This is a genomic window from Aquirufa antheringensis (genome assembly GCF_023921165.1).
GTDB classification, from domain to species: domain Bacteria; phylum Bacteroidota; class Bacteroidia; order Cytophagales; family Spirosomataceae; genus Aquirufa; species Aquirufa antheringensis.
Genome location: NZ_CP049835.1, coordinates 1,943,873 through 2,001,543, shown reverse-complemented (window position 1 = coordinate 2,001,543; position 57,671 = coordinate 1,943,873). Strand labels below are relative to the sequence as shown.

At 43.5% G+C, this 57,671-nt stretch carries 47 protein-coding genes (2 of these 47 running past the window's edge); 27 read left to right on the top strand and 20 right to left on the bottom strand.

Features of this window, described 5'->3' with window-relative positions; genetic code table 11:
- A protein-coding gene (locus G9X63_RS08965) for a sugar phosphate isomerase/epimerase family protein (protein ID WP_252622611.1) crosses the window boundary here: on the top strand, positions 1–219 show its 3' portion. It extends 702 nt beyond the left edge of the window; the window shows 219 of its 921 coding nt (coding positions 703–921); its start codon lies off the left edge, out of view; the stop codon is at positions 217–219.
- 52 nt (positions 220–271) lie between these two features.
- Here the strand turns inward: G9X63_RS08965 and G9X63_RS08960 are convergent, their stop codons facing one another.
- From G9X63_RS08960 to G9X63_RS08940, 5 genes are read right to left on the bottom strand one after another with little or no spacing between them, the layout of a single operon-like run.
- The gene (locus tag G9X63_RS08960) at positions 272–1,003 is read right to left on the bottom strand and encodes a LolA-like protein (RefSeq protein WP_252622609.1); all 732 of its coding nucleotides are present in this window, start codon (positions 1,001–1,003) and stop codon (positions 272–274) included.
- 34 nt (positions 1,004–1,037) lie between these two features.
- Complete coding sequence (locus G9X63_RS08955; protein ID WP_130896281.1) at positions 1,038–2,252, bottom strand: TCR/Tet family MFS transporter; 1,215 nt, start codon at positions 2,250–2,252, stop codon at positions 1,038–1,040.
- Positions 2,253–2,275: 23 nt separating this feature from the next.
- Positions 2,276–3,154 carry a sugar phosphate isomerase/epimerase family protein gene (locus tag G9X63_RS08950; RefSeq protein WP_130923882.1) on the bottom strand — a complete coding sequence of 293 codons (879 nt, stop codon included), beginning with the start codon at positions 3,152–3,154 and terminating at the stop codon, positions 2,276–2,278.
- A gap of 36 nt (positions 3,155–3,190) precedes the next feature.
- On the bottom strand, positions 3,191–3,925 hold the full coding sequence (locus G9X63_RS08945) for a PI-PLC domain-containing protein (RefSeq protein ID WP_252622607.1): 735 nt from the start codon (positions 3,923–3,925) through the stop codon (positions 3,191–3,193).
- Positions 3,925–7,785 (bottom strand): pyruvate carboxylase, encoded by a 3,861-nt coding sequence (locus G9X63_RS08940; protein WP_252622605.1) that lies wholly within the window; start codon positions 7,783–7,785, stop codon positions 3,925–3,927. The genes G9X63_RS08945 and G9X63_RS08940 overlap by 1 nt, the downstream gene beginning before the upstream one ends.
- Positions 7,786–7,971: 186 nt before the next feature.
- Between G9X63_RS08940 and pdxA the strand changes: the two genes are divergently transcribed.
- From pdxA to G9X63_RS08900, 8 genes are all read left to right on the top strand, one after another.
- Positions 7,972–8,970, top strand: a complete 999-nt coding sequence (gene pdxA, locus G9X63_RS08935) for a 4-hydroxythreonine-4-phosphate dehydrogenase PdxA (protein WP_130923885.1) — start codon at positions 7,972–7,974, stop codon at positions 8,968–8,970.
- Entirely contained in the window at positions 8,963–9,883 is a 921-nt protein-coding gene (locus tag G9X63_RS08930; protein WP_252622603.1) for an NAD(P)-dependent oxidoreductase, read from the top strand. Before pdxA ends, G9X63_RS08930 begins: the two co-directional genes overlap by 8 nt.
- Positions 9,880–12,321, top strand: coding sequence for an endonuclease MutS2 (locus G9X63_RS08925; protein ID WP_252622601.1), 2,442 nt, complete (start codon positions 9,880–9,882; stop codon positions 12,319–12,321). The genes G9X63_RS08930 and G9X63_RS08925 overlap by 4 nt, the downstream gene beginning before the upstream one ends.
- A 47-nt stretch (positions 12,322–12,368) precedes the next feature.
- Entirely contained in the window at positions 12,369–12,809 is a 441-nt protein-coding gene (locus tag G9X63_RS08920) for a tetratricopeptide repeat protein (RefSeq protein WP_252622598.1), read from the top strand.
- A gap of 143 nt (positions 12,810–12,952) precedes the next feature.
- Positions 12,953–14,692: a hypothetical protein gene (locus G9X63_RS08915; protein WP_252622596.1), complete on the top strand. Its 1,740-nt coding sequence runs from the start codon at positions 12,953–12,955 to the stop codon at positions 14,690–14,692.
- A gap of 71 nt (positions 14,693–14,763) precedes the next feature.
- Entirely contained in the window at positions 14,764–15,192 is a 429-nt protein-coding gene (locus G9X63_RS08910; RefSeq protein WP_130896273.1) for an FKBP-type peptidyl-prolyl cis-trans isomerase, read from the top strand.
- 3 nt (positions 15,193–15,195) lie between these two features.
- Positions 15,196–17,634, top strand: a complete 2,439-nt coding sequence (locus G9X63_RS08905) for a YfhO family protein (RefSeq protein WP_252622594.1) — start codon at positions 15,196–15,198, stop codon at positions 17,632–17,634.
- The gene (locus G9X63_RS08900; protein ID WP_252622592.1) at positions 17,631–18,521 is read left to right on the top strand and encodes a YicC/YloC family endoribonuclease; all 891 of its coding nucleotides are present in this window, start codon (positions 17,631–17,633) and stop codon (positions 18,519–18,521) included. The genes G9X63_RS08905 and G9X63_RS08900 overlap by 4 nt, the downstream gene beginning before the upstream one ends.
- A gap of 219 nt (positions 18,522–18,740) precedes the next feature.
- Here the strand turns inward: G9X63_RS08900 and G9X63_RS08895 are convergent, their stop codons facing one another.
- The 6 genes from G9X63_RS08895 to G9X63_RS08870 are packed head-to-tail and all read right to left on the bottom strand — an operon-like array spanning position 18,741 to position 26,519.
- Positions 18,741–19,604: a DMT family transporter gene (locus G9X63_RS08895; protein ID WP_252622590.1), complete on the bottom strand. Its 864-nt coding sequence runs from the start codon at positions 19,602–19,604 to the stop codon at positions 18,741–18,743.
- Between the two features lies 1 nt (position 19,605).
- Entirely contained in the window at positions 19,606–20,616 is a 1,011-nt protein-coding gene (gene hemH / locus G9X63_RS08890) for a ferrochelatase (RefSeq protein ID WP_130923894.1), read from the bottom strand.
- A 35-nt stretch (positions 20,617–20,651) separates the two neighbouring features.
- Entirely contained in the window at positions 20,652–21,800 is a 1,149-nt protein-coding gene (locus G9X63_RS08885) for a DUF4249 domain-containing protein (RefSeq protein WP_130896268.1), read from the bottom strand.
- 2 nt (positions 21,801–21,802) lie between these two features.
- On the bottom strand, positions 21,803–24,208 hold the full coding sequence (locus G9X63_RS08880; RefSeq protein WP_161566451.1) for a TonB-dependent receptor: 2,406 nt from the start codon (positions 24,206–24,208) through the stop codon (positions 21,803–21,805).
- Positions 24,209–24,264: 56 nt separating this feature from the next.
- Positions 24,265–25,353, bottom strand: a complete 1,089-nt coding sequence (locus G9X63_RS08875; protein ID WP_252622588.1) for a complex I subunit 1/NuoH family protein — start codon at positions 25,351–25,353, stop codon at positions 24,265–24,267.
- Positions 25,353–26,519: a trans-sulfuration enzyme family protein gene (locus G9X63_RS08870; protein ID WP_130923897.1), complete on the bottom strand. Its 1,167-nt coding sequence runs from the start codon at positions 26,517–26,519 to the stop codon at positions 25,353–25,355. Before G9X63_RS08870 ends, G9X63_RS08875 begins: the two co-directional genes overlap by 1 nt.
- Positions 26,520–26,686: 167 nt before the next feature.
- Between G9X63_RS08870 and G9X63_RS08865 the strand changes: the two genes are divergently transcribed.
- From G9X63_RS08865 to G9X63_RS08845, 5 genes are all read left to right on the top strand, one after another.
- Positions 26,687–28,054 (top strand): 3-keto-disaccharide hydrolase, encoded by a 1,368-nt coding sequence (locus G9X63_RS08865; protein WP_252622586.1) that lies wholly within the window; start codon positions 26,687–26,689, stop codon positions 28,052–28,054.
- 8 nt (positions 28,055–28,062) lie between these two features.
- On the top strand, positions 28,063–29,388 hold the full coding sequence (locus tag G9X63_RS08860) for a Gfo/Idh/MocA family protein (protein WP_252622584.1): 1,326 nt from the start codon (positions 28,063–28,065) through the stop codon (positions 29,386–29,388).
- Positions 29,389–29,678: 290 nt separating this feature from the next.
- On the top strand, positions 29,679–30,452 hold the full coding sequence (locus tag G9X63_RS08855) for a PASTA domain-containing protein (protein ID WP_130896262.1): 774 nt from the start codon (positions 29,679–29,681) through the stop codon (positions 30,450–30,452).
- Between the two features lies 1 nt (position 30,453).
- Positions 30,454–30,753: a rhodanese-like domain-containing protein gene (locus tag G9X63_RS08850; protein ID WP_252622582.1), complete on the top strand. Its 300-nt coding sequence runs from the start codon at positions 30,454–30,456 to the stop codon at positions 30,751–30,753.
- A 1-nt stretch (position 30,754) separates the two neighbouring features.
- Positions 30,755–31,027, top strand: coding sequence for a rhodanese-like domain-containing protein (locus tag G9X63_RS08845; protein WP_130896260.1), 273 nt, complete (start codon positions 30,755–30,757; stop codon positions 31,025–31,027).
- On the opposite strand, the gene miaA is transcribed toward G9X63_RS08845, so the two are convergent.
- From miaA to G9X63_RS08830, 3 genes are all read right to left on the bottom strand, one after another.
- On the bottom strand, positions 31,016–31,951 hold the full coding sequence (gene miaA, locus G9X63_RS08840) for a tRNA (adenosine(37)-N6)-dimethylallyltransferase MiaA (RefSeq protein ID WP_252622580.1): 936 nt from the start codon (positions 31,949–31,951) through the stop codon (positions 31,016–31,018). The genes G9X63_RS08845 and miaA overlap by 12 nt on opposite strands.
- The gene (locus G9X63_RS08835) at positions 31,924–33,225 is read right to left on the bottom strand and encodes a DEAD/DEAH box helicase (protein ID WP_130896258.1); all 1,302 of its coding nucleotides are present in this window, start codon (positions 33,223–33,225) and stop codon (positions 31,924–31,926) included. Before G9X63_RS08835 ends, miaA begins: the two co-directional genes overlap by 28 nt.
- A gap of 76 nt (positions 33,226–33,301) precedes the next feature.
- Positions 33,302–33,781, bottom strand: coding sequence for a hypothetical protein (locus tag G9X63_RS08830; protein WP_252622578.1), 480 nt, complete (start codon positions 33,779–33,781; stop codon positions 33,302–33,304).
- Between the two features lie 74 nt (positions 33,782–33,855).
- On the opposite strand from G9X63_RS08830, the gene G9X63_RS08825 reads away from it, so the two are divergent.
- From G9X63_RS08825 to acs, 3 genes are read left to right on the top strand one after another with little or no spacing between them, the layout of a single operon-like run.
- A complete protein-coding gene (locus G9X63_RS08825; protein WP_252622576.1) occupies positions 33,856–35,328 on the top strand; it encodes an MFS transporter in 1,473 nt (490 codons plus the stop codon).
- Entirely contained in the window at positions 35,328–35,546 is a 219-nt protein-coding gene (locus tag G9X63_RS08820; protein ID WP_252622574.1) for a DUF6814 family protein, read from the top strand. The genes G9X63_RS08825 and G9X63_RS08820 overlap by 1 nt, the downstream gene beginning before the upstream one ends.
- 2 nt (positions 35,547–35,548) lie before the next feature.
- Positions 35,549–37,438 carry an acetate--CoA ligase gene (acs, locus tag G9X63_RS08815; protein ID WP_252624872.1) on the top strand — a complete coding sequence of 630 codons (1,890 nt, stop codon included), beginning with the start codon at positions 35,549–35,551 and terminating at the stop codon, positions 37,436–37,438.
- Between the two features lie 374 nt (positions 37,439–37,812).
- Here the strand turns inward: acs and G9X63_RS08810 are convergent, their stop codons facing one another.
- Complete coding sequence (locus tag G9X63_RS08810; protein ID WP_130896249.1) at positions 37,813–39,483, bottom strand: sodium/sugar symporter; 1,671 nt, start codon at positions 39,481–39,483, stop codon at positions 37,813–37,815.
- Positions 39,484–39,544: 61 nt separating this feature from the next.
- Positions 39,545–41,095 (bottom strand): NFACT RNA binding domain-containing protein, encoded by a 1,551-nt coding sequence (locus G9X63_RS08805; protein WP_252622572.1) that lies wholly within the window; start codon positions 41,093–41,095, stop codon positions 39,545–39,547.
- Between the two features lie 22 nt (positions 41,096–41,117).
- Here G9X63_RS08805 and G9X63_RS08800 point away from each other — a divergent pair, with 22 nt between their 5' ends.
- The 3 genes from G9X63_RS08800 to G9X63_RS08790 are packed head-to-tail and all read left to right on the top strand — an operon-like array spanning position 41,118 to position 43,888.
- Positions 41,118–41,702, top strand: a complete 585-nt coding sequence (locus G9X63_RS08800) for an IMPACT family protein (protein WP_252622570.1) — start codon at positions 41,118–41,120, stop codon at positions 41,700–41,702.
- 6 nt (positions 41,703–41,708) lie between these two features.
- Positions 41,709–42,530: a fumarylacetoacetate hydrolase family protein gene (locus G9X63_RS08795; protein ID WP_252622568.1), complete on the top strand. Its 822-nt coding sequence runs from the start codon at positions 41,709–41,711 to the stop codon at positions 42,528–42,530.
- The gene (locus G9X63_RS08790) at positions 42,530–43,888 is read left to right on the top strand and encodes an aldehyde dehydrogenase (NADP(+)) (protein WP_252622566.1); all 1,359 of its coding nucleotides are present in this window, start codon (positions 42,530–42,532) and stop codon (positions 43,886–43,888) included. Before G9X63_RS08795 ends, G9X63_RS08790 begins: the two co-directional genes overlap by 1 nt.
- A 163-nt stretch (positions 43,889–44,051) precedes the next feature.
- Here the strand turns inward: G9X63_RS08790 and clpB are convergent, their stop codons facing one another.
- Together clpB and G9X63_RS08780 are read right to left on the bottom strand one after the other, a co-directional pair.
- A complete protein-coding gene (gene clpB / locus G9X63_RS08785) occupies positions 44,052–46,652 on the bottom strand; it encodes an ATP-dependent chaperone ClpB (RefSeq protein ID WP_252622563.1) in 2,601 nt (866 codons plus the stop codon).
- Between the two features lie 112 nt (positions 46,653–46,764).
- A complete protein-coding gene (locus G9X63_RS08780; protein WP_252622561.1) occupies positions 46,765–49,932 on the bottom strand; it encodes a PAS domain S-box protein in 3,168 nt (1,055 codons plus the stop codon).
- Positions 49,933–50,004: 72 nt separating this feature from the next.
- Between G9X63_RS08780 and rsmA the strand changes: the two genes are divergently transcribed.
- Genes rsmA through G9X63_RS08760 form a run of 4 tightly spaced genes read left to right on the top strand, consistent with a single transcriptional unit; the run spans position 50,005 to position 52,995 of the window.
- Positions 50,005–50,787, top strand: coding sequence for a 16S rRNA (adenine(1518)-N(6)/adenine(1519)-N(6))-dimethyltransferase RsmA (gene rsmA / locus G9X63_RS08775; protein WP_130896242.1), 783 nt, complete (start codon positions 50,005–50,007; stop codon positions 50,785–50,787).
- Positions 50,788–50,837: 50 nt separating this feature from the next.
- Positions 50,838–52,214, top strand: coding sequence for a magnesium transporter (gene mgtE / locus G9X63_RS08770; RefSeq protein WP_130896241.1), 1,377 nt, complete (start codon positions 50,838–50,840; stop codon positions 52,212–52,214).
- Between the two features lie 2 nt (positions 52,215–52,216).
- Complete coding sequence (gene dtd / locus G9X63_RS08765) at positions 52,217–52,666, top strand: D-aminoacyl-tRNA deacylase (RefSeq protein WP_252622559.1); 450 nt, start codon at positions 52,217–52,219, stop codon at positions 52,664–52,666.
- 2 nt (positions 52,667–52,668) lie between these two features.
- Positions 52,669–52,995: a nucleotide pyrophosphohydrolase gene (locus tag G9X63_RS08760; protein ID WP_130896239.1), complete on the top strand. Its 327-nt coding sequence runs from the start codon at positions 52,669–52,671 to the stop codon at positions 52,993–52,995.
- Here the strand turns inward: G9X63_RS08760 and G9X63_RS08755 are convergent.
- Positions 52,992–53,651 carry a hypothetical protein gene (locus G9X63_RS08755; RefSeq protein WP_252622556.1) on the bottom strand — a complete coding sequence of 220 codons (660 nt, stop codon included), beginning with the start codon at positions 53,649–53,651 and terminating at the stop codon, positions 52,992–52,994. The two genes, G9X63_RS08760 and G9X63_RS08755, sit on opposite strands and share 4 nt — an antisense overlap.
- Before the next feature lie 123 nt (positions 53,652–53,774).
- Here G9X63_RS08755 and G9X63_RS08750 point away from each other — a divergent pair, with 123 nt between their 5' ends.
- From G9X63_RS08750 to G9X63_RS08740, 3 genes are read left to right on the top strand one after another with little or no spacing between them, the layout of a single operon-like run.
- Complete coding sequence (locus G9X63_RS08750; protein WP_252622554.1) at positions 53,775–54,662, top strand: outer membrane beta-barrel protein; 888 nt, start codon at positions 53,775–53,777, stop codon at positions 54,660–54,662.
- 16 nt (positions 54,663–54,678) lie between these two features.
- On the top strand, positions 54,679–55,935 hold the full coding sequence (locus tag G9X63_RS08745; RefSeq protein WP_130896236.1) for a DEAD/DEAH box helicase: 1,257 nt from the start codon (positions 54,679–54,681) through the stop codon (positions 55,933–55,935).
- A complete protein-coding gene (locus G9X63_RS08740) occupies positions 55,936–57,180 on the top strand; it encodes an alkaline phosphatase family protein (RefSeq protein WP_252622551.1) in 1,245 nt (414 codons plus the stop codon). It abuts the gene before it with no gap.
- A gap of 6 nt (positions 57,181–57,186) precedes the next feature.
- Here G9X63_RS08740 and G9X63_RS08735 read toward each other — a convergent pair whose 3' ends face one another.
- Positions 57,187–57,671 carry the 3' portion of a bestrophin family protein gene (locus tag G9X63_RS08735; RefSeq protein ID WP_252622550.1) on the bottom strand. Its footprint extends 382 nt past the window's final position, so 485 of the gene's 867 nt are visible here — the last part of the coding sequence; the start codon falls outside the window, past its right edge — the gene reads right to left on this strand; the stop codon is at positions 57,187–57,189.

The window sequence follows — 57,671 nt, the reverse complement described above, 5'->3', positions numbered from 1 at the left end:
CGCGTGGGGATTTTAGCGAATCCATTAGAATACCATTCCCCTAAAATTCCAGGACTTGGCGATATACAGTGGGGGAAGTTCATTTCTGCTTTAAACGACGTACGGTACCGAGGTCCAATCGTGATTGAAGTAGAAGATAAGGCCTATGAAGGCTCAGAAGAGGATATCGACAAAGCGATTCGAAGTGCGAGGAATCACATCCAACAATTTTTACCCTAAAAAAAGGGCTTCAGATATGAAGCCCTTTTTTAATGCAGCGAAAATCGCTCAATTATTTACTAGGTTTTGCAAAGATCACCGGGTCGATCGTAGGATTAATTTCCACTGACACGGTTTCTACTGTCATCGTTCCACCCATCGGACTTGGCGTCTCAACGGTATGAGGGAAAGCTAAGCCATTGACCATTTTATAGTTAGAGAAGCTCACTTCAGAATCAACCTCTTGACCATTTACTTGAACTTTAGCTTGCGTCTTCACCACAAAATTAGTTGCAGTAGAAACATATACCTTACTATCTTCTCCAGATGGTTTGGTGACGGTCAACAGATATACATCAGCTCCATCCAATTTCTCTTTAGAGACTAAATCAATCTTATATCCGTCCTTCTTTGCGTTCGTCAAAATAGAACCCAACATCAATTGAGAACCTGCCATTTTAACTTGATCAGCCGGCATATCTTCTGGCTCACCCGTTCCGCCCATCATGGCAGGACGATTCATCCAACCTTTATTTCCATCAATGACCGTAATGATTTTATTTCCCATGACAGCTACTTCTGTCCGAAAAGATTTTCCGATCACTAAAGACGTATTACTTTCAATATCCATTCCCTGAACAGAGAATTTATTTTTTACAACGGCTGTTTTCACGGCAGCCCATTTATCAGCGCCACCCATGGCAGCTTCGTGCTTAGCTAAAATTTCCTCAGTCGATTGAGCAGACGCCACTGAAGCGACTAACATTCCTGCTACGAGGCAGATTGATTTGATCATTGTTTTCATGATATAGGGGTTTATTTTTCGAAAGATAGTAAAATTATTGAGCTTTTTTCGGAATGGAACGCATCACGATAAACCAGCCAATCAATACTAAAATGGCAGCCATAAAGAAGGCTGCGCCTGGGAATAAAATGGGCGCTTGTTCAGAGGCGAAATAGGCGAATAAATTGGAGGCCAAAAGAGGGCCAAAAATAGTCGTAATAGATTGTAAACTAGTCAATCCACCCTGTAATTCACCTTGTTCATTCGGACCTACTTGTTGAGTGATCAGGCTTTGGAGAGCTGGTCCTGCAATTCCCCCCAACCCAAAAGGAATCATAAAGGCATACATCATCCAAGATTTAGTCGCATAGGCGAACATAAAAAATCCGATGCCATACAGGAGTAAACCGTAAGAGATCGCACGTATTTCACCTAGTTTGGGCATAATAATACGGGCCAAACCTCCTTGCACAATGGCTACAATTAAACCGACAAAGGCTAAAGAATAGCCTACTTGATCCGGTGTCCAGCCAAAAACCTTCATCGTAAAATAGGACCACGTACTAGGGTGCACCTGACCGGCTAATTGCAGGCAGAAGAAACCTCCTACCAAACCCGCGATCACTGGATATTTTGTCAAATTCTTTAAAGATCCTAAGGGATTCGCACGCGTGATGTCAAAGGGACGGCGGTTCGATTTTGCTAGGGATTCTGGTAAGACAAAATAGCCGTAAATCCCATTAATTAAAGTTAAACCCGCCGCGGCAAAGAAGGGAATTCGATCACCATAAGACGCTAGCATCCCACCTATCGCAGGTCCAATAATAAATCCTACACCGAAAGCGGCTCCTACGACACCAAAATTCTTTGCCCGATCTTCCGGCTTTGACACATCCGCAATGTAGGCTTGAGCCGTCGTAAAACTGGCACCAGTGATTCCTGACATGATGCGACCGATGAATAACCAAAGAATATTGGGCGCGAAGGCTAAAACAAGGTAATCAATCGTGAAGCCGAATAAAGAGGCCAAAATCACCGGACGGCGACCCACCTGATCCGATAATCCACCTAAAACAGGAGAAAACAAGAACTGCATAATGGCATAGGACGCCATTAACCAGCCTGCATATTGAGAGGCAACGGAAATATCTCCACCCACAAAACCTTTGATAAGGTTAGGTAAAACGGGGATAATTAGGCCGATTCCGAGAACGTCAATTAATAAAGTGATAAAGATAAATCCAATTGCAGGATCCTTTTTGCTCGCCATTTGATTCTAGATTAGGCTGCAATTTAAGAAAAAGGATACTGAATATTCGTTTTTAAAAATTCCTTACTCGTTTCTGCACAAGATAAGGGTGTTTTACCCGCGTCTGGAACGGCATCTAATTCAACAATGGCGAAGCCTTTGAACTTGATTTTGTCCAAGTTAGCGAATACCTCCTCTAGGTTCACTTTACCTTGCCCTAATTCGACGAAACGGTAGCGAGGCTCGGTTTGACGCACATCTTTTACGTGTAATGCCTGTAAAACTTTACGGTATTTCAACACCGCATCTGCCGGATTACCGCCGCCTTGGAAATAATGAGCTACGTCTAATAGCAATTTGATTTTAGCCGGATCCATGTGGTTTACGAGCAAATCAACCTCCTCAGGTGTTTCCCCAAACTGGTCCATGTGGTTGTGGTAGGTAGCTTGAATGCCTAATTCTTTCGTTTTGGCACCAATCTCGTTCATGACCTCTGCTAAACGAATAAGGTCTTTCTCCTCTGGCTTCACCCCTTTCTTGCGTAAGGAATTCGTTAATTGAATCGACGTACCACCTAGGGCTTTTACGAAAGCAGCGTGCCTAACGTGCTGGGCGATGGATGCCTCTACTTTGGCTGCATCAATCTCAACATTGCCGCTCGAAAACATACATAATTGCAAGCCTGATGAATCTAATAAGGCTTTTAAAGCGGCAGGATTATCCTTGTATTTTGCAAATGAATTCGCGCGTAACTGTATTCCCTTGAAACCTAGGGCTGAAATTTCTTGAATCGCCTGCTCATCTTGCCCATTCCAAGTGATGGCAGAATAACCCAAAGAATAGGATTTTTTCGCAGCAAAAAGAGAAGAAACTGGAAGTGTTGTAGCCAAGGTAATGGCCAAAAATTCGCGTCTAGTTGTCATAGGAGGAGGTTTTATTATAAAAGCCTCTCCCACAGCTTATTTACTCTCGCTGAATTTCAAATAATCTGCTAATAGACTCAGCTTATCCGTACCGATGTAATCCACACCGATATCTAACAGTGCTTGATACCCTAAAAGGGAATCTGGGGTAGCCCAAAGACGTACTTTTCGGCCGTTTGCATGGACTTGATCCACGTAGTTTTTGAGTTTTTCTTTCAAGGCTGCTGGTATAGGTCCTTGTCCAGCCCAAAAGCCAAACTTCAACATCGATTCACTCTCTAACAACACTTTAGAAGTGGGAAAACGCTCATTCGAACGACCATCAAAGGTGATCCAAGCTGGGGATTCAATGTATTGGGAGGGTTTTGGGCGGTTACCGGAAATCACTATTCGGAATCCTTTTTGTTGAATAAGTTCTGCATGAGGCTTCAAAGCAGCAATAATCAGCGGCAAGGTGGAATCCGATGAGGTCTTCGAATCAATCAATAATTGATGAAAATCCCCCTCTTTATTGGCTTTTAGGACGCGGATAATGGGGTCAATATACAGATCCTTCAAATTGCGATTCAGACTCAGTTGATTCCGTTCGTGACCCACCAATAATTGTCCATTCACGGCATATACATCCGCCTCAATGGAACCAAAACCTGATTGAAATGCCTCAAAAAATGGTCTTTCGTGTTCGTAATCATTGTGTGCGTGCGCTTTTAACAACGGACTCTGCGCCTGTAAAGCGAATGATAACAAACAGAAAAGGGCGATTTTTTTCATTAGCCTTTCACATAATCCCCAGACGCGATGCGCGTTTTCGGATCGATTTTCTTGTTGTATAAATACGCGTAGGTTTCGATTTCCTTGCCTTTCAAATTTACTTTAACTTGCTCGCGCACGAAAAGACTTTCGGCTGGTTTGTCTGTATTGAATTCTTCGTATTCATCTAATACGTTCAATAATTTGATCGTATTGGACAATAAATACAATTCGCCCACTACCTGGTCTTTCGCGTCATCCGATGGGATAATACCCGGATAATCAGCCACTTGGTACATCTGACCTTGGTAGGTCGCCATGCCGATGTAATCCGAATTTCGTGCGATCAAGCGGTGTAAATCGTTTCCACAGTCGCGGCGCAAGGTTCCGTATACGAATAAATATTCCTCTACGTCTGGTTCTGGTAGTTTCGCTTCTTCCAAAGTCAATACTAAGTCCTCTTGCTCTACCACCGTTCCTTCAGTCAATAACACATTACCGATAATTCCTTCAAATGGAGCCGAAACAATCGATTCCATCTTCATCGCCTCAATGACGTACAATGGAGCATTTAATTTCACCTCGTCGCCTGGTTTCACCAAAATACGAGATAAACGACCCTGCAATGGAGCACCGATATCACCTTTCACTTTCGCTTTCGCGTGTTGCGCGCGTTCGACTTTGACGTTTTTGTCCAAAATCTTAATGCGGCGTGCCTGGCCATTTAATTCAAATGTTACATTGCGCAGACCTGATTCGTCAGGCTCAGACATGTACAGGAACTTCACGATGATCGTCTTGCCTGGCTCAATCGTGATCATAATCTCCTCATCCTGCTTCAAGCCATAGAAAAAGGCTGGCGTAGGAAGGGCTGACAATTCGCCGAATAAAGCCGAATTCTTGTAATAGTCCTCGTAGACTTTCGGGTACATTTTGTAGGATAAGTAATCGAAGAATCCATCTTCTGCCTCTGGAAATTTCTTCGTAAAGGTCTTGAAATCTGCGTCGAAGTCGATGGGTGCCAAATGGTCATTTGGACGACCTTCGATTGCGTGCTCGCCTTTTAGGATGATCTCCTGTAGTTGTTTAGGGAATCCTTGGTAAGGTTGACCTAAGCCGCCTTTGAAGAAGTCTTTGACGGATTCAGGGAAGGATAAAGTAGCTCCTTTGGCATATACATCCTCCGCCGTTAACGAATTCGCGGTCATAAAAATCGCCATATCCCCCACCACTTTCGAGGATGGAGTTACTTTCACGATATCGCCAAAAAGCGTATTCGCCTCCGTATAATTACGCTTCAATTGTTCAAACTTGTCGCCCACACCTAGCGCAATCGCTTGGCCACGTAAGTTCGTATATTGACCGCCCGGAATCTCATTATTGTATACCTCAGCGGTTCCCGCTTTCAGTTCTGATTCGAACGGCGTATACATCGTACGCACCGCTTCCCAATAATTCGAATATTCGTTTAACAGGTCTAAATCCAGGTCAGATGCTTTCGCGTGACCTTGCATCATCGCCACTAACGAGTTCAAATTAGGCTGTGAAGTCAAACCAGACATCGCTCCTAAAGCCCCATCTACGATATCCACACCGGCTTCAATGGCCTTTAAATAGGTCGCTGATTGAACAGAGGCCGTGTCGTGCGTATGCAAGTGAATGGGTAAGTCGACCGCTTTCTTCAATTCGGTGACTAATTTTTCTGCTTGGAATGGACGCAAAAGACCGGCCATATCCTTAATCGCTAACATGTGAGCACCGGCATCTTCGAGCTGACGCGCCATATCTACGTAGTATTGTAGATTGTATTTCTCGTTTGTAAAGACGTCACCCGTATAGCAAATCGCTGCTTCAGCGATGCCAGGCGTGCGTTCCCGAACCGCTTTGATCGAGACTTTCATCGCATCGATCCAGTTCAAGGAATCGAAAATACGGAAGACATCGACTCCGGCTTCAGAGGATTTCTCCACGAATTTTTCAATCAAATTGTCAGGGTAAGCCGAATATCCCACGGCGTTAGAACCGCGGAAAAGCATTTGCAATAGCATATTCGGCATCGCCTCGCGGAACTCTTGCAGGCGTTTCCAAGGAGATTCTTGCAAGAAACGCATCGCCACGTCGAAGGTAGCACCACCCCAAACCTCCATCGAGAACAATTGAGGGAAGGATTTCGCAAAACCGTCAGCCACGGCTAACATATCTTGGGTGCGGACACGAGTCGCTAAAAGCGATTGGTGCCCGTCGCGGAAGGTCGTGTCCGTAAAATAGATTTGCTTCGCATCACGGATGTGTTTCGCAAATTTCTCCGGACCCATTTCCGTTAATAATTGTTTGTTTCCTTTCGGGTATTCCGACATTGGATCCACATACGGGATAATCGGGGTGCGGAAAGGAGCCGTAGGCTTCACTTTCACATCCGGATTTCCGTTAACGATTACCTCTCCCAGGTAGCGAATCGCCTTGGTGGAACGGTCGCGTGTGGGTTTGAAGTTGAATAATTCCGGGTGGTTCGCGATGAATGGCACCGTGCAGTGGCCTTCTTGGAAGACCGGATGCGTGATGACGTTGCGCAAGAATGGGATGTTCGTTTTTACCCCACGGATTCTGAATTCGGTCAGCGCGCGGTTTAAGCGTTCGGACGCACCGCGAAGCGTGCGGCCTTTGGCAGACACCTTCACTAACATCGAATCGAAATACGGGGAAATCTTTACACCGGGATACGAAGATCCTTCGTCTAAACGAATACCGAAACCAGCTGCGTTTCGATAGGCGATAATTGTTCCAAAATCCGGCTTAAATCCATTCGCTGGATCTTCCGTCGTGATACGGCATTGGATCGCGAAACCCTTTAGCGGGATGTCCGCTTGGTTTTGAATAAAAATACCGGGATCGGATAATCTGTAATTTTGGGCGATTAGAATTTGGGTACGGACGATATCGATGCCCGTCACCTCTTCTGTAATCGTGTGTTCTACTTGGATACGCGGATTTACTTCGATAAAATAGATATTTTCGTCTTTATCGACCAAAAACTCCACCGTTCCTGCGTTATAATAGTTTACGGCTTTACCTATGGAAAGCGCGTAAGCGTATAATTTTTGTTTAGTTTCTTCTTTTAGACCAAAAGAAGGGGCGATCTCTACTACTTTTTGGAAACGTCTTTGTACCGAACAATCGCGTTCATACAAATGCACTAAATTCCCATGCTGATCCCCTAATAATTGTACTTCGATGTGCTTCGGATCATCGATGAATTTCTCGATGAACAAGGTGTCATCTCCAAAGGCATTTTTCGCCTCGTTCTTTGCCTCTTGGTACGCCTTTTCTAATTCCTCTTCCGTTCTCACTACGCGCATTCCACGTCCACCACCGCCGGCAGCCGCTTTCACCATCACGGGGAATTTAATGCGTTTCGCTTCGGATAGGGCCAAAGAATAATCAGCCAAATCCCCTTTCGAATCCTCAATCATGGGTACATTGGCTTTCAATGCAGCCACTTTCGCCGCCACTTTATCTCCCAACGCGTTCATCGCTTCTGGAGATGGGCCCACAAAAACGATTCCCTCTTCTCTACAGCGAGTTGCCAACACTACGTTTTCCGATAAGAAACCATAACCCGGGTGAATAGCGTCGATTTTCTTCGATTTACACAAAGAAATCAAGCCCTCGATGTCCAAGTAAGGTTTTAAAGGCTCGTCGTCTTTCCCGATTTGGTAAGCTTCATCGGCTTTATAGCGGTGCAAGGAATAGCGATCTTCGAAGGTATAAACGGCAACGGTACGAATTCCTAATTCGGACGCGGCACGCATGATTCGGATAGCAATCTCACCGCGGTTAGCGATCAATAAACTGGAGATTTTTTTAACGTATGATTTTGGCATAATCAATAAAATAGGAGATTCTAACAAAAATGCTAAATATATTGTGAAACTCGCACCAAATACCGCATTTTATTTGGTGAAACTTAAAAAAATACCATATTTATTAGGTTCGTTACCAAGAAAAATAATTCTACCGCCTTCGAGCGATTTTTCTTAACTTGCAGGTCGAACAAAAAATTGCTTTTTATGAAACCTATCATCGGTATCACGTTAGGAGATTACAACGGAATCGGACCGGAAGTAATCTTGAAATCCTTAGCCAGTCCTCGCTTGCTAAAGTGGTGTACGCCTGTGATTTATGGTTCTGCCAACGTATTGGATTTTTACCGCCAAAAATTCGAATTAAAAGAATGGTCCATCGCCGTGATTCAAGAAGCCTCCGAAGCTATATCAGGCGAAAGCTTTGTTATTAACTGCTGGGACGATGCGTCTACCGTGGTAGAACCCGGAAAAGAGACCAAAGAAGCAGGGAAAGCCGCCTTTGATTGCCTAGAAAGAGCCGCGAACGACTTAGATCGCGGACTAATTTCCGCACTCGTAACTGCTCCAATCAATAAACACAACATCCAATCCGAAGACTTCAAATTCCCTGGACATACGGAATATTTGACCGATCGTTTCGAAGCAAAATCATCTCTTATGATGATGGTTTCAGATGGCTTTAGAATGGGCGTTGCTACGGGCCATATTCCTCTATTAGAGGTTTCTAAGGCCTTAAGCGCTGATTTATTGCGCACAAAAATCACCTTATTCTTGAAGAGTTTAAAGGAAGATTTCTCGATTGACAAACCTCGTTTAGCTGTGTTGGGTTTAAATCCACACGCAGGTGAATCAGGACTTTTAGGACAAGAAGAATTAGAGATTATTCAACCGGTAGTGGATGAATTTAGAACAAAAGGCAACTTGGTTTTTGGGCCTTATCCAGCGGATGGTTTCTTCGGAAAAGCGCAATTCAAAGAGTTTGACGGCGTTCTGGGTATGTACCACGATCAAGGTTTGATTCCGTTCAAATACATCGCTTTTGACTCAGGTGTGAATTTTACAGCTGGTTTACCTGTTATTCGAACCTCTCCAGACCATGGAACAGCTTATGATATTGCTGGCCAAAACGTAGCCGATCCAGGTTCTTTTCTTCAAGCCTTATTTTTAGCGTTAGATCTCGTAAAAAACCGAATGAATGCGTAAAGTGTTGATCGTCGACGAGGTTCATCCTTCGATGGCAGAAGGGCTAACGAATTTGGGATTCGAGGTGGAGACTCGTACTGATCTTACACTTACAGAGTTTGTGTCTATTTTGCCTAATTACGAAGGATTAGTTGTTCGAAGTAAATTCAAAATCACGGCGGACATACTGACAGATACCACATTGACTTTCATCGCTCGAGCAGGCGCAGGGCTAGACTTATTAGATGTCGATGCCTGCCTATCCAGGGGAATCGCGGTTTTCTCTGCCAATGAGGGAAATTCAGACGCGGTGGCGGAACACGTTATTGGACAGTTATTATCGCTTGCGCACAAACTACATACGTCGGATACCGAAGTACGTCACGGATTGTGGGAAAGAGAAGGTAATCGGGGATTTGAACTCAAAGGAAAGACCATCGGTATCATCGGATATGGAAACATGGGTAAAGCGGTCGCTTCGCGACTTGCTTGTTTCGGAATGACCATTTTAGCCTATGACAAATACACCCCATCAGCTGATTATCCAGCTACGATGGAGCAGCTATTTGAACAGGCTGATATAGTAAGTTTGCATATCCCCTTGACTTCTGAGACGCGCGGATTAGTTTCAATTGAGTTTTTAGCATCTTTCAAAAAGCCCATCATACTGATCAATAGTTCTCGAGGACCTATTGCTCCACTGGAACCCTTGTTACACGGATTACGTACAAGCAGAATCAAGGGATTGGCGCTGGATGTGCTTCCAAACGAAAAGTTATCCACTTGGTCGCCAGTAGAAAAAGAACTTTTCGCCGAAATCGCCGCTTATCCAGCCACCATTTTCAGTCCGCACGTGGCAGGTTGGACCACTGAAAGTTATTATAAAATCAACGAGGTATTACTCGAAAAAATAAAGTCGCATTTCCAGCTATGAATTACCCTCTAAATCTTGCCGAAAAACTGGGTTTCAACCAGGTAAAAGAGGAAATTAAGCAGCTTTGCTTAAGTCCGATGGGGCTAGAATACGCGGATAAAATGCGCTTTTCAGATCGTTTCCCTTTAGTCAAGCAATGGGTAGAACAGGTCGATGAGATGGGCCGCATTTTGGGCGAGCACGGTGGCGAATTTCCGCAGACAGATTACTACGATTTACGTTCTTATCTAAGTCCATTGCAGCTGGAAGGCCATTATTTATCGGCGGATGAATGGAGGGATTGGCAACGGGCCTTAACGGTTTTGTATGAAACCATCCGGTTCTTTGCGGCAATTGATTCAAGCGAATACCCAGAAATACATAAAATCACCCAGCATTTTCTCGCCAAAGGCGCGGAGAGCGAGGGAGATTTCAGACAAATACTACCCATCATTCAAGATTTAGACCGCGTATTTGATGTAAACGGTCAAATCAAGGAAACGGCCTCCCCTGCTTTAGGCGATTTACGTCGCCAGAGGATAAAGGAGGAACAAAGTCTACGTAAAAAACTCGATTCGTATTTAAGCCAAGCCTATAAAGAGGGCTGGGTGAGCAAGGATTTCTCGTTAACCTTACGTAATGGCCGAATGGTGATTCCATTAGCGGCGGAGCACAAGCGAAAGATCAAAGGTTTCGTTCAAGATGAATCAGATACCGGTAAAACGGTCTTTTTAGAGCCCGCAGATGCGCTGGCGATGAACAATGAAATCAAATCCTTGGAATCGGCTGAGCGTCGTGAGATTATCCAAATTTTATCGAAACTATCGGATCGAATTCGTCCTTTGACACCCTTTTTAGCCCACGCCTTTTCGTGGTTAGGTTTGATTGATTTTATTCGGGCCAAAGCCCTGTGGGGAAGTGAACACAATGCTATCAAACCCACGTTTATTCAAGATAAACCGATCGTTAATTGGACTGATGCGCGGCATCCCTTATTGGAAAAATCGCTCGAAAAAATTGGCAAAAAGATTAAACCGTTGACCATTCGATTGGAAGAAGATCGGCGCATCATGGTCGTCTCTGGACCTAATGCTGGAGGTAAATCAGTTACTTTAAGTACCGTAGGTTTATTGCAATTCTTATTTCAATCCGGCTGTTTAGTGCCTTTAGCTGAAGGTGGTACGATGGGCTTCTTCTCCCAACTCTTCCTAGATATGGGGGACGAGCAAAATTTAGAGAATGAATTAAGTACCTATTCGTCTCACTTAAGTAATATGCGGTATTTCTTGCAGCACGTGAACGAGAAAACGCTGATTTTAGTCGATGAGTTTGGTACGGGAACGGAGCCCTCTTTAGGGGGTGCGATTGCGGAATCCATCTTAGAGAAACTGGCTGATAAAGGATGTTACGGCGCAATTAACACGCACTTTGGCAACTTAAAAAGTCTGGCTGATCGCCAAAAAGGACTTTTCAACGCCGCGATGCGCTACGACACCGAGCACTTGGAACCCCAATTCATTTTGGATATGGGAAAACCGGGAAGTTCGTTTGCCTTTGAAATTGCGCAGAAAATTGGTTTACCTAAAGCCATCATCGAAAATGCGCGTAAGAAATTGGGCAAGAAGCAGGTGGATTTTGATAAGTTATTACTGGAAACGGAAACGGAGAAGCAGATTTGGGAGAGTAAAAACGCCAGTTTAGCCTTAGCTAATGAGCAAGCTCTATCTATCAAGGAAAACTACGAGCGTCTGAAAAATCACGTGCAGGAAGAGCAGAAAGCGATGTTAAATGCGGCGAAAGCAGAGGCGAAAAAAATCATCCAAGAGGCGAATCAACGCATCGAGCAGACCATCAGACAGATCCGCGAGAAAGAGGCCGATAAAGAAAAGACGAAGGAATTGCGTGCGGATTTAGAACAATTCGTACAAAAAGAATTGAAAATAGTAGCGCCATTAAAGGTCGTTTCCGAAACTCCCGGAATCGTTTATGCCAACTCCCCGATCGCTGTGGGTGATTGGGTAGTGATTAAAGGGAGTGGTGACGAACCTACTTTGGGACAAATTCTGGAACTAAAAGGAAAAGACGCAGTCATTTCTCTGGGAGCCATTCGCAGTACGATTAAACTGAATCGCCTCCAAAAAATCGTCGCGCCCAAACAGCAAAAGAAAAGTACAGCGCCACTTCGTGGCATCGACATCAACGATCGCATGGCGCAATTTCAGCTAAAATTAGATATCAGAGGGAAGCGCGGCGAAGAGGTTTATGTCATTTTAGACCAATACATCAACGATTGCCTCCTATTAGGCGTTCCAGAAGTTCAAATTTTGCACGGAAAAGGCGACGGAATTTTACGAACGTTAATTCGTGAACAATTAAAGCGATACCGAGAAATCAAAAACATCACTGACGAACACGCAGACCGTGGCGGTGCGGGAATCACCATCGTTACCTTTAAATGATCCGTTTATTTGCCTCCCTTTTTGCCCTCTTTTTCTTACCTAGCTGCATGCTACAATATGCCGCTGGCCTCACCCAAATTCAACAAGAAAAATACAAAGAGGCGACGTATAACTTTTCGGTGGCTCTGACAAAAGATCCTAAAAACCCCGAAATCTACTTCGCCAGAGCTTTTTCACGAGGTTCCATGGAAGAATACTCGGGTGCCATTTCTGACTTAACTAAAGCCATTCGCCTTGATTCCACGAATGCGGATTATTTCTTCTACAGAGGTTACTTCAAATCTAAATTAGGGAACGATAAAGGCGCCATAAAGGACTTTTCTAAATCCATCATTCGCTACCCTTATTATGCGGAGACCTATTATAATCGGGGAATTAATCTACTGCACCTTGGTCTGATTGACGATGCCTGCTTGGATTTTAAGACGGCGATTGAATTAGGGGATACGCTTTCGTTGAAGTACCAAGCTTCTTTGTGTAAAGAATAAAGCACAAAGAATAAAGGAGATTATAGATAAGAGAGTAGAGATACTTGACTTATCTCATTCTAGCGTATGATTTCCATCAGTTATCCCCCTCCATCGCTAGGGTAATTTTGCAAGGCTTTTATATAGCCTCCAAAATTTTCCAGATGAACTCAAAATCAAATCATACCTTCCATATCCCCGTTATGGGATTAGCATTTACGGTGGACTCCCCTATTAAAGTGGCCCGTTTTGGCATTTCCTCCGTCCTCTCCTTAGCAGAAGATCGCCTGATCGAAATGATGCGAAAAAAGTATAGCGAAGTAGCCGGAGATGACTACCAACCCATAGGACCTAATGTGGAGGATTACCGGGCGAAAAGGATTACGAGTTACCTAAATCTAGTCCATCGTATCGTGCAGAAGCAGTTCAAAACCTTACAGCAAGAAGCTTTTGGAGAAGGAAATGAAATCGACCAGTACTTTGAGATGTTGCCCACCGATTCAGTTCTACGGGCCTCTTACACGCAACTATTGAAAACGGATTGCCCCACTAAAAAGGGGATGTTAGCGAATGAATTAAGGTCAAAAATGCAGCCAGGAAGCATCGATGTAAATATTATGACCAAATTGGATAAAAGTAATCCAAGCCCGAATGGGGATATAAAAGAAGAAAATTCCGATGCGGTGGCGGCATTAAGAGGCTATGCACTCAGTGAGTTACGTAATTCATCTCTTGTTTTTTCAGCGGGCATGAATCCCCGTTTATTTAATTATTTAGAACAATTTGAGGATTTCCAAACCGGTAAAAAGAAGGTTATCGTCAAGGTGACCGATTTTAGATCGGCCTTGATTCAAGGGAAATATTTGGCCAAAAAAGGCATTTGGGTAAGTGAATTTCGCATCGAATCAGGATTGAATTGTGGTGGACATGCATTTGCGACAGATGGGTATTTGCTTGGCCCCATTTTAGAAGAATTCAAAACAAAAAAACAAGAATTAATCGACACGATGTTCTCCCTTTTTCAAAAAGGAGAGAAAGCTCCCGCCATTAAAATTTCTGTACAAGGGGGCATCGGAACGCACGAGGAGGACCAATTATTACACGATTATTATGCGGTAGACAGCACCGGATGGGGCTCACCATTCTTATTAGTTCCTGAAGCGACCACGGTGGATGAGGAAACGATGCAATTGCTTGCAGCATCGAAAAAAGAGGATATTGTTTTAAGCAAAAGTTCTCCTCTCGGCATTCGATTTAATTATCTAAAAGGCACTTCTGGCCACAAAGAGCGCTTAAATCGGATAAAACAAAACAAGGCAGGAAGCCCTTGTACGGAAAAACATTTAGCTTTTAATACCGAATTTACGACGGAACCCATTTGTACCGCATCGAAAAAATACATTCAACTAAAATTAGCGACACCGGAAGGACAAGCAAAAAAAGAAGAGATTTTAGCCAAAGAATGCCTCTGCGTAGGGTTAAGCAATTCTGCAGCTATCGTCAATAAAGAATCATTTGTCAAAAAACTAACCGCCGTGACCATGTGTCCAGGTCCGAACATCGCCAATTTCTCCCAAATTGTTTCCCTTAAAACCATGCTTGATCATATCTATGGTCGCATCCAAGATTTGACGAAAGAGAGTCGTCCACACCTATTTTTGGCAGAACTAGAACTCTATGTGAACTTCCTGGTAGAATCAATCGAAGAAGAAATCAATACGGAGACTTGGGCTAAACGGACGAAATATTTCCAAATTTTCACCGCAAATCTGCAATCAGGAATCGAATACTATAAAACCGTTCCAGCCTTAGCGAAAAAGTCATTCCTGAATACCTTAGAAAGCATGGAAAACGAATTGCATTTTATTCAACAAAAATACACGCTTCAGACCATTGAATCGTAGGCCAAAGGCTTGGAAAGGCTACAAATTTTCGTGTTATTTGTAGCTTATTTTCCAATTTATAACGATTCATTATGTCTATTGCAAAAACCGGCGACAAGGTTGCCGTACACTACACTGGTAAACACACCGACGGTGCTATTTTTGACTCTTCTGTAGGAAGAACACCCCTTGAATTTCAATTAGGTTCAGGCATGGTCATCAAAGGTTTTGATGATGGCGTAACTGGCATGACCATTGGCGAGAAAAAAACCGTTGTTATTCCGGCAGCTGAGGCTTATGGCGAGCATTCTCCAGAAAATACGGTAACGCTTGAGCGCGCTCAAATCCCCACACACATCGAATTAGAATTAGGTGCCTCTCTTTCCATGCACCAAGATGGTGGTCACGTGGTAGAAGTAGTGATCACTGATTTAACAGATTCTCACGTCACTTTAGATGCCAATCACCCGCTTGCTGGCCGTGATTTAACATTTGAACTAGAATTAGTATCGATTTCATAAGCTATGAAAATGAATTTGCGCTCCTTTGCCCCCCATGGGATTGTCCTTTTGGGTTTCCTATTGATCGCTTTTATCTATTGTGGACCGGTTCTGCAAGGGAAAGTTTTGATTCAACATGATATTCAGCAAGCCCAAGCGGCGGCACAGGAGAGCATTCAATACAAAGAAAAAACCGGTGAGGATGCCTGGTGGTCGAACTCGATGTTTGGCGGGATGCCCACCTACCAGATTTCAGGATCGTATCCGTATTCGATTTCTGCCAAAATAGGTTCTTTCATTACCAATCTACTTCCCAGCCCCGTGAATTTGCTTGTCCTTCAAATGTTAGGGATGTATATTTTACTTTGGGCGATGGGATCCTCCCCTATTTTAGGCTTTGCCGGGGCTGTTTTCTACGCGTTTGCGACCTATAATATGGTCATTATTCCAGCAGGTCACACCTCGAAAGTGCTTGCTTTGGCCTACGCCCCCATCGTTTTAGCGGGAGTAAAATTAGGCTGGGGGAATCGCAAATGGCTAGGTGCAGCTCTGTTTACGCTAGGAATGGCATTGGAATTATACGCTAACCACGTCCAAATCACCTATTACCTTTTCTTCATCATTGGATTTTATAAAATCTACACCTTATCTCAAGCCATTATTCACAAAACAGTGGTAGAGTGGTTGAAGCGCGGATTATTGCTGGGTTTGGGTTTAGTTTTAGCCTTAGGAACGCACTCGATGCGTCTTTGGAATAACTACGAATATGCTAAAGAAACAACGCGTGGTGCCTCCGAACTAAGTGCGAATAAATCGCGTGGAGATGGTTTAGACCAAACCTATGCCTTCGATTGGTCCTACGGTATTGCTGAAACAGGAACTTTATTAATCCCTAATTTCATGGGGGGAGCTTCTGCGGGAGATTTAGGTGGAACGGCTTCGAATACTTACCAAACGATGTCTAACGCAGGTATTCCCGACGAACAAGCTTTAGGATTCGTCGAAAAAGGACCCGCCTATTGGGGAGAACAAAGCTATACCGCAGGCCCTGCTTATGCGGGTGCTTTGGTGATCTTCCTGTTTTTGTTTGGAGCCTTCTACATCAAATCAGCCGAAAAATGGTGGATCATCGGATTCACAGCCTTATTCATCACCTTCGCTTGGGGTAAATATTTCTTCTTTAATGGAATTCTATTCCAATACTTCCCCCTATTCAACAAGTTTAGGGCCATCACGATGGTACTTTCCTTTGTGCAATTAGGCTTTGTTAGCTTAGGTATTTTAGGGTTGATTCGATTCATTCAACAAAAATCGAGCTGGTCAGAAATCAAAAAACCGCTGTTTTATGCAGCCGGATTAAGTGGTGGTCTTGCCTTGTTTTTCGGTATGGCACCGGATTTGTTCTTTGATTTTAAAGGACCCAATTTTGGAGGAGCCTTGATCCAAGACACCGCCCTGAATAACCAAATCTGGCGCTCCATCCAACTAGATCGCATTGAATTATTTCAATCCGATGCCTTCCGTAGTTTCTTTATTGTATTGATCGGGGCAGGTATTTTATGGGTGGCAAGTACAGGGAAAGTGAAAAAATCCATCTGGTTAATCGCATTAGTGCTTTTAGGTATTTTTGATTTAACGCCGGTGGCGAAACGCTATTTTGGCAAAGATTTCTTTGTTTCCAAGGCTACGCTAGACGAACAAATCCTACCTACTCCAGCTGATCAAAAGATCCTACAAGATTCCACACATTACCGTGTGGTAAATGTAGCAACAAACTTTATGAGTGATGCCACTACGTCTTATTACCACCAATCTTTAGGTGGTTACCACGCAGCTAAATTGCGTCGTTACCAAGAATTGATTGAGAAACAATTTACAGGCAACCCAGGACAAATGAACATCCTGAATATGCTGAATACGAAATACATTTTGAGCCCTGATTCTACTGGTCAATTAGCACCACAAACGAATCCAGGCACTTTAGGTAATGCTTGGTTTGTATCTAGCGTAAATGTCGTTCCTACTGCGGATGATGCCTTGAATGGAATTGGCAAAATCGATCCACGCTCTGTGGCTTTAGTAGAACAAAAAGATGCCGCTTTCGTACCTACCGCCACATTCAAGACGGATGGCAACATTCAATTGACGGAATACAAACCGAATCATTTGACTTATACCTCTGACACGAAAGCGGCTGCCTTCGCCGTGTTTTCCGAGATTTACTACCGCGGAAACAAAGACTGGAAGGCTTATATCGATGGAAAAGAAACGAATCACGTACAGGCGGATTATGTCTTACGTGGCTTAGCGATTCCTGCAGGGAAACATACCATTGAATTTAAATTTGCCCCCGTTTCCGTGATTACGGGAAATAAAATTGATTTGGCAGCTTCCATCGCGATGCTTTTATTCCTTGTATTTGCCTTTTATCAAGCGGCTAAGGCCAAAAAAGAAACCATATGATCTACTCCATGACGGGCTTTGGAAAATCCCAAAAAGAACTCCAAGACCTGCAAATCCGTGTCGAAGTCAAAAGTCTAAACTCGAAGTTTACGGATATATTTTGCCGTGTTCCTAAATCGCTTTCAGCTAAAGAAATAGATATCCGCAATTACCTCACCCAGCAATTAGAGCGAGGTAAAATGGAGCTGAATCTGCACCTCCAAAAAAACAATGAGAACGTAGAGCAAAGCATCCTTCCACAAGGTCAAATTGCTACCTATTTTACCGAATTAAAACGTGTAGCGACCGAACTAGGGATCACGAATATCGACGAAAACGCCTTGTATCTACAGGCCATGTCCATGCCTAGTTTGAACGCTTCGGATCATTCACAAGACAACGTAGAGGAAATCGAAGCACTTTGGAAAATCGTATTCGAAGCCGTACAAGAAGCCGTTAAAGAATGCAAAGAATTCCGTGCCCGAGAGGGAAAAGTCGTAGAAGATAAATTCCGCGAATACATTGCCTCCATCAAAACAGGACTGACACAAGTACTCGAGCAAGATAAAATTAGAATGCCAGGTATCCGCGAACGGATGCGTAATGCCCTACTAGAATTAGGTTTAAAAGAAGATTTTGACCAAAACCGATTCGAACAAGAGGTCGTATACTATATCGAAAAATTTGACATCTCCGAAGAGAAAGTACGCTTAGCTACACACTTGGACTATTTCATCGAAATCTTAGCTGAAGGAAACGGAAAAAAACTCAACTTTATGGCCCAAGAAATTGGCCGAGAAATCAACACAATAGGCTCTAAAGCGAATGATTCCACTATTCAGCGACTAGTCGTGAATATGAAGGATGAGTTAGAGAAGATTAAGGAGCAGACTGCAAATGTGTTGTAGTTGCTTCGCAACTACAACACATTTGCTTAGTCATTGCTTCGCAATTTAGTCAATGAGTCGCCTACGGCTTAGTCCGAAGGAAAGGCACAAAGAATAAAGGTGAATGTTGCTTCGCAACGATGTGTGAACCATTTCATAAACTAAAAGCTTCAGGAAGAAATTAGAGTTGATTATGTTGTAATACATAAGAGAATTATTGCGCAGCACAATTCTCGTGTATTACAATATAATCAACGCAATACCAGCGCACCCTAACCCAATCCCCAACCACTGCTTCTTCGTCAATTTTTCCCGGAAGAATACCAAAGCCGTAACCGCACTCAGCAGTATTACTCCTAGGTTATAGATAGTTAAAACCACCGCGCCATTTTGTTGGTAGGCATCTAAGGCTTTTAGCAAGAAGTAGAAAGAGAAGAAATTAGGAAGACCCAAAGGAATAGCTGCTAAAACAGATCTTAGAGACCAAGTAACCCCACCAGTGATCGTCCAATACACCAAAACAATCGCAGAAGTAGCCATTGAACCGAGTAAAAGCATCAAGGTAAAGGAAATACTTCCACCCACTTGCTGAACGATGGCCGCATTGAGATAATTAAAAGCTGTATTTGTGATTCCATAGGCCACAAAAACGGCGACCAAAGCCCAAATAACTGGCTTTATGATAGAACCTGCACCTGATGGACTGCAGAAATAGATGGCTGCAAATGATAAAAGAAGGCCCGCAATTACAGATAAAGTCAAATCTCCACCTGTCTTCCAAATGAAAAGATTCACCATCACCGGAATCACTAAGGAGATGTTATTCGCTAGAGACGTGGGCGCCATTCCATTTTTAACGGTCGAATAGCCTGATAATAAGAATGTAATCACAAAGCCAATTCCAATGCCCAAAATCCCCAAAGTATAACCTGCAGAAGGCCAATGAAAGGGGATCGCATCCATTTGATGAAAATAGCCGGTTAGAAAACAAACGGGATAGTTTAATAAAATGGCAATGCGTGTATCGATATTAAATTTTGCGTGGGCACGAAAATTCACTAGGAGCAAAACAGAGAAAACAACCGTTAAAACCAGTGCTAACATCTTATGAATTCTTTACAAGGTCCTCTAAAAGCGCCACGTATTCCGGAGAATTATTTAAACTTTCTACTAACTGCCAATGCTCTCCACCAGCTTCCTCAAATAGTTCCTTATACTCCTCACCCACTTCAATCGTGGTTTCTAAACAATCCGCCACGAAAGCTGGAGAGAAGGCTAAAATCTTCTTCTTACCTTCTTTAACTAACTTTTTAATCGTCTCATCCGTATAAGGTTGTAACCAAGGGTCACGACCTAAGCGGCTTTGAAAAGCTGTCCCAAAAGTTCCTGGTTTCAATCCCATTTCTGCAGCGATTAGACGAGTAGTCTCGTGGCATTGGGCCCGGTAGCAACTGTGGTTTTTTTCTGTGATCGTTTCACAACAAGTGCCAAAAACACAGGTATTCTTCGTGATATCTCCCTTGCGGATATGGCGTTCTGGAACTCCGTGATAAGAGAATAAATAATAATCGAAGTCTACGTCTTTTTGGTAGTTCGCAGCTTTATCAGCGAAGTATTTGGCAAAAATAGGATGCTGGTAAAAATAGCTCACCATCGAAAGAGATGGCATAATTTGCCAATCAGACATAATTTCCATCACGCGCTCATAAACGGAACCGGTGGTAGCTGAGGCGTATTGCGGAAAGAAAGGGATGACAATTAATTTCTTCAGATTTGCGGTTTGCATTTCTGACATAACTGACTTTAAATCCGGACTTTGGTAACGCATGGCTAAGCGAACCATGTATCCATCACCTAGTTTTTCGGTCAAAGACGCGCAAACGTCTTCCCCGTAAAACTTCAAGGGAGAACCGCGCTCTTCCCACAGCTCTTTATATATTTTCGCAGATTGGGGTGCTCTGAAAGGGGCAATTATCCCATTCACTAATAAGTATCGGAATGGATACGGAATGTCAATGACACGACCATCCATTAAAAACTCCCGTAAATACTTGCGTACACTTGGGGTACCCGGATCATCTGGAGTTCCCAGATTAACTAATAAAACACCTATCATAGTTTGAATTAAAGCACAAATTTGTGCCTAAAAAACTAGAATACCCAACCTTCTGGGGTAATTTTTGTCCGTGTATTCGATTCGATGCAAGGAACCTTATCTTGACAACCCACCGATCCTGGAGGACAAGCATAGGTTTCTCCTGGAATTATAGGAATGATAGGCAACTCCCCTATCGGAATATTCTTAGAGCGATCGACAATAAATATTTTTTTACGCACGGAGAATACATTGAATATACCAATCACTTTCTCTGCTGGATTCGTTAGGGATTTGATATTTAAACTAAAACGCGTTTCAGCAGGTACATCAAATAAAGAACCAGAAGACTGAATTTGAGAAATAAGTGATTGATAAAAATCAAAGGCACTTCGGGTAATAGAGCGTTGTTCCAAACGGAAATAATAAGGGGTCCAGTTATCGAATGGAATTCTGGCTACTTGACGACCTACGACTCTTTGGCCATTCGTTAGAACATCTGAGAAAACATTCAAATCATTGTTTGTAGAGATGTCCCAGCAATTACCATCACACATATAATTCAAAATGGCATCCGTAGGAAAACGAGGTTGCACGCAATCTAACTTCTTGAAATCATAACGGCCACCATCGGTGCAGGTAGCGCATAGTCTAATTTTTTCAAAGTGTTTCCAGTTCCAAAGGTAAAAGTCTCCCTCACTTTGGAAATCTTTAAAATCCAAGTAAACGGAGAATCCCGCACGTCTGACATCGACTTTAGGATATTGTTCTAAGGTCTCAAAACGAGTGATTAGATTTTCAATTTCTGGCACGGCCTTCATCGTTTCTACTGCACTTTCATACGTTTGACCCGTGAGTAATTTAACAGCCAATTTATAGGATGATCCTACTGCACCTTTAAAACCTGCACTAGGATAGTAAGTGCCTGTAGGAATACCCTCTGTAAAGGTCGTTTTGACTCCGTTTTGGTCTGTCACAGAAACGGTCGCCTTCGAAATAGGAAGAGAAAATTGGGAAGTAAGTCGATTAGATGAGCTCGTTAAACGCACTTTACTTAAGGCTGCGTCATCTGAAATATCTGCTTCTATTGTGGTGAAAGAGGTCGAATCTACTTGAACGAAATCCGTAATCGGATTCACACATGCCCATGCGATTAAGCCCACTAAAATGGTATAAAAAAGACTGCTTTTATATAATTGAGGCATGATTATAAGAATTTAAAATTATAAGTTAACGAGATAAACGGAGAGGCAAATACACTGAGTTCATACGCTCTCAAACCCGCTTTTGTTGATTTAAAAAAGACAGAGTAAGGGTTTTGACGTCCATACAAGTTGTAAATAGTAAATACCCAGCTTCCTTCCCAACGTTGCTTTTTCATCGATGGATTATTGATGGTCCAGGAGAAATCTAAACGGTGGTAATCACGCACTCGGTCATTATTACGCTCGGCAAACACGGGAAACTTTTTCCCTCCAATCTCATATGATCCTGAAGGAGACGAAAATGGACGTCCTGTATTATAGGCAAAAGTGAAAGAGAAACTATGGTGCGTCGTAGGTTGAATATTTAACATCATATTAAGGGTGTGAGGCTTATCGTAATTCGTCGCAAACCACTCTCCCCCATTTATTGCCTGTACCTCCGGAAATTCACCTATCATTTGATTGAATGCTCTTGCATACGTATAAGAAACCCAACCTGAAACCTCTCCTTTCTTCTTTTGCACCATTAATTCCATTCCGTAGGCTTTACTTTTACCAGAAATCAACTGCGTTTCTATGTTCGGGTTTAATTGCAAATTAGCCCCTGACACGAAGTCTAAAGTATTCGCCACATCTCGGTAATAGGTTTCTAATGAAGCTTCAAATACGTTTTCATTAAAGGTTTTAAACAAACCTAAAGAAAAGAAATCACTCTGTTGAGGCTTGATAAAATTATCTGCCGTTTTCCAGCGGGAGGTAGGCAAAGGCGTCGTATTATTCGATAATAATTGAAAAAACTGTTGCTGACGATTATACCCAAATTTCATCGTAGTATTTTCTGCCAAAGAATATTTCATCGTGACACGAGGCTCAAAACCACCATAGGAGGCCATGACTTCTCCGTCCGCGTACGTATTTTTCCGTAACACGGTATTTAATGAAGGCATCTGCCCTGGAGCATAGACATTTTCAGATCCTGCACCCATCCGGTAATAGTGGGAATACCGTAAACCGGCTTGCAATGTAAATTTAGGACTTACTGTCCATTCATCATCCGCAAATAAAGCTAATTCGTAAGACTGCTCGTCTGGAATTTTTACGGTGGAAACACGTGACACCACACCTTCATTTAAGGTACCCGGATTAATATCATAGCGAGTCGCCGTAATGCCAAAGTTCATTTTATGATTTTCCTTCGGCTGGTAATCAAAGCTAGTCGTTAGGTTTCGGTATAAGATCGAACTTTTTAAATCGATCGTATTAACGGAATCAGGTGCAAAGGTTTTAGTGGAATAATCGGTTAACGAGCCGCTCACCATCATATTCAACTTAGGTGAGAAATAATGATTCCAATGCGCTGCAAAATTCGTGTGTCCATAATTAAAGGAGGTCTGTTTAGCCACCACATTTTCGATACTGAATAAGGAATCGACCCGGTAATAATCATGGCTCAAATAAGAGGATAACGAAATCGTATTCTTTGTATTAGGACGGTAATAAATCTTCGTCGCTACATCAGAGAAATTCGCACGTAAATTCTTTAAATAATCCGGTGCAAACCATTTGAACATAAAGTCATTGACGGATAAACGGCCTGCAACTAAAACAGATAATTTTTCTTTAATAATCGGTATCTCGGCCATCACACGGTTCGAAATCAATCCAATTCCTCCTTGCATCTTAAATTTGTCCGTATTGGGTTCGATCATCTTGATATCTAAAACAGAAGCTGCACGTCCACCAAAACGAGAGGGAACCCCTCCTTTGTATAATTCTAAATCACGAATGGCATCAGAAGCAAAAACCGAAAATAACCCGAACATGTGGGTTGGGTTAAAAATGGGCGTATCATCGATGTAAATCAAGTTTTGGTCCACATTAGAACCCCGAATATTCAAACCATTAGCACCCTCACCTACGGAAGAAACGCCAGGAAGGGATTGTAAACTACGAATCACGTCGACCTCGCCCATCATCGTAGGCAATTTCTTAATCCCTTTTAAACTAAGTACTGTTACACCTAAGGAGGGTGTTTGAATATCTCGCTTAGTGGCTGCGCTAGAGACAATAACCTCTTCTAATTGTTTGGTTACGTTATTTAGCTGCACATTTAATTCCGTATTCGCCTTAATATAGATTTTCGTGCGATACGGATTATAACCTACATAACTCACTTTTATTACCCACTCACCGTAGGGTACGTGGACTTTGTAGTTTCCAGAAGTATCCGTTGTAACGCCTGATTTTTTAAAATCAACGGAAATATCAGCCCCTTTTAAAGGCTCGCCTGTTGAAGCGTCGATTACTTTACCAAAAATGGCCGGAAGCGAGGTGGTTTGTGCAATGCTTTGATACGAAAGGACAAATAGAAGTCCTAAGCAAAAGACTCTGGGTAAGAGTTTGATCATATAAGATAGGTTAACAGAAGCAATTTTGTAAATAAACAAAATATAAAGGAGATTCCTTACATGAGTAGCGACCAAAGGGCAGATATTGCGACGAAAATCAGGGCAAAGGGGGTTAACACTTTCCAGCATAAATACATCAACTGATCTACTCGAAGTCGAGGTAAAGTCCAGCGAATCCACATTTGGAGGGCAATTAAGACATAGGACTTCAACATCAGCCAAACAAAGCCAATCAAAGTGGCAGAAATAGTACCCGGCTCTCCATTCGTCCAATCTGCTAAGCGAACAGAACCGATATTAGGCAATGGAGAATACCATGATCCCCAGAACAAAATCACACCTAAAACGCTCACTAAAAGCATCATTCCATACTCTGACAAGAATAAAAGTGCCCAGCGCATTCCAGCATATTCGGTATGAAAACCACCTACTAATTCTGATTCAGCCTCTGGAATATCAAATGGTGCCCGATTCGCTTCTGCCAAAGAGGCGATGAAATAAATAATGAACAAGAAGAAAAACAATGGCATCCGCACCACATTCCAGCTCAAGAAACCACCTGCCTGTGTTACATCAATCCCTAAACCTTTTAAACCGAATAAGTATTGTGGTTCAGCAGAGAATATCCCCTGTTGTAGAGAAATCTCCTGCAAATTCAAGGAGCCTGAAATTAATACGATACATAAAAGTGATAATCCCAAAGGGATCTCATAGGAGACTAATTGAGCCGCAGAGCGAATTGCGCCTAATAAGGAATACTTATTATTCGAAGTCCATCCCGCTAATAAAATTCCCAAACTATCTAAGGAAACAATACCCATCAAGAGCATTAAGCCCATCTCTGTTTGGCTTCCTTGTAAGAAAGTACCCGAACTCAACGGAATGACCGCAAAGGCACCAAAAACTGACAAAAAAATGATCCAAGGGGCGAAAAGAAACAAACGTTTTTGGGCGTTTTCGGGGACGATATCTTCCTTTTGGAATAACTTCAACAAGTCCGCAAAAACCTGCAACAAACCCCATTTACCCACCTCCATGGGCCCTAATCGATCCTGCATAAATGCAGATAGCTTCCGCTCCACATAAACGCCTATCACGACATTTACGGTTAACAAAAGCAAACAAACGATCAGAGCAATCCACATTAGTTTATCTGATTTAAGGCTTGTAAGAAATCTGCTTTTAAATCCTCAATCGACTCTAAACCCACGGCTACGCGAACTAAACCATCCGTAATTCCCAGGGCCGCTTTTTCTTCTGCGGGCAATTTTGAATGGGTAGTGGACGCTGGATGCGTTATAATCGTGCGCGAATCCCCTAAATTAGGTGAAATAGAGGCAATTTTTAACAACTTACTGAAGGCTACTACTTTTTCAAATCCCCCTTTAATATCTAGGGTTAAAATCCCCCCACCGTACTTCATTTGGCGTTTCGCTAATTCATATTGAGGATGCGATTTTAAATAAGGGTATTTTACATTATTTAAGGCTTGATGTCCTTCCAAAGCTTCCGCCAATGCCATTGCATTCTCTGAATGCTTTTGCATTCTTAAATCCAACAATTCCAAACTCTTCGATAAAATCCAAGCATTAAAGGGAGACAAAGAGGGGCCTGTGTGACGTGCAAAGAATCGAATCTCGTCAATATACACTTTCTTTCCACAGATGACACCACCTAAAACGCGTCCTTGACCATCAATGTATTTAGTTGCTGAGTGAATGACTAAATCAGCGCCCAAGTCCAACGGCGTTTGTAGAATAGGTGTTGCAAAACAGTTATCTACTGCTAAAATCAAGTCTCTACCCTCTTTCAAAGCCGCTAATTCTTTCAAATCTATCAGCTCTAAACCCGGGTTAGAAGGAGATTCACAGAATAAAAATTTCGTATTAGGCTTAATGGCTGCTTTCCACGCATTGATATCTGCACCTGGAACGAACGTACATTCGATACCCCATTTGGCCGTAATCTTCGTCAAAATCTGAATACAAGAACCAAACAAAGCATTAGAAGCGACCACGTGATCTCCCGCTTTCAATAGACCAGCCATCGAAGCAAAAATCGCCGCCATCCCAGTAGAAAAAGCAATGCCATCCTCCGCATTCTCTAGCATATTCATCTTTTCTACGAACTCATCCACATTCGGATTCATGTAGCGAGAGTAGATATTACCCGCCATTTCGTCCGCGAATATCGCTCTACCCTGCTCCGCATCATCGAAAGTGAAACTAGAGGTCAAGTATAAAGGCACTGAATGTTCTCTGTTTTGAGATCTTTCCGCTTGAATACGAATGGCTTTGGTCTGTTTTTGCATAGTCATCAATTATTAATCTACAAAAATAATAGAATACTTAGTAAAAATGCTTTCCCTTCCTGACTATTTTCCTGACCTGATTTCACCCCCTACAGAAACTAAATTATTTTAAGATAATTGAGTAAATTTCGTAGAACTAAGCCTTGTAAAGAAAACAAAAAACAACTATGAAAAAATTGATTATACCCTTTTTAAGCTTGTTTTTAGCGATCGGATCGTTTCAGGTGCAAGCTCAAAAATGGACCAACCTATTCGACGGTAAAACCTTCAAAGGTTTCAAACAACTCAATGGACAAGCGAAATATGAAGTAATGGATGGCGTGATGGTGGGAACTACCGTAGCGAATACACCAAACTCCTTCATGGCCACGGAGCAGGAATACGGTGATTTTATCTTGGAGTTCGATGTCAAAGTAGACAACAAAATGAACTCAGGGGTTCAATTCAGAAGTTTATCCATCCCAGAATACCAAAATGGCCGCGTTCACGGATACCAAGCTGAAATCGACCCTTCGACAAGAGGTTGGTCAGGCGGAATTTATGATGAATCACGCCGTGGCTGGTTAGCCCAAAACGAACTAAAACCAGAGGCGAAGAAGGCCTTTAAATTAGGGGATGTTTGGAACCACTACCGCATCGAGGCAATCGGAAGCACGATCCGCACGTGGATTAACGATTATCCTGTGACTTATTTAGTGGATGATATGACGGCGAAAGGATTTATCGCCTTCCAAGTACACGCTATTTATGGAGAGATGAAACCGGGCATGCAAGTGATGTGGAAAAATATCCGTATTCAAACGGGAAAAGAGATGCAACCACGTCCTTTGGACAAAAACGTAGTCGTAGACAATTATATGTTAAACAATCTGTCTCCACAAGAGCAAGCACAAGGTTTCCGTCTATTATTCAACGGAAAAGACTTAACAGGCTTCCGCTCAGCGTTTAAGACGACGGCTCCTCCATCGGTTTGGACAGTGGAAGACGGTACGCTTCACGTGAATAGCTCTGGTGGCAAGGAATCAGGCAATGGCGGTGATATCTTAACGAATGACAAGTTCTCCGCTTTCGAATTAACATTTGATTTCAAATTAACAGAGGGCGCTAATTCAGGTGTGAAGTATTTCGTGAATGAATCGTATAATTCTGGTATGTCAGCGATCGGCTTAGAATACCAAGTGTTAGACGACGCAAAACACCCAGATGCGAAACTAGGAACCGTAGGAAATCGCACGTTAGCGAGTTTATACGACATCATTCCAGCGAACAAAATCGATGGTCGTTTCCAAAAGAAAATAGGCGAATGGAATCAAGGACGCATCATTGTATACCCGAATAACATCGTTCAACACTGGTTGAATGGCTTTAAAGTGATTGAATACGAGCGCAAGAGTAATATCTTTAAAGTGTTAGTGGCACATAGCAAGCATAAAGTGTGGGATGGATTTGGAGCACAAGATTCCGGTCCAATCCTTTTCCAAGAACACGGGGATTCCGTATTCTATAAAAACATCAAAATCAGAGAAATTAAATAACCTATCTAATGGAAAGAAGAGAATTTTTACACAAAGGTGCCCTAGCTTCTCTAGGCACTTTAGCTTTTAGCCCAAAATCGTACAGCAAGATCCTAGGAGCAAATGACCGCGTTCGCGTGGCTTGCGTGGGTTTCTCTGACCGACACCGGGCGTCTCATGTGCCTCCTTTTAAGGCTTTGGCCAAAGGAATGAACTTCGAAATGGTCGCATTGTCAGATCTTTGGAATCGCCGTAGAGATGAAGGAAAAGCCTTTTTAGAGAAAGAATTAGGCGGATCTATTCAGACCTATAGAAATAATGAGGAATTGTATTCTGCCAAAGGAATCGATGCCGTTTTCATCTCCACAGCGGACTTCCAACACGCTTTACATACCATCGAGGCTGTAAAAGCGGGTTGCGATGCCTACACAGAAAAGCCCTTAGCTGAAACGATGGAGGATAACCGTGCGGTTTTAAAGGCGGTAAAAGATTCTAATAAAATCGTCCAAATCGGTTCACAACGTCGTTCAGGTGAGAACTACTGGGCAGCGGATGAATTTATCAAGTCAGGTAAATTTGGCGATATCAAAATGGTAGAATTGATGTGGAACGTCAATCAACCAGGTCGCTGGAGACGCCCAGAATTAACGAGCATCTTAAAAGAATCAGATATCGACTGGAAACGTTTCTTAATGAACCGCCCAGCAGACAAATTCGATCCACGTAAATACTTAGAATACCGCCTTTTCTGGCCTTATTCATCAGGAATCCCAGGTCAATGGATGTCGCACCAAATCGACACCGTGCACTGGTTCTCCGGCTTATCACACCCTAATTCAGTGGTGGCTAACGGTGGAATTTACCAATGGAATGATGGCCGCGTAAACGCGGACACGATGACGGTTGTTTTCGACTACGGAAAAGCTGATAAAGGTTTCCAAGTTCAATTCACCTCTCGCTTCTCTAATTCAGCAGGCGGCACAAAGGAAATTTACTACTCTAACGGCGGTGAATTAAACCTTGACACTAACACTATTTCTCCTAATGGAGGTCTTCGTGAACGCGAGGCCAAAGCAATGGGCCTTCAAGCGAACTTATTACCAACGATGAAAATTGAAGGTGCTAAAGTAGCAACAGACGCAGATACAGGTGGAGATATCCTAACATTCAACCACGTGAAAAACTGGATGGAATGTGTTCGTTCTCGCAAAACACCTAACGCTCCTATCGAAGCGGGTTACCAACATTCAATCGCAACCATCATGTCTAATGCGGCTTACCGCACGGGACAACGCGTTACTTTCGATGAGAAAACGCAAGAGGTAATGGCGGGAGATAAGGTGTTTAAGTACTAGACAGTAGCCAGTTGACAGTAGTCAGTGGTCAGTAGCCAGTGGACAGTGGTCAGTAGCCAGTGGACAGTAGCCAGTTGACAGTAGTCAGTAAACAAAATGGGGGCGCAAGCCCCTTTTTTGTTACGTAAAATTTTGATTAGAGAGAATAGATAATAGAGTAGAGAGAGGAAGAAAATGAATAATGGAATTGGGTTAAAATGCAAGAAATTATTGCGCAGCACAATTTCTGCATTTTGAATCCAATTCTATAATGATTTTATTATCTTGCACCATATTAGATTAATCGCTCTATGGCAATCATTTCAACTAAATCAAAAAAGGACTTCTACCTGCACGTCGCGATCTTAGTGACGTTATTCTTAGTGCTGTTTTTTGGTTTCTTTTTTGTGTATTTACCTTGGAGCACGCACCATGGAGAGACCATTAAAGTCCCTAATTTGAAGGGTCTGTCGATGGATAAGATGGAGGAATCAGTCGATGCGAATAATCTAGAATTTGAAATATCGGATTGCACTTTTGTGGCAGACAAGCCCCCTTTGACCATCTTATCACAATATCCCTTACCGAATGCCTTGGTAAAATCAGGACGTAAAATCTACATTACGATCAATTCTGAAACGCCTCCTACTATCAGAATGCCTAATTTAATTGGCTTATCGGTTCGAAGTGCGGAGCAACAATTAATTATCGCTGGATTGAAAAAAGGGATTGTGCACCAGGTAAACGATCCCCGGTTGAAAGAGGTGATTGACATGCAAGCTTTGGGACGTAAAATGACAGCAGGGAGTAGTATTCCTAAAGGCACTGAAGTGGATTTGTATATTGGAAATGGGACAGCTGATGCGGAGATTGAATTACCAGATTTGATTGGGAAGCCTTTAGATGAGGTGTCGATTATTTTAGCAGGGATGAATTTAAAATTAGGCCACGTGACTTACGAGGCAAATAGTGATTTAACAGCAGGAACCATATTTAAACAAACTTGTGCGACTTGTGATGGAACGAGTATTCATCCAGGAGATACGATTGATGTTTGGGTAGTAGGTGACGGAAATAACGAATAAGATGGATATTACAATTGAAGAATTAAAAGAGCGAATGGACAAAGGTGAAAAACTGAACTTGTTCGATGTGCGCGAAGAGTATGAATTTGATGAGTTCAACATTGGGGCGACTTTGATCCCATTAGGTGAATTGCCTGATCGCTTAGAGGAAATTGCTCATCTGAAAAACGAAGAAATTTTAATCCATTGCCGCTCTGGAGCTCGTTCTGGACGTGCAAAAGACTATTTGATAGCAGAAGGCTATTCGAATGTGCGCAATGTGTTAGGCGGAATGATGGCCTGGCAAGCAGCTGGCTACTAATATGAATGCGACGCAATTCAAGCAAGCATTAACCCATGTAAACCTCCTAGATATACGGACTCCCAGAGAATGGGATGACTTTAATCTAGGAGGTTTTCACGTTTCATTGGATACGCTTTTGGAGCGCATCGATGAAATTTCAAAAGAGAAAAACTGGGTGATTATTTGCTATAATGGGACGCAGAGTTTGATTGCGATGCGTTTACTCAAGGCCAAAGGCTTCACGCACATCGACCACCTCGAAGGAGGTCTCGAAGCCTATTTAAGCCTCTAATTGTTTCAAAATTTCCACGAAGGCTTTCGATGGATGCAAATAGGTAAACTCGTCTTGGTTTCTGAACCAAGTCATCTGTTTCTTAGCATAATGACGATTATTACGCTTTAGCAAGCGAACCATTTCCTCTTCATCGTATTCACCCCGTAAAAACGCATAGACTTCTTTATAGCCTAAGGTCTTCAAAGCATACAAATGTTGCTTATCCTCGAATGCACGTGCTTCTGCTACTAAACCAGCAGCTAGCATTTGGTCCATCCGTTGATCAATTCGTGTATATAATTCTTCCCTAGAACGTTCTAAACAAATCTTGATGACTTGGAAAGGTCTGGCTGGTTTTTGAGCTAAACGAAACTCCGAATAAGGTTTTCCCGTAGAAAGACAGACTTCAAGGGCCCGAACGACGCGCTGCGGGTTTTTGGCATCCACCTGAGCTGCATAAATGGGATCTAATTGCTTCAATTCAGTAAACAAGGCCCAAAGACCCTCTTTTTCCAAACGGCCATTCAGCGTTTCGCGCAAGGCTAAATCAGCTTCTGGCATCACATCCAAACCCTCCATCAAAGCTTTCAAGTATAATCCGGAGCCGCCAGTAGCGACTACAACATCGTGCTTTTTGAAGAGTTTCGTTAATAACTTCATCGATTCCCGCTCAAAATCACCCGGAGAGAAATAGTCCTCCACCGAATGTGAATCGACAAAATGGTGGGTTACCCCACCCTGCTCCTCTGCAGATGGCTTTGCTGTTCCGATGGAAAGTTCGCGGTAAAATTGACGGGAGTCCGCCGAAATAATGTCCGTCTGTAGGTGCTTCGCTAAATCCACACAAAGCGCGGTTTTACCCACTGCCGTGGGACCTACGATGACGAGCAATAGTTTATTCGATTTTTTCAAAATCAATAGGTATTTTTCTTTCCGTACCATTTACGGCCAGAACTTGCCTTATCGAAAGAACGAGCTGGCTTGGCATCTTTAGCTGCAGCTGCTGGAGCACCCGGACGAGAACCACCGCCATTACGCGATTGACCTTGCGGTTTTTTGGCCGCTTTCTCCACGTGCAAGACTTTCATTGGGTATTTATGCGCTTCCACTACTGGAATCTTCTTCCCAATTAATTTCTCGATGTCTTTCAAATACGCTTTCTCCTCGATATCGCAAAACGAAATCGCAGCCCCTTTCGCACCTGCACGACCGGTACGACCGATACGGTGAACGTAGGTTTCAGCGATGTTGGATAATTCGTAATTAATGACAAATTCTAATTCGTCGATATCAATACCACGAGCGGCGATGTCGGTAGCAACAAGAACACGCGTTGTTTGTGCTTTGAAGTTTTTCAGCGCTGTTTGGCGGGCGTTTTGGGACTTATTCCCGTGAATCGCTTCAGCCTTGATGCTAGCCTTTAAAAGCATTTTAACCACTTTGTCCGCGCCGTGTTTAGTACGGGTGAAGACTAGGGCTGTTTTAATCGACGTATCTTGTAAGATATCAAGCAAAAGATCGTTCTTATTTCCTTTGTCTACGAAATAGACTGACTGATTAATGATCTCAACGGTAGAGGAAACCGGTGTAACGGAAACAGAAGCCGGGTTTTTCAAAATACTTCCCGCTAGTTTCACGATTTCTGGTGGCATCGTTGCTGAGAAGAATAACGACTGGCGTTTGTGTGGCAAGGCCGCTAATAATTTCTTCACGTCGTGAATGAAACCCATATCGAGCATGCGATCCGCCTCATCTAAGACGAAATATTCCACATCTGCGATCGATAAAAGGCGTTGGTTCATGAGGTCCAAAAGACGTCCAGGCGTCGCAATCACCACATCAGCACCGCTGCGGATGGCTGAGACTTGGGGACTTTGGCCCACTCCTCCAAAAATAACCGCATATTTCAAGTCCGTATGACGCGCATACGCTCTAAAACTTTCACCAATCTGAATCGCTAACTCCCGTGTGGGCGTTACGATTAAGGCGCGGATTTTCTTATTTTTTTGGAACGATTTGTTCTCTTCCAAAAGTTGTATAATGGGCAACGTAAACGCTGCTGTTTTACCCGTACCCGTTTGGGCGCAACCTAATAAATCTGTGCCACGAAGGACAATAGGGATTGATTGGGCTTGAATAGGGGTAGGATTGGTATAACCCTCTTCTTTGAGCGCCTTTAAAATAGGCTCAATGAGGTGCAATGATTCAAATGACATATGACTGTATAAAGATGTGTTATGAGCAATGAAATAATAACAAACATCCTCATAATGTGGCGCAAAGGTACGCCTTTTATTTCACAGATTCGTTTAATTGACCTAATGCCGCTAAAACCTGCTTGATCTCCTCCCCTTTTTGGGTACCAATTAAGACAGGGTCTCCCTCTTTAAAATAGAGCTGTAAACCCACGTTTCCAGCCGTGTTATAGACTAAACCATTTCCCTTAAAGCTGTATTTGATTCCCCAGCCACCATATTCCATCAAAGGGCTATAGGTTCTTACATAGGAAGCAGAAAGCGTATCCCAAGCAAAGAATTTCTCTTTAAAATGGAAGGGGAAAAAACGCACATAGATGCCCTCTTCGGTAATGCGAGTTGTTAATTTCATTTGCCAAAACAGCAAAGGCAACAAAATTCCGATTCCAAACGACACATAAACTGCGCTATCCGTTTGCGGTGGTGCAGTAACGATGGAATAAACCATCGAAGACCAAACACCTATTAGTATCAGCCATAGCCACCACTGAGTGAAACGTTGCGTTTCGGTATACATAAGCAAGAATTTTAGCTCAAATTTAGCAGAATTAGGGAGAAAATGATAGATTTGCTACAACCTATTTAATACTAATGACAACCAAAAAACAAAGCCTCGCCTATATCATTAGTGCGTCGTCTGTCGGTACCTTAATTGAGTGGTATGATTTCTATATTTTTGGCAGCCTAGCTACGGTTTTATCGACCAAATTCTTTCCAACTGATAATCCCACCGCCGCCTTTTTAAACACCTTAGCAACTTTTGCCGCCGGTTTTGTGGTGAGACCATTTGGAGCCTTAGTATTCGGACGATTGGGCGATTTGATAGGTCGTAAATATACCTTTATGGTCACCCTGATGTTAATGGGAGGCGCCACTTTTGCGATTGGTTTAATCCCCTCTTATGCCACTATCGGAGCTTGGGCCCCTATTTTAGTGTTAACGCTACGTCTTTTACAAGGACTTGCTTTAGGAGGAGAATATGGTGGAGCCGCAACTTATGTGGCGGAACACGCGCCCGCAGAAAGACGTGGATTTTTCACCTCTTGGATTCAAACAACTGCCACACTAGGTCTAGTTATTTCCTTGGCCGTTATTATGGCCACTAGATCATCTATGAGCAAAGAAGCATTCGATGACTTTGGCTGGAGAATTCCCTTTCTGGTTTCTATTCTAATGGTGCTCGTCTCGCTGTTAATCCGTAAAAACATGGAGGAGTCTCCTATGTTTGCTAAGGCCAAAGCAGAGGGAAATATTAGCAAAAACCCCTTGAAAGAATCTTTTGGCAATAAACTAAACCTGAAATATGTTCTCTTAGCCCTTTTCGGGGCTACCATGGGACAAGGTTTGGTTTGGTACACGGGCCAGTTTTATGCTCAAACTTTCCTCTTAAAAATCTGTAATCTGGATGATATTCAAACGAATACCATTTTAGTCATTGGGCTTTTGTTAGGAACACCTTTATTCGTGATTTTTGGTGCATTATCCGACAAAATAGGTCGCAAAGGCATTATGATGGCGGGGATGATTATAGCCGTTTTGTCCTATCGCCCCATTTTTGATCAAATGTACAAAACAGTGGATGTGACGAATAAAACGGTAGTTCCGGGTTCAGAAAAGATGACATTAAAAGGTAAAACGACGACTATTACAAAAGAATACACGGATGGAAGTTCGTATAAAAATGTCATTACGGAAGTTTCACCGGATAAAACGGAATCTAAGATTAGCATTAAAATAAACGAGAAAGACCAGTGGACTTTAGTCGGCTATGTATTTTTCTTGATTTCTTTCGTGACGATGGCCTATGGTCCCATCGCCGCCTTTTTAGTAGAAATGTTCCCTACCAAAATTCGATATACCTCGATGTCTTTGCCTTATCACATTGGAAATGGTGTTTTTGGTGGATTAATGCCAGCCATTGCGACCTTTTTAGTTTCGAATGCACAAACGGCGGGAGTCGTGCAAAAACCTTATTTGGAGGGATTAAACTACCCTATCGCTTTAATCAGCGTCTGCGTAGTCATAGGAATTATATATATCAAATCAGCTAAAAAAGCAGCCTAATGAACCTTATTAAACGCATTTTAGGGATAGTTTGGATCGGTCTAGGAATCGGTGCAGGCATTTATTTGATCTATTTTCAAGCGGTTCCATTGTGGGCCAAAGGTGGGAACGACCTCGTCCCTGCCATTATTTACACCTTTGTTTTAGCACCCCTTATTTCAATTGGAATGAGCCTTTTTGGCTTTTATGCCCTTCAGGGAGAATTTGATACTATATAATGATGAGAATTACGAGCCTAGCAGATTACCAGAAAACGTATGAATTAAGCGTGCGAGAGCCTGAAAAATTTTGGGCAGGCATCGCAAATCAATTTGATTGGATCAAACCATTCACGAAAGTGTTAGACTGGAATTTTGATGATTATTCGGTCAAATGGTTTGAGGATGGCCAAATGAACATCACCGCCAATGCACTAGATCGTCATTTAAAAACGATCCCAGATCAAGCAGCCATCATCTACGAACCTAACGAACCCGGCGATGAGGCCATCACCTTAACCTACCGCGAATTACACGCGAGAGTGTGTAAGTTCAGTAATGTGCTGAAAAACCAAGGCGTGGTGAAAGGGGATCGTGTTTGCATTTACATGCCCATGATTCCAGAACTAGCTATCGCCGTTTTAGCTTGTGCTCGAATCGGAGCTATCCACTCGGTTGTTTTTGGCGGATTTTCAGCTCAATCCATTGCGGATCGCATCAATGATTCAGAATGTAAAGTCGTGGTCACTACGGACGGAGCCGTTCGGGGTAACAAGTCCATTCCGATGAAAGAAACGGTGGACGATGCCTTAGTAACGTGTCCATCGGTAGAAAAGGTAATCGTGAAAACACGCACCAAAACGCCTGTTTCGATGATAGGCGGACGTGACCTTTGGTGGGAGCAAGAAGAAAACGAAGCTTCTGCAGATTGTCCTGCTGAAGCGATGAATGCAGAAGATCCTTTGTTTATTTTATACACCTCTGGATCCACTGGTAAACCTAAAGGCGTTGTCCATACCTGTGGTGGCTATATGGTCTACACCGCCTATACCTTCGCGAATGTATTCCAATATAAGCCCGGAGAAGTCTTCTTCTGTACCGCAGACATTGGCTGGATTACGGGTCACTCCTATTTAGTTTATGGACCCTTATTAAATGGAGCGAAATCCGTTCTTTTCGAAGGAATTCCTACCTACCCAGATGCTGGACGCTTTTGGGATATCATCAAAAGACATTCCGTTAACATCTTCTACACAGCCCCTACAGCGATTCGTTCGTTAATGGGTTTTGGCGATGAACACATCGAAGGCAAAGACTTAAGCTCTTTACGTGTTTTAGGATCCGTGGGAGAACCGTTAAACGAAGAAGCATGGCATTGGTATAATGACAAAGTAGGTCACGGCAACTGTCCTATCGTCGATACCTGGTGGCAAACCGAAACGGGTGGACTGATGATCTCCCCTATCGCCGGTATTACTCCTTTAAAACCAGCTTTTGCGACGTTACCTTTACCAGGTGTTCAACCTATCCTAGTGGATGAGAATGGCAAAGAAATTACCGGAAATGGCGTAAATGGTAATTTATGTATCAAATACCCGTGGCCATCGATTATTCGCACCACGTATGGCGATCACGAGCGTTGCAAATCGACTTACTTCTCCACCTACCCAGGTTTATACTTCACTGGAGATGGATGTATGCGCGACGAAGATGGATACTACCGCATTACAGGACGTGTAGATGATGTCATGAACATCTCTGGCCACCGAATCGGAACAGCCGAAGTTGAAAATGCCATCAATATGCACACGGGTGTCATTGAATCCGCTGTCGTAGGCTATCCGCACGATATCAAAGGGCAAGGAATCTATGCCTATGTTATCTGCGAACACCCGACCATCAATGATGATTTGACCCGCAAAGATATCTTAGCGACCGTCACTCGTGTGATTGGGCCTATTGCCAAACCTGACAAGATTCAATTCGTGACAGGCCTACCTAAAACGCGTTCCGGCAAAATCATGCGCCGTATTCTTCGCAAAGTGGCGGAAGGCGATACTTCTAACTTGGGAGATACGTCTACGTTGTTAGATCCGGGTGTGGTGGATTCGATTATCAGCGGAGCATTGTAAAACATTAGAGCGTTATAAAGTAGCGAAGCTCCTTTATAACGCTCCAATGTAGAGTATAGATTATAGAGTAGAGAGTATAGATTTAAAGCATAAAGAATAGAGCACAAAGCATAAAGGTGGAATCGCCTGCGGCGATGAATTCAGCAGTAAGTTGACTCCGGACTGACTACTGATTACTGTCGACTGTCTACTGCCCACTACAAAAAAAGGGATCGAAATTCGATCCCTTTTTTTGTAGTCATTGCTATGCAACTTAGTCGCCTACGGCTTAGTCATCGCTTCGCGATTTAGTCAAAAAGTCTTCAGGAAAATTTTCAGGTAAGGGTTTACAAAATTATTGCGCAGCACAATTTTAAAACACTTACCTGAAAATTTTACCAAAAATACGTATACAACGCTATAATCCCCATCACAACCACGACCGTTCCTAAAATGAAGGAAGGCTCGAGTTTGAACATTTTGGCATCAATCTCTAATCCCTTAGGATTGTTCTTACTTTCTGGATCAGCTAATGAGATAAGCACCATTGAAACCACACAGAAGATGAATACCCATCCCATCCGGTCCATAAATGGAATCATGTACACGTCGCCATCTAAGAAGGCTGTGTAGAACATACAGTCATTAACGCCTGTCCAAGTAGGAATATATTTAGACAAAATCGAGAACGTTACCCCTCCAATTAGCGCAAATAAAGCGGCATTTGAAGTTGTTCTTTTCCAGAAGAAACCTAGGATAAACAAGGCGAAAATACCTGGAGAAACATATCCTGTGTACTCTTGAATGAATTCAAAACCACCTTTTTTGTCGATACCCATAAATGGAGCAATCGCAATCGCTAACACCATGGCTGCTACCACCGCAATACGACCGATCGAAACTAATTGTTTCTCTGTCGCGTTCGTGTTGATGTATTTCTTGTAGATATCTAAGGTGAAAATGGTAGAAATAGAATTCGCTTTACCCGCCATAGAAGCTACAACTGCTGCCGTTAGAGCGGCAAAAGATAGGCCTTTCAAGCCTGCTGGCAATAGGTTCAATAAAACAGGGTAAGCACTATCTTGATTCAAGACACCGTCCTTCATCATCTCTTGTTGGAACATGCCATCCTTGTGCAATAAATACGCAGCGATACCTGGTAAAACCACGATGATAGGCATTAACATCTTTAAGAATGCCGCGAACAAAATCCCGTTACGCGCTGTAGGAAGATCTGCTCCCAAGGCACGTTGCGTGATGTATTGGTTACATCCCCAGTAGTTCAAATTGATAATCCACATACCACCGATTAACACGGTAAGGCCTGGAAGAGAGGGATAATTCGCATTATCCTTGTTTAAAATCATGTGGAAATGCTCTGGTGCTTTGGTCATCAAATGATTTAAACCGCTCATTACACCTTCTCCACCGAAGTGATCTGACACCATTTGTAGGGCCAAATACGTCGTTGCTAATCCCCCTAAAATCAAGAAGAATACCTGAATAACGTCTGTAAATCCAATTACTTTCATACCACCCAAGGTGATAATAACCGCAAATACGGACATACCGATCATACAAACGGTGAAATCAATACCAGAAATAGTTGTTACCGCTAGGGCTCCTAAATACAAAATAGATGTCAAATTCACCGCTACGTATAACATTAACCAGAAAACGGCCATGATTAAACTAACTGTAGGAGAGTAACGTTGCGATAAGAATTGAGGCATCGTGAAGATTTTATTCTTCAAATAGATAGGCATAAAGAAGATCGCCACAATTAAGAGTGTAGCTGCCGCCATCCATTCGTAGGTAGCGATGGCTAGACCGAGTCTAAAACCATTGCCGGACATTCCGATAAATTGCTCTGCTGAGATGTTAGAAGCGATTAATGACGCACCAATCGCCCACCAAGTTAATGAACCTTCCGCTAAGAAGAAGTCATTTGAATCAGATAATTCGGATTTTTTCTTGTTGTAAATCCAATAGCCGTAACCAGCTACTACCACGAAATAAAAGAGAAATACGAGGTAGTCGAGTGTTTGTAAACCGTTTGATTGCATAGAGTTTTAATGTTAATTAAGGTCTTGAATTGACTAAATTAACCTTTTTATCGGAATTGTACTAATTCCAAAGCTCCGGTTTCACTAAAACCACTTCTTCCTCTCGGTCCACAATGACCATTCCGGGTAGTAAATCTTTGGTTTTGCGAACGTATTTTTTAGAGGTGACGATGACAGGACAAAGGGATTCGGTCTGTCTTTTGGAGAAATAAGCCGCTAGACTTGCTGCCTTTTCGATGACAAAGGCGGGAACGGTTTTGTTTTGAGGATTTCGTACGATCACATGAGACCCCGAAACGTCTCTTGCGTGCAACCAAATATCCTGTTTCTTCGCATATTTCAGCGTTAAGAGATCATTATTCTTCGCATTCTTCCCTACCCAAATCACCCATCCTTCGATCTCAAACTGTTTAAAAGGCAGTTCCTCAGTGGATTTTTTATCGGTGGCTAAGGCTAAAAAAGGTTTCAAGCCCTTCCGAGTTTCTACGGATTCCAATGAGGCAATTCTTTGCTGTATTTCAGCGATTTCCTGCTGCTTTCGCGCAATATTTTCTTCCCAATGAACTAGTTCTTTGGAGAAATTCTTTCCCTTTCGGTAATAATTCTCTGCGTTAGCTGCTGGACTTAAAGTAGAGTTTAACTTAATCGTGATGGGTTGATTTCGGTAAAAATCGTCTAAGACTACTTTGCTTTCACCCTCCGGAATCAGATGTAAAAAAGCCATCAAAATATTACCTATTTCTTCAAAGGGAACATTGGTTTCGCGTATCACCTTTTGTTTTTCTAACTCTTGCAGATAGAGTTGAGATTTCGCCAAATTACGTTCCAAGCCCTCCTGTATTTGTCTTTTCTCCCGAGTGAATTCCCCTACCGAATAATGCAGCACATAGAATTGATTCAAGGCGGCAATGGGATCCGTTGTTTGAAAAAGCGGCTCAGAAGTGGGCGAAAATAAGGTAAAACCAATGCCTTTAGGTGTGGAAACCACGTAAAAATTCCCTTCATCTAGGATTTGAAGCATTCGTTGCAATAGAGCCCAACGGTCTTTCAGGTATAGGTTTTCATATCCTTGCGCTGCAAGCCAAGCTTGCCCTTCTTTACCTAGCGTGGGAAAGAGCGGGAAATATTCCCCATCAGCCGCCTGCAAGGCCTCAAAACTTTGATCGATGGAACGCGAGATGGAATTTAAATCCAGCTCATCGTCTTTCTTGAGTCGTTTTTGAAATTGCGAATCGTATTCTCCATCGCGATACAAAATCAAGTTTGCCCGATTCCCAAAAAGCTTAAATACAAGCACATAATTTCCTAAAAAATGAATCCCGAAGGCGCGTTCATTTTCATACATCTCCACTTCTTGGACTTCGGCTAATAGTAAATCAGAGAACAGGTCGATGGAATTTCGGCCGGCTCGGTGGAAAGAATCGGGGAATTGAAGACTAGAAAACTGGGGACCGAGGGAGCATTTGATGTAGAAATCATCGCCGTTTTGGCGTTCAAAACCCAAAACTAATTCATCCTTCTCCTGCGAAAAACACTGTTTTAAGCGCGCATACATCAATATCTGACGTAATTGCCCTGATAAAATCCGCAGAAAATAATAGTTATTGTGCATCGCTTAGCCTAAATTTATCCTTATGTCATTGATACCCGACTCCTATCTCACGATCGCAAAACCAGCTGAAGGACTTTACAAAGATAAAGGAAGTAAATTCATCAGTTGGGCATATCCGGTGAAAGATTTGGAAGAAATCAAAAGCCATCTAGCTTCCTTGAGAGAAGCACATCCGAAAGCTCGCCACATTTGTTATGCCTATCGCCTCGGATTTACCCCAGAGGAAGCGCGATCTAATGACGACGGAGAACCATCCGGAAGTGCGGGGAAGCCCATTTTGAATATTATTCTTTCTCAAAATCTGCATTATGTACTGGTGGCTGTGGTTCGTTATTTCGGTGGTACTCTTCTAGGCGTACCTGGACTCATTCAAGCCTATAAAGAAGGGGCAGTCGATGCGCTAGATCAGGCGGAGATTTATGAGAAAGAGCCGATGAAAATACGTAGCATTCAGTTCACCTATGCGCAGATGAATGAAGTGATGAAAATTTGCAAAAAACACCCGATTACGATAGTAAATCAGGAAATTGATAATCTTTGTACCTATGAATTGACGTATGCATCTCGCCACGCGGCAGAGATTGATGCCTCGCTTGATAACCTATGATAACCTATGAAATCGTATAAAATTTATTTAACCTCGGCTGGAATTCAGGTGCAGGATCAGCAAGGGCTGGTTTGCTCGGTTCCGGGAAATTGGGATGACTTTATTAACCAGTCCCAGCTATTTCAACATTGCGCTTCTCTGGATTTTCAGGAGGCCAAAACCGAAACGCCACTTTGCCCTATCGATTCGCAAGAAATTTGGGCGGCTGGCGTGACTTATTTGCGCAGCAAAGTCGCACGAATGGAAGAGTCTAAAGAATCCGGTGGAGATACCTTTTACGACAAGGTGTATGACGCCGAAAGGCCTGAAATATTCTACAAAGGTAATCGCTTACGGTCCGTAGGGCCAGGTGGAAAGGTGCGGATTCGGAAGGATTCTTTTTGGAATGTGCCAGAACCGGAATTGACACTTTTTGTCAATAAACATGGAGAATTAGCGGGCTACAGCATTGGAAACGATATGAGCTCTAGAGACATCGAGGGCGAAAACCCTTTGTATTTACCGCAGGCCAAAGTCTATGACGCCGCCGCCGGCCTCGGACCTTGCTTATTAGTGACCGAAAAATCATTGGCGCCTAACACCATCATCTCAATGGAAATCATCCGAAACGGCGAAAGCGTTTTCCAGGGCGACACCGAAATCTCCCAAATGAAGCGTTCACACGCCGAATTAGTCGATTATTTAACCCGCGAAATGTCCTTTCCATCAGGCGTCTATTTGATGACAGGCACTTGCATCGTCCCAGATCCGCCGTTTACCTTGCAATCCGGAGATAGCATCCACATCACCATTGAACCTATTGGAACCCTTATACAAACTGTTGCCTAATGAATTATACAGACGCTTCGATTGCAGAAATCGACTCAGCCATTGCCGCAGCAAAAGCCGCATTTCCTATTTATCGCCGGATTTCAGATGTTAATCGTGCTGCCTTCTTAGAAGCCATATCCCGCGAAATCATGGCCTTAGGTGATGAATTAATCCAAAGCGCCTGCGCAGAATCTAACCTCCCAGAAGCGCGCATTACGGGAGAAAGAGGTCGCACCACAGGCCAAATTCAAGCCTTCGCTGACTTCATCTCTAATCCTGCTTGGAAAAAAGAAATCCATGATCCCGCTCAGCCAGATCGTGCACCGCTACCTAAACCGGACCTATTTCAAACCCAAATCCCGCTAGGTCCTGTGGCCGTTTTCGGGGCAAGCAACTTCCCATTAGCCTTTTCAGTAGCAGGTGGAGATACGATTTCCGCCCTAGCTGCGGGATGCCCAGTCGTTTTCAAAGCACACCCAGCTCATCCCAAAACAGGGGAATTAGTAGGCTCAGCGATTTCTAAAGCAGTCGCATCTTGTGGTTTACCTGCTGGCGTTTTCGCCTTGATTCACGGCTCTTCGAACGAGGTAGGATCTCATTTAGTGCAGCACCCAGAAATACAAGCAATAGGTTTCACAGGGTCTTATCGAGGGGGGAAAGCATTATATGATTTAGCCGTTCGCAGACCTCATCCCATTCCTGTTTATGCGGAAATGGGTAGCGTGAATCCTGTGATTTTATTATCGAACAAAATCGCCGAAAATCCAGCAGCCCTAGCAGCAGGACTGGCTGGTTCAGTTTGCTTAGGCGTGGGACAATTCTGCACAAATCCGGGCCTCATCATCCTTCAAAAGCAGGATGCATCTTTCCTTGATTTGCTAGCAACTGAATTAGATAAATTACCATTGGGCACTTTCTTAACGCCTGGAATTGCATCTGCCTACGCTTCCGGCGTTGCTAACCTTGCAAAACATGCTAAGCAATTAACCTCGCGCGAGCTACCTTCTCCTGCCTTATTTGTGGCTGAGGCTGCTACTGCCAATCACGCTATTTTGGAAGAAGTTTTTGGACCATGCACGGTCGCAATTTTAGTAGAAGATGAAGCAGAAATGTTGACGTTTATTGAATCAATAGACGGACAGTTAACAGGCACCATTCACGGAACCAAAGCTGAAATTTCAGAAGAATTAGTCGATGCCTTACTACAAAAAGTAGGCCGCCTATTATTCAACGGTTTCCCTACAGGCGTGGAAGTTTCTGGCGCAATGGTCCATGGAGGACCTTATCCTGCTACTACAGACTCGAGGAGTACGAGCGTGGGAACGCAGGCGATTTATCGATTTACGCGGATGGTTTGCTTGCAAAACAGATTATAAAGCATAGAGCACAAAGAATAAAGTTGGAATCCCCTGCGGGGATAAATTCAGAAATATTTATCAGTTTCAGCTGCGAAGCAGCCAACATCCTAAACATCAAAAAAGCGGCAATTGCCGCTTTTTTGATTCCAAATCTATACTCTCTACTCTCCTCTCTCTACTCTTAAATTTCCACCTCCACGTTTTCAAAACTCAACTCCCCTTTCTCATCCAACTCCATCATCACCGCCGAATCTTTCTGAATCTTACCCGATAAAATAGCCTTCGACAATTCGTTCAAGACCGCTTTTTGAAGTACGCGCTTCATCGGACGACCACCATAATTCGGGTCATATCCATCCGTAGCGAGTTTATTCAAGGCTTCTTCTGAAGCTTCCAACGTGATATTTTGTTCTGCTAAACGCTTTTGAACCTCTTTGAACTGAATCGCTAAAATTTTGCGTGCATGTTCTAAGGTTAATGGTTCGAACAACACCACCTCATCGACGCGGTTTAAGAATTCAGGACGGACTACTTGTTTCAGTAATGTCATTACTTCTTCTTTGGTCTCCTCTAAAATCAAGGCATTATTCCAGCCTTCCATCTGAGCCATTTTCTCTTGAATTAAGTGGCTACCGATGTTAGACGTCATAATGATGATCGTGTTCTTAAAGTTCGCGGTGCGACCCTTGTTATCCGTTAAGCGACCTTCGTCTAATACCTGCAATAAGATGTTCCAAACATCCGGATGCGCCTTTTCTATCTCATCCAATAACACGACCGAATAAGGTTTGCGACGTACGGCTTCCGTTAACTGTCCGCCCTCATCGTAGCCCACGTATCCCGGAGGCGCTCCTACTAAGCGGCTTACCGCGTGGCGTTCCTGGTATTCTGACATGTCGATGCGGATCATCGCGTTTTCGTCGTTGAATAGGTAGGAGGCCAAAGTCTTGGCTAATTCCGTCTTCCCCACCCCCGTCGTACCTAAGAAGATGAACGAACCGATCGGACGCTTCGGATCTTGTAATCCCGCACGAGAACGACGCACCGCATCAGATACCATTTCGATGGCTTGGTCTTGACCTGCCACACGTTTGTGCAGCTCATCTTCCAAATGCAATAATTTCTCCACCTCCGTTTGCAACATACGGCTCACTGGAATTCCAGTCCATTTCGCCACCACCTCGGCAACGTTTTCGGCTGTCACTTCCTCTTGCAACATCGAGTTCTCTCCTGCTGGCTGCGCCTGCATATCTTTTAACTTCTGCTCAGATTCAACCAAACGTCCGTAGCGAATCTCGGCAACCTTGCCGTAATCACCTTGGCGTTCTGCTTGTTCTGCCTCTAGTTTTAAACGATCAATCGTCTCTTTTTCGGCACGAACCGCATCGAGCACCGATTTCTCTGACTGCCATTTGGCCTTCAAGGCATCTCGTTTCTCTGATAAATCCGCTAAATCGCGCGATAATATCGTTTCCTTCTCTTTGTTATTCTCACGACGAATCGCTTCGCGCTCGATTTCTAGCTGCATAATCTTGCGCTGGATGTCATCGATTTCCTCCGGTACGGAGTCGATTTCGAGGCGCATTTTGGCAGCTGCCTCATCCATCAAATCGATCGCTTTATCCGGCAAGAAACGATCTGAGATGTAGCGGTTCGATAATTCTACCGCCGCAATTACCGCGTCATCTTGGATTCGAACCCCGTGGTGCAATTCATATTTATCCTTGATCCCGCGAAGAATGGAGATCGCATCTGCGACATCCGGTTCTTCCACTAAAACGGATTGGAAACGACGCTCAAGGGCTTTGTCTTTCTCGATGTACTTTTGGTACTCTTTCAATGTCGTAGCACCAATCGCATGCAGTTCCCCACGCGCTAAGGCTGGTTTTAATAAGTTCGCCGCATCCATCGCTCCTTCGCCTCCGCCGCCTGCACCGATCAAGGTGTGGATCTCATCGATGAACAAAACGATTTCTCCATCGGAGTCCGTTACTTCTTTGATGACCGCCTTTAAACGCTCCTCAAATTCCCCTTTGTACTTGGCTCCCGCGACTAAAAGCCCCATATCGAGCGACATCACGATTTTGGATTTCAAGTTTTCAGGCACGTCTCCAGAGACGATACGTTGGGCTAAGCCTTCTACAATAGCGGTTTTACCTACGCCCGGTTCCCCTAAAAGTATGGGATTGTTTTTCGTTCTGCGGGATAATATCTGCAAGACTCGGCGAATTTCTTCGTCACGTCCAATGACCGGATCGATTTTTCCGGCCTTAGCTAATTCATTTAAATTCTTACCGTATTTTTCCAAAGACTGGTAAGTACCTTCTGCATGTGGATCGTTCACTTTTCTATTTCCTCTTAATTCTGTGATGGATTTCTTGAAATTTGCACTAGTGATGCCCAAGGACTTTAATAGGTCCGAAACGGCATCTTTGGATTCAATTAGAGCGAGAAATAAAATCTCTACGCTGACATACGAATCGCCAAATTCAGTTTTCAAAGCCTCCGCTTTCGTCAAAACCTGCTGCAAGGCATTGCTCGCGTAGGGTTGAGCGCCTGATACTTTCGGGTAAGAAGAAAGGATGCTTTGTAATTTATCTTGAATCTGTGGAACAGACACGCCATTCTTCTTTAAAAGAAAGGCGGATGTTTGGGTGTCGTCTTGCAAGATGGCTTGCAAAAGATGCCCCGTTTCAATAGCTTGCTGACCATTCTGGCTCGCGATTTCCATCGCGTTTTGAATAATAAGTCCAGCTTGTGAGGTGTAATTATTCGGGTTCATATCGGCTAGGTTTTGCCCCTATCTAGCAAATCAAAACCCAATCGATAAATTCGGAAAAAATGACATTAAAATACACGCATACCTAGAGAAAAACACGCCATAATGGCGCATATTAGGCAAATTTGGCTTTTATCGCGTCTTCGAAATTCTTTAAAGCAATTTGCAGATCGACGATCTCGCTGGCGAATTGGGTGAAATCACAGACTTTGGCCTTCAACTCGATCTTTTCACAGATCGAATGCACTTGTGCGGCACCTAAAGTTCCTGAATTTCCTTTCAAGGTATGCAGTTCGGATTGGACTCCTTTGCAACTACCGGAAGCGTGGGCAGAAATAGCAGCCGCAATCTGCTCTTTGGCCTCCACAATAAACTCTTCTAACATACTTTGCACAAAGGCCGGATCTCCGCCCACAGCATCCGAAAGGGAGGCTAAAACTTCTTCGTCGACCACAAAATCGGTGTTCAATAAAGCCTCCTGAATGACGCCATGTCCATCAGACACCCAGCGCGACACCATGGCAATGATTTGCTGCGCGCGTATCGGTTTGGCCAAATAATCGTCCATCCCGGCTGCCAAGAAGCGCTCGCGATCCTCTTTCATCGCATAAGCCGTCATCGCCACGATAGGTGGTAAAGCGGCTAGATTCAATGCTTTCAGGCGACGTGTTGTTTCCATTCCATCCATTTCTGGCATTTGGATATCCATCAAGACCAAATCAAAATTCGCGTCTTTTTGCAAAATATCAATGGCTTCCTGGCCTCTGGAGGCCATTAAAACCTCACACCCCGCCTTCATCAAAATCTGACTTGCCACCTTGCGATTCGTGGCATTATCGTCCACTAACAAGACCCGCGCATGTACAGAATGCAAAGTCCCTGAAATGGAAAGATTCTCGTCTTTCTTCGTTTTGGCCGCTAGAGAAGAATCCCCTATCGCGAGTTTAATCGTAAACCAGAACGTACTTCCCTTTCCCTCCACTGACTCCACCCCGATATCACCGTCCATCATCTTACAGAATTCACGCGAAATCGCTAAACCTAATCCGGTGCCGCCGTAGTTCTTGGAAGTGGAATTATCGACTTGCTGGAAAGCGTTAAAGAGTTTTTCTAAATTCGTAGGACTGATACCAATCCCCGTATCCGATACTCGGACTTCTAATTCTGCCCATTCAGGAGTCACGGAAAGCGGCTTTACCGTAATGAAAACGGAACCATTCTCTGTAAACTTCAGGGCGTTCGATGTAAGATTCGAAAGAATCTGTAATAGGCGCGTCTCATCTGCCTTCACATAAGCGGGCACCTTATCGTCTAAGATATAGGAGACTTTATTCCCTTTCTGATGTGCTAATGGCGTAAATAAAGCCATCAAGCGATCAAAAACATCCTCTAACAGAATATCCGTCGGATGTAAGACCATTTTACCAGCTTCGATTTTGGCCAAATCCAAAATGTCATTCAAAATATGCAGTAGCGTCTCCGATGACTTACGAATCGTTTGTAAATAATCCCGTTGTTCTTCCTCTAATGGTGTATCACACAACAAATCCACCATCCCAATCACCCCATTCATAGGTGTCCGGATTTCGTGCGACATATTCGCTAAAAACTGTTCCTTCACTTTAAGCGAGTGCTCCGCTTGTTCGCGGGCTTCCACCAGTTCGGTTTGGTACTTCTTAATATCCGTGATATCCCGAGCGATACCCGAAACTTCGGAAATAATGCCCTGATCTAAAATGGGATTCAAATAAATTTCTAACCAGCGATCCGTCCCATCTTTCTTCTTCAGACAAAGCTCAAAGTGCTGTTTCATGCCTCTAAACGCTTGTTTATAATGCTCCTCCATCGCTTTGCGCTCCTCCGGCGCCATCATCTTGAATCCCATCGTCTCCGAGCTGAAATTCAATTGTGGCGTAATCCCCAGTTCTTGCTGCAATAAGTCCGCATAGTCGTGGTTAAAGCTCATCAATAGTAAGCGTTTATTCACAGACCACATGAGGTGAGACGAACTTTCGAAGATGGAATTCAAACGTGCGGTTTCTCTGGCCAAAGCCTCTTCCGCCTGCTTTCTCGATATCGCAATCGCCACTTGCCCCGAAATAAAGTCTAATAACTCTAAATCTCGGTTCTCGTACTTGTTCGCCCGCTCATAGGACTTTACTCCAATGATACCCGTCACCCGATCACCGATGCGGAGGGGAACACAGAGCATAACTTTGGGAACCACCCCATACAAGTAAATCTTCTTCTCTGCCGCTAACTGATGGATCTCATCATCGTGCAAGATCAAAGGCTTATTCGCCATCAAGGCATATTCCGTCAAGCCATTCCCTAGGCGGCGCTTCGTAAAGTGCACCCGGGAATTAAAGTACTCATCGATGTAGTAAGGGAAATAAATATAGCTCTTCCCCGGATCGTATTGCGCGATGAAGAAGTTCTTCACGTCGATCACCTCGCCTAATTGCTTGTGGATGTTCACAAAGAGATCATCCAGATTCGAGGAATTAATGGCTACCTGAGAAATAGAAGAGAATAATTTATTCGCGCGCTCGGCACGTACTTTTGCCGTAGAATTGTGCAAAATACAGCGATAAGCAGTAGGCACGCCTCTTTCGAAACGGCAAGTCACTGAACCAGAAACGTACAGACGACGCCCGTCTTTTCGTCTAAAAACGGCCGTAAATTCTGGAATGTCCTCCCCTTTCGATAACGCATCGAATTGCGCTTGTGTCTGGTGTGCAAACTCGGGATGCAGTACATCCTGAATCTTTAAATCTTTAGCTTCCTCCTCGGTATACCCCATGGTTTCTAACCAGGCACGGTTTACGAACAGGAATCGACCGGTCACCCCGGTGATTTGGATCAGGTCAGTCGTATTGTTAATTAAGTCTTGTAATTGGGCATTCGAGCGAGAAAGGGCCTCGGACACTTTCTTCTTCTCGCTAACGTCCTCCCCTATGATACTCAGGAAATTATCGCTCACGACGGTAGAAGCCACTTCTACCCATTTGATGGCCCCTGATTTCGTTTTATAATTTCGTTCGCGTTCTTCGAATAGACCACCGGTCTGGATCGCTTTGTCAAAGGAGGTACGGCGGATTTCGCTTTCTCCGTCCGGGACAAGGGTGCTAAAAAAGTCCTTTCCATTTAATTCCCCCGGCTTGTAGCCAAGCAATTGATGCGTGTAGGCATTCGCATGCGTGATGGTGCCATCGAGCGCCATAACGATGCCAAAAAGCTTCAGGGAATCCAATGTTTTAATCAGGGCCTGCTTGTCCTCCATGCCTTAAATCGAAAATTTTGTTTAAATGTACAAAAAAGGGCTTAATTTTACTCCTTAAACCCCAGAGACCCGGTGCAAGTAAGAGCAAAAAAGAGTTTAGGACAACATTTTTTAAATGATTTAGACGCGGCAAAGCGCATCGTAGATGGCTTGCAGCCTGCTGGAGCCTATACGAAAGTATTGGAGATTGGGCCGGGGATGGGTGTGTTGACACAATTTTTGGTCAAAAAAACCGAATACGAAACCTCCCTCATCGAAATCGACAAAGAGTCCGTTGACTATTTACGCAAGAACTACTTGGAGTTTACCGGGCCGCGCTTAATCGACGGCGATTTCTTGCGTTATCCGTTAGAGAACATTTTTGGCGATGAAAAATTCGCCATCGTAGGAAACTTCCCCTATTTCATTTCGACGCAGATCTTCTTCCGCATTTTGGAATACAAAGACCAATGCATCGAGGTGGTAGGCATGCTTCAAAAAGAAGTGGCGGTGCGCCTCGCGGCAAAACCAGGAAATAAAGACTACGGCATTTTAAGCGTGCTTTTACAGGCCTTTTACGATATTGAATACTTATTTAGCCTAGGACCGGAGGTATTTACCCCTCCTCCCAAAGTTAACTCCGGCGTCATTCGACTCGTACGGAACTGGGACAAAAAACTAGAATGCGATCCAGCTAAATTCAAGTCTTTAGTAAAGATGGCCTTTAACCAACGTCGCAAGACTTTGCGTAATGCCCTCAGAGCCTTGCAATTACCTGAACATCCCTTACTCAGCAAACGCGCAGAACAACTAGGCGTAGCGGAGTTCACCGAGTTAACGATTTTATGGAAAGATAATGGCTACCTAGGCGCTTAATCGATCTATTTTTACTAATTTGCGCTGTTTCATCTAAAATCCCTCACATCATGGAAGAAGTTAACCCAAATCACCTTCCGTTTGAACTGACTAAAGAGTTCATAGAGGACATTCGCTTGTTAATCGAAAATCAGGCGAATGAGGAGATTTTATTGAAACTAGATGAGCTTTTCCCAGCGGACATCACCAGCATTTTAATCGAGTTAACGACGGAAGAGGCAAAATATTTGGTGCTATTAATTGACACGAAAATCGCCGCCGAAATCATCTCAACCCTAGACGCAGATGACCGCAAAAAATTCTTAAAGCACTTTACCTCTAAGGAAATTGCCGCCTATATCAACGTAATCGATTCCGATGACGCAGTAGATATCCTGAATGAACAACCTGTCAAAGTACGTGAGGAAGTGATCGCACTCCTGAAAGACCGCGAACAGGCACGTTTCATCATCGATTTAATGCATTACGACGAAGACTGCGCAGGTGGTCTAATGCAGAAAGAGTTAATCAAGATCAACATCTCTCAAACCGTGACCGAATGTGTCGAAGAGATCCGCAAACAAGCGGAAGACGTGGAGAAAGTCTATTCGGTATACGTGATCGACGACGATGGGAAGTTATTAGGCACCGTTTCCTTAAAGAAAATCATTTTAGCGAAGCGTGGTTCTAAGATCGCGGACGTGTATGAGGATGATGAAATTGTTTCGGTTCAGACCTATGCCTCCGGCGAGGAAGTAGCCGATTTAATGCAGAAATACGACTTAGAGGCCATTCCGGTGGTTAATATTCAAGGCCGATTATTAGGTCGCATCACCATCGATGACGTGGTCGATTTCATCACAGAATCCGCACAAGAAGATATTCAGGTCATGGCCGGTATCTCGGAAGACGTGGAAGAAGATGACTCCGTGTGGTTATTAGTGCGTTCTCGGCTGCCTTGGTTGATTGGTGGTATGGTGGGTAGTTTTTTGGCTGCCAAAATCATCGATCGTTTCGACGATACCATCTCCGTTTTACCTGCCATTTCTGCCTTCATTCCCTTGATCGGTTCGACCGGTGGTAATGTAGGAATTCAATCTTCTTCCTTAATCGTTCAGTCATTAGCAGACAAAAGCGGTTTAGATACTACGTTATGGAAACGTCTTCAGAAAGTGTTATTAGTCGCCCTCATTAATGCATTAATCGCGGCGATATTTGCTTTCGGTTGTTCTTTATTGGTGGATTCAGGCCAAATCATGTTATCCATGACCGTTTCCATCTCACTTTTCGCGGTGGTAATGCTGGCTAGTCTAATGGGTACCATAACCCCCTTGGTATTAAATCAATTAAAGATTAATCCAGCAGTGGCGAGTGGTCCCTTTATCACGACGACGAACGACATTCTAGGCTATGGGGTCTATTTCATGATCGTCTACCTACTCTTGTAATTATGATTGCCGTTATTCAACGCGTAAGTCAAGCTACTTTGCAAATCGATAATGCATTGCAGGCCTCTATTCAACAGGGTTTTGTCGTTTTACTAGGCATCCACGTGGATGACACGCCGGAAGATGTGGCTTATTTAGCGGGCAAAATCGCAGGATTACGTATATTCTCCGATGAAGAGGGAAAAATGAATTTGGATTTACAGGCCATTCAAGGCGAGCTCTTATTAGTGAGTCAATTTACGCTTTATGCGGCGACTCGCAAGGGGAATCGCCCTAGCTTTTTGGAATCCGCAAAACCTGAACAAGCCATTCCGCTATATGAGCTGATGATTAAAACCTTGTCAGACAAACTAGGCCAAAACATACAAACCGGCGTCTTCGGTGCCGATATGCAAATCAACTTTACAAACGACGGACCTGTAACTATCATCATCGACTCTAAAAACCCCTAATTATGACGATTTCAAACGCGCAACAACAAGTAGACGAGTGGATTAAGACCATTGGAGTTCGCTATTTCAGCGAGCTAACCAATATGGCGATGTTAACGGAGGAAGTGGGCGAAGTCGCTCGGATTATCGCGCGTCGCTACGGGGAACAATCGGAGAAAGAATCAGATAAAAATAAGGACTTAGGTGATGAGATGGCTGATGTGCTTTTCGTATTAATTTGTCTGGCAAACCAAACCGGTATTAACCTAGAAGAGGCTCTGAAACAGAACCTCTTAAAGAAGACGGAACGTGATGCGGACCGCCACAAGAATAACCCTAAATTAGCTTAGTGAACCGGCATTTGACTGGATTCGATCTTCTTTGCGATACCTTTCCCCTCTTCTTTTGACGGAATGTAAGGCTTCAAAATCGTGATTTGCTCTAGGACTGGATTCATTTGCTGAATAGCTGGATGACGCACATCAAATTCAGCCTCGCCAGACACTTTATTGAATTCTTCTACGGAGATAATTTGGCGTTTGTTTCGAAATGAAACCAGATGAGTCAGGGTGCTGTCTCCTGCTAATTTCCCTCCCTCCCAAGAAACGACTGAACCTCCGTGTGCCCATCCAAAGCCTGAGATCGTAAAGTTTTTCGTATTCAACTTCTCTACCTCTTGAAGAGGTAAACCTAAATACAAGCCAGAAGCCGTTTTCCAAGCAGAACTTTCGCCCTGAATACTTACATCGGAAATTTTACCCTCATGAAAGAATACATTGGCTTGCTTAGCCGTACCAGGAAAAATGATTGCTCCTTTCAGCGTATCATCCCCTGAAACAATGGCGGTGTCTAAAATGACTGATTTAGCCCCGTATTTAGCGATTAGGCCTTTGGCATCCGTACAGGTCAACACTTCATTTAAGTTCTCTGTGGGAACGCTCACTTCAGCGTTAGATCCACAAGAAGCCAAAACGGCCAATGACAAAAGGAGTACAATTTTTTTCATGGTTACAGAATTATAGTTAAAATTAGCGAAGCTTCCCGACAGAAGCAAGTTAGAAATATTCCAAATTAGGTCCCTAACGTTTATCGAATAATGCCTATATTTGTTTTTAAAATGCTGCATCCTATGCTTCGAATAAATTCCTTACTCCTGCTATTTCTGTTGGCTTTCAGTTCAACTACGCAAGCTCAATTTTGGAAAATTGGTAAAAAAGGAGGAACCGGCTTCAAAAGATCTACTTTTAATCCGCATACTTCTCTTGGTTTTGGGGCGGGTAGCTCCCATTACTATAGCTTAACGGATGAATTAGGCATGTTTAATCGCCTGGTAAATGACCAAAGCCGTTTCAATGTAGGTGCACATTTGACCCGCCATGTCAGCAAACATTTTTCGATTAAAGGCAACTTAAATTATATCCGCTTGGCGGGAAATGATTATACCTTTGACAATTCCGCACTGCTTCCAACTACACCCGATTTGCGTTTCCGTTTCAGAAATGACGTCGTGGAATTTGGTCTTTCTGGGCTTTTGGAATTAAATGGAAATCAACAAAATTATCTGAAGCGCAACCGTTTCTCTCCGTATTTATCTGCAGGAATTGCCTTGGTTTCTACTAATCCAGAACTCTATCAATTAGATTCATTGGGGGGAGCTGGTTTACCAAACGCGTCTTGGCGGAATTATGCTGACGTGATCGCAAGTGATTACCCCACGAATCCGATTCGCAATTTTGATGAGACCATTCCATCCATCGGTTTTTCTATTCCAGTAGGGGTAGGTTTCCGTTATCGGTTGAATGACTTTATGGATTTTGGCTTTGAAGCTAGCTTACGTACGCAATTAGGTAATCTTTTTTCAGCACCTAAAAACCAACCGGCTCAGACAGAGTTGACGACGAAACTTTTAATTCCCTCCCAATACGCGACGAACTTAGTCGATCACTATTTTGTTACCCAATTTCAGTTAATCTTCCATCTAGATCGAAGCATTGATTGTCCACCTATCAGAAGGTAAAATAAACACACATACTTTGACATTTGAAGAACTAGGGCTCAGCCCACAAATTTTAGACGGTATTAGTTCCATGGGATACAAGACCGCAACGCCGGTTCAATCCCAAGTTATACAACCCATTTTAGCGGGCCGCGACATTTTAGCCTCAGCCCAAACCGGAACCGGCAAAACCGCCGCTTTCCTTTTGCCCATCATCCACAAATTAATTACCGAACCTCATCCCGAGGACCACATTAATGCCCTAATCATTGTTCCTACCCGTGAACTAGCCATTCAAATCGCCGGAAACATGGAAGGTTTAGGTTATTTCACGAATGTGAGCTCGATCGCCATTTATGGTGGGGGAGATGGAAATTCCTTTACGACGGAGAAAACCGCTTTAACAAGCGGCGTTGATATCGTGGTATGTACCCCGGGTCGCATGATTGCCCACTTAAATATGGGCTATGTAAACCTAAAGCACTGTAGTTATTTAGTGCTCGACGAGGCGGATCGCATGCTAGACATGGGATTCTCTGATGATTTAATGAAGATCATTTCGTTCTTGCCTGAAAAGCGCCAGAACCTCTTATTCTCCGCGACCTTTGCGCCGAAGATGCGGACCTTGGCCCAAAAACTATTGCAAAATCCGGTCGAAATCAACATCGCCGTTTCGAAACCCCCAGAGCAAATCGTTCAGGAGGCTTTCGTGGTCTACGAGAAGCAAAAGAGTCCGCTCGTGAAGCACCTGTTGAAGTTGCAGGATTATACCCGCGTGATCGTTTTCTGTTCCAAAAAGCAAAACGTTAAATCCCTGACGGCTGATTTAAAACGTGCGCGATTCTCTGTGGAAGAGATTCACTCGGATTTAGAGCAAGACGTTCGCGAGCAGGTATTGCAAGATTTTAGAAACAAGAAGACGAAGATTTTAGTAGCGACGGATATCTTAAGCCGCGGTATTGACATCGACGAAATCGAATTAGTCATTAATTACGACGTGCCAAACGACGGCGAGGATTACATTCACCGCATCGGTCGTACCGCACGTGCACAGACGAAAGGAACTGCCTACACGTTTATTACCGAGTCCGAGCAACGCAAGTTTAAGACAATCGAAGATCTGTTAGAGAAAGAAGTAACGAAAGCAGCGGTACCGGAGGAATTTGGGGAGACACCTGAATACAATCCAGCTGCTCAAAAAAGTTCTTTCGGAGGCTATAAGGGCGGGGGCAAATCTGGCGGAGGAAAGTCCGGTGGAGGAAAATCTGGTGGTAAATTCTGGAAAAAGAAGTAAATGAGAATACTCGCTTTATTATTGATTTTTAGCCTTTCAGGCTGGGCACAAGATACCACCCAACACATCATTGCGGGTAGATCCAATGCGAAGATCCAACAAGAAAAGCCCTACGTTATACTCATTTCTGCGGATGGATTTCGATCCGATTTTTCGCATAAATACGAGGCGAAATTTCTGCAATCGAAAGAAACGTCCGGCGTAAAGGCGAGCTATATGCAGCCCTCTTATCCGTCGTTAACCTTCCCAAATCACTACAGCATCGCCACGGGTTTATACCCGGCGCACCACGGTTTAGTGGATAATACTTATTTAGACGTTCAATCAGGCCAAGAGTACCGCATGTCCAATAAGAAAATGGTGGGCGAGGGAAAATGGTATGGGGGAACACCACTCTGGGTGCTAGCTGAAAAACAGCAAATGATGGCCGCTAGCTTTTACTGGGTGGCCTCAGATGCAAACATTCAAGACACCTACCCCTCCTATTATTACGTATACAACGAGGTCATCGATATCAAAACACGTATCGCACAGGTCAAAAATTGGCTTTCCTTACCCGCTGACAAGCGACCGCATTTAATCACGTTCTACTTTCCGGAAGTGGATCACGACGCCCATGAATTTGGCCCAGAAGATTCACGTGTTAAGAATTCTGTTCAATTTGTCGACCAAGCCATCGCTGATTTAGAGGCTGCGCTTGCTCCCTTAGGCCTGCCCATCAACTTCGTTTTTGTCTCCGATCACGGCATGAAGGAGGTGGACAATGCAAATACAATAGGCAAACCTGCTCCATTGAATACCGCCGCATTTCAGGTGCCTTGGGGCGATGCTTTGTTGCATGTGTATGCTAAAGACCCATCGAAAATCGATTCTACCTACCAGGAATTGAAAAAGGATACGCGTTTTACGACATTTCGGCTTGATGAAACACCAGCACATTGGCATTACCGTAAATCGGATGATCGCTATAACCGTTTAGGGGATCTTTTATTAGTGCCCAAACTGCCGCAAGTATTCAACCTCTCTACCCGCAAAACCTCGAAAGGGAAACACGGTTTTGACACTGCTTTACCCGAAATGCGCGCTAGTTTCCAAGCCTGGGGCCCTTCTTTTAAATCTGGTCTTCAATTAGATGGATTCGAGAATGTAAACGTTTATCCTTTGATAGCCAAAATCTTAGGATTAACCTATGACCCCCAGGCGATTGATGGGAAGATCACCGTACTTCAAAAAGCCTTGAAATAAGCTCTATTACCCAAAAATCTCCTCCACATGCTTCTTAATGTTGGAAGCAATTTTCTCTGTAGGCAAATCATTGGCATCATTCCCAAAAGGATCTTCTATCTCCTCCGCAATTAGTTCTAAACTCGCAAGGACATAAAAGATAAATACAACAACAGGAATGACATAAAAACCTAGTGTAAATACATAACTAAAAGGTAAGGTCATCACATAAATGAAGATGAATTTCTTAATGAACGCACTGTAGGAATAGGGAATTGGGGTGTTTTTGATTCGTTCACAGGCTCCACATACGTCAGTAAATGACTGGAGTTCTGTATTTAAAAACAATAATTGATGTCCGCTAATTTTCCCCTCCTTATATAGTTCATGGATCTTATTTGTCATCATTTTAGCCACTTGATTCGGCTTGTGCTTCGCATGATCTATCGCTAAATCCAAATTATCATACAGCACTAAACCGGACTCTTCGGAGGTCAAATGCTTTTGAAGTA

Excerpts from the sequence above, each read along its gene's own strand:
- G9X63_RS08960 (WP_252622609.1), bottom strand. The coding sequence starts at position 1,003 with ATGAAAACAATGATCAAATCAATCTGCCTCGTAGCAGGAATGTTAGTC.
- G9X63_RS08955 (WP_130896281.1), bottom strand. The coding sequence starts at position 2,252 with ATGGCGAGCAAAAAGGATCCTGCAATTGGATTTATCTTTATCACTTTA.
- G9X63_RS08950 (WP_130923882.1), bottom strand. The coding sequence starts at position 3,154 with ATGACAACTAGACGCGAATTTTTGGCCATTACCTTGGCTACAACACTT.
- G9X63_RS08945 (WP_252622607.1), bottom strand. The coding sequence starts at position 3,925 with ATGAAAAAAATCGCCCTTTTCTGTTTGTTATCATTCGCTTTACAGGCG.
- G9X63_RS08940 (WP_252622605.1), bottom strand. The coding sequence starts at position 7,785 with ATGCCAAAATCATACGTTAAAAAAATCTCCAGTTTATTGATCGCTAAC.
- pdxA (WP_130923885.1), top strand. The coding sequence starts at position 7,972 with ATGAAACCTATCATCGGTATCACGTTAGGAGATTACAACGGAATCGGA.
- G9X63_RS08930 (WP_252622603.1), top strand. The coding sequence starts at position 8,963 with ATGCGTAAAGTGTTGATCGTCGACGAGGTTCATCCTTCGATGGCAGAA.
- G9X63_RS08925 (WP_252622601.1), top strand. The coding sequence starts at position 9,880 with ATGAATTACCCTCTAAATCTTGCCGAAAAACTGGGTTTCAACCAGGTA.
- G9X63_RS08920 (WP_252622598.1), top strand. The coding sequence starts at position 12,369 with ATGCTACAATATGCCGCTGGCCTCACCCAAATTCAACAAGAAAAATAC.
- G9X63_RS08915 (WP_252622596.1), top strand. The coding sequence starts at position 12,953 with ATGAACTCAAAATCAAATCATACCTTCCATATCCCCGTTATGGGATTA.
- G9X63_RS08910 (WP_130896273.1), top strand. The coding sequence starts at position 14,764 with ATGTCTATTGCAAAAACCGGCGACAAGGTTGCCGTACACTACACTGGT.
- G9X63_RS08905 (WP_252622594.1), top strand. The coding sequence starts at position 15,196 with ATGAAAATGAATTTGCGCTCCTTTGCCCCCCATGGGATTGTCCTTTTG.
- G9X63_RS08900 (WP_252622592.1), top strand. The coding sequence starts at position 17,631 with ATGATCTACTCCATGACGGGCTTTGGAAAATCCCAAAAAGAACTCCAA.
- G9X63_RS08895 (WP_252622590.1), bottom strand. The coding sequence starts at position 19,604 with ATGTTAGCACTGGTTTTAACGGTTGTTTTCTCTGTTTTGCTCCTAGTG.
- hemH (WP_130923894.1), bottom strand. The coding sequence starts at position 20,616 with ATGATAGGTGTTTTATTAGTTAATCTGGGAACTCCAGATGATCCGGGT.
- G9X63_RS08885 (WP_130896268.1), bottom strand. The coding sequence starts at position 21,800 with ATGCCTCAATTATATAAAAGCAGTCTTTTTTATACCATTTTAGTGGGC.
- G9X63_RS08880 (WP_161566451.1), bottom strand. The coding sequence starts at position 24,208 with ATGATCAAACTCTTACCCAGAGTCTTTTGCTTAGGACTTCTATTTGTC.
- G9X63_RS08875 (WP_252622588.1), bottom strand. The coding sequence starts at position 25,353 with ATGTGGATTGCTCTGATCGTTTGTTTGCTTTTGTTAACCGTAAATGTC.
- G9X63_RS08870 (WP_130923897.1), bottom strand. The coding sequence starts at position 26,519 with ATGCAAAAACAGACCAAAGCCATTCGTATTCAAGCGGAAAGATCTCAA.
- G9X63_RS08865 (WP_252622586.1), top strand. The coding sequence starts at position 26,687 with ATGAAAAAATTGATTATACCCTTTTTAAGCTTGTTTTTAGCGATCGGA.
- G9X63_RS08860 (WP_252622584.1), top strand. The coding sequence starts at position 28,063 with ATGGAAAGAAGAGAATTTTTACACAAAGGTGCCCTAGCTTCTCTAGGC.
- G9X63_RS08855 (WP_130896262.1), top strand. The coding sequence starts at position 29,679 with ATGGCAATCATTTCAACTAAATCAAAAAAGGACTTCTACCTGCACGTC.
- G9X63_RS08850 (WP_252622582.1), top strand. The coding sequence starts at position 30,454 with ATGGATATTACAATTGAAGAATTAAAAGAGCGAATGGACAAAGGTGAA.
- G9X63_RS08845 (WP_130896260.1), top strand. The coding sequence starts at position 30,755 with ATGAATGCGACGCAATTCAAGCAAGCATTAACCCATGTAAACCTCCTA.
- miaA (WP_252622580.1), bottom strand. The coding sequence starts at position 31,951 with ATGGTACGGAAAGAAAAATACCTATTGATTTTGAAAAAATCGAATAAA.
- G9X63_RS08835 (WP_130896258.1), bottom strand. The coding sequence starts at position 33,225 with ATGTCATTTGAATCATTGCACCTCATTGAGCCTATTTTAAAGGCGCTC.
- G9X63_RS08830 (WP_252622578.1), bottom strand. The coding sequence starts at position 33,781 with ATGTATACCGAAACGCAACGTTTCACTCAGTGGTGGCTATGGCTGATA.
- G9X63_RS08825 (WP_252622576.1), top strand. The coding sequence starts at position 33,856 with ATGACAACCAAAAAACAAAGCCTCGCCTATATCATTAGTGCGTCGTCT.
- G9X63_RS08820 (WP_252622574.1), top strand. The coding sequence starts at position 35,328 with ATGAACCTTATTAAACGCATTTTAGGGATAGTTTGGATCGGTCTAGGA.
- acs (WP_252624872.1), top strand. The coding sequence starts at position 35,549 with ATGAGAATTACGAGCCTAGCAGATTACCAGAAAACGTATGAATTAAGC.
- G9X63_RS08810 (WP_130896249.1), bottom strand. The coding sequence starts at position 39,483 with ATGCAATCAAACGGTTTACAAACACTCGACTACCTCGTATTTCTCTTT.
- G9X63_RS08805 (WP_252622572.1), bottom strand. The coding sequence starts at position 41,095 with ATGCACAATAACTATTATTTTCTGCGGATTTTATCAGGGCAATTACGT.
- G9X63_RS08800 (WP_252622570.1), top strand. The coding sequence starts at position 41,118 with ATGTCATTGATACCCGACTCCTATCTCACGATCGCAAAACCAGCTGAA.
- G9X63_RS08795 (WP_252622568.1), top strand. The coding sequence starts at position 41,709 with ATGAAATCGTATAAAATTTATTTAACCTCGGCTGGAATTCAGGTGCAG.
- G9X63_RS08790 (WP_252622566.1), top strand. The coding sequence starts at position 42,530 with ATGAATTATACAGACGCTTCGATTGCAGAAATCGACTCAGCCATTGCC.
- clpB (WP_252622563.1), bottom strand. The coding sequence starts at position 46,652 with ATGAACCCGAATAATTACACCTCACAAGCTGGACTTATTATTCAAAAC.
- G9X63_RS08780 (WP_252622561.1), bottom strand. The coding sequence starts at position 49,932 with ATGGAGGACAAGCAGGCCCTGATTAAAACATTGGATTCCCTGAAGCTT.
- mgtE (WP_130896241.1), top strand. The coding sequence starts at position 50,838 with ATGGAAGAAGTTAACCCAAATCACCTTCCGTTTGAACTGACTAAAGAG.
- dtd (WP_252622559.1), top strand. The coding sequence starts at position 52,217 with ATGATTGCCGTTATTCAACGCGTAAGTCAAGCTACTTTGCAAATCGAT.
- G9X63_RS08760 (WP_130896239.1), top strand. The coding sequence starts at position 52,669 with ATGACGATTTCAAACGCGCAACAACAAGTAGACGAGTGGATTAAGACC.
- G9X63_RS08755 (WP_252622556.1), bottom strand. The coding sequence starts at position 53,651 with ATGAAAAAAATTGTACTCCTTTTGTCATTGGCCGTTTTGGCTTCTTGT.
- G9X63_RS08750 (WP_252622554.1), top strand. The coding sequence starts at position 53,775 with ATGCTTCGAATAAATTCCTTACTCCTGCTATTTCTGTTGGCTTTCAGT.
- G9X63_RS08740 (WP_252622551.1), top strand. The coding sequence starts at position 55,936 with ATGAGAATACTCGCTTTATTATTGATTTTTAGCCTTTCAGGCTGGGCA.